This window comes from Bacillus sp. NEAU-CP5, from assembly GCF_026420705.1.
Classification (GTDB): Bacteria; Bacillota; Bacilli; order Bacillales; family Bacillaceae; genus Bacillus; species Bacillus velezensis.
Genome location: NZ_JAPMOV010000004.1, coordinates 57,672 through 115,342, shown reverse-complemented (window position 1 = coordinate 115,342; position 57,671 = coordinate 57,672). Strand labels below are relative to the sequence as shown.

Annotated in this window: 57 protein-coding genes, 4 tRNA genes and 2 pseudogenes (2 of these 63 cut by a window edge); 15 read left to right on the top strand and 48 right to left on the bottom strand. The window is 44.9% G+C overall.

Going from position 1 to position 57,671, the window contains the following annotated elements:
• The 6 genes from OTK50_RS13360 to OTK50_RS13335 form a co-directional block, all read right to left on the bottom strand.
• A protein-coding gene (locus OTK50_RS13360) for an aspartate phosphatase (RefSeq protein WP_038464530.1) crosses the window boundary here: on the bottom strand, positions 1–1,032 show its 5' portion. Its footprint begins 84 nt before the window's first position; only the first 1,032 of its 1,116 coding nucleotides appear in the window; its start codon is at positions 1,030–1,032; its stop codon lies beyond the left edge, outside the window.
• Positions 1,033–1,162: 130 nt separating this feature from the next.
• Positions 1,163–2,053 (bottom strand): arginase, encoded by an 891-nt coding sequence (gene rocF / locus OTK50_RS13355; protein WP_007407883.1) that lies wholly within the window; start codon positions 2,051–2,053, stop codon positions 1,163–1,165.
• Positions 2,054–2,126: 73 nt separating this feature from the next.
• Positions 2,127–3,527 (bottom strand): amino acid permease, encoded by a 1,401-nt coding sequence (locus tag OTK50_RS13350; protein ID WP_239033896.1) that lies wholly within the window; start codon positions 3,525–3,527, stop codon positions 2,127–2,129.
• Positions 3,528–3,750: 223 nt separating this feature from the next.
• Positions 3,751–4,956, bottom strand: coding sequence for an ornithine--oxo-acid transaminase (locus OTK50_RS13345; RefSeq protein WP_004393130.1), 1,206 nt, complete (start codon positions 4,954–4,956; stop codon positions 3,751–3,753).
• A 229-nt stretch (positions 4,957–5,185) separates the two neighbouring features.
• Positions 5,186–5,821: an SdpI family protein gene (locus OTK50_RS13340; protein WP_038460524.1), complete on the bottom strand. Its 636-nt coding sequence runs from the start codon at positions 5,819–5,821 to the stop codon at positions 5,186–5,188.
• Positions 5,818–6,105, bottom strand: coding sequence for an autorepressor SdpR family transcription factor (locus OTK50_RS13335; protein WP_015240946.1), 288 nt, complete (start codon positions 6,103–6,105; stop codon positions 5,818–5,820). Before OTK50_RS13335 ends, OTK50_RS13340 begins: the two co-directional genes overlap by 4 nt.
• Positions 6,106–6,279: 174 nt before the next feature.
• Here OTK50_RS13335 and OTK50_RS13330 point away from each other — a divergent pair, with 174 nt between their 5' ends.
• On the top strand, positions 6,280–7,695 hold the full coding sequence (locus tag OTK50_RS13330; RefSeq protein WP_050556574.1) for a sigma-54 interaction domain-containing protein: 1,416 nt from the start codon (positions 6,280–6,282) through the stop codon (positions 7,693–7,695).
• 41 nt (positions 7,696–7,736) lie between these two features.
• Here OTK50_RS13330 and OTK50_RS13325 read toward each other — a convergent pair whose 3' ends face one another.
• From OTK50_RS13325 to dnaB, 20 genes are all read right to left on the bottom strand, one after another.
• The gene (locus tag OTK50_RS13325) at positions 7,737–8,456 is read right to left on the bottom strand and encodes a cupin-like domain-containing protein (protein WP_004393125.1); all 720 of its coding nucleotides are present in this window, start codon (positions 8,454–8,456) and stop codon (positions 7,737–7,739) included.
• Positions 8,457–8,469: 13 nt separating this feature from the next.
• The gene (locus OTK50_RS13320) at positions 8,470–10,095 is read right to left on the bottom strand and encodes an ABC-F family ATP-binding cassette domain-containing protein (protein ID WP_070082649.1); all 1,626 of its coding nucleotides are present in this window, start codon (positions 10,093–10,095) and stop codon (positions 8,470–8,472) included.
• Positions 10,096–10,122: 27 nt separating this feature from the next.
• Positions 10,123–11,313 carry an MFS transporter gene (locus OTK50_RS13315; protein WP_014306161.1) on the bottom strand — a complete coding sequence of 397 codons (1,191 nt, stop codon included), beginning with the start codon at positions 11,311–11,313 and terminating at the stop codon, positions 10,123–10,125.
• Positions 11,314–11,331: 18 nt separating this feature from the next.
• Positions 11,332–12,654 (bottom strand): ABC transporter substrate-binding protein, encoded by a 1,323-nt coding sequence (locus OTK50_RS13310; RefSeq protein ID WP_266121903.1) that lies wholly within the window; start codon positions 12,652–12,654, stop codon positions 11,332–11,334.
• On the bottom strand, positions 12,651–13,658 hold the full coding sequence (locus OTK50_RS13305) for a ThiF family adenylyltransferase (protein ID WP_146275939.1): 1,008 nt from the start codon (positions 13,656–13,658) through the stop codon (positions 12,651–12,653). The genes OTK50_RS13310 and OTK50_RS13305 overlap by 4 nt, the downstream gene beginning before the upstream one ends.
• A 231-nt stretch (positions 13,659–13,889) precedes the next feature.
• The gene (locus tag OTK50_RS13300; protein WP_266121902.1) at positions 13,890–15,308 is read right to left on the bottom strand and encodes a sensor histidine kinase; all 1,419 of its coding nucleotides are present in this window, start codon (positions 15,306–15,308) and stop codon (positions 13,890–13,892) included.
• Complete coding sequence (locus tag OTK50_RS13295; RefSeq protein ID WP_266121901.1) at positions 15,305–15,517, bottom strand: winged helix-turn-helix domain-containing protein; 213 nt, start codon at positions 15,515–15,517, stop codon at positions 15,305–15,307. Before OTK50_RS13295 ends, OTK50_RS13300 begins: the two co-directional genes overlap by 4 nt.
• Before the next feature lie 508 nt (positions 15,518–16,025).
• Complete coding sequence (locus tag OTK50_RS13290; RefSeq protein WP_071392522.1) at positions 16,026–17,222, bottom strand: S1C family serine protease; 1,197 nt, start codon at positions 17,220–17,222, stop codon at positions 16,026–16,028.
• Between the two features lie 86 nt (positions 17,223–17,308).
• The gene (locus OTK50_RS13285; RefSeq protein WP_004393110.1) at positions 17,309–18,103 is read right to left on the bottom strand and encodes an MBL fold metallo-hydrolase; all 795 of its coding nucleotides are present in this window, start codon (positions 18,101–18,103) and stop codon (positions 17,309–17,311) included.
• Positions 18,104–18,117: 14 nt separating this feature from the next.
• Positions 18,118–18,957 (bottom strand): two-component system regulatory protein YycI, encoded by an 840-nt coding sequence (locus tag OTK50_RS13280; RefSeq protein ID WP_004393108.1) that lies wholly within the window; start codon positions 18,955–18,957, stop codon positions 18,118–18,120.
• Positions 18,944–20,302: a two-component system activity regulator YycH gene (gene yycH, locus OTK50_RS13275; RefSeq protein WP_266121900.1), complete on the bottom strand. Its 1,359-nt coding sequence runs from the start codon at positions 20,300–20,302 to the stop codon at positions 18,944–18,946. The genes OTK50_RS13280 and yycH overlap by 14 nt, the downstream gene beginning before the upstream one ends.
• Positions 20,292–22,127, bottom strand: coding sequence for a cell wall metabolism sensor histidine kinase WalK (walK, locus tag OTK50_RS13270; protein ID WP_004393106.1), 1,836 nt, complete (start codon positions 22,125–22,127; stop codon positions 20,292–20,294). The genes yycH and walK overlap by 11 nt, the downstream gene beginning before the upstream one ends.
• A gap of 6 nt (positions 22,128–22,133) precedes the next feature.
• Complete coding sequence (gene walR, locus OTK50_RS13265) at positions 22,134–22,841, bottom strand: cell wall metabolism DNA-binding response regulator WalR (protein WP_004393104.1); 708 nt, start codon at positions 22,839–22,841, stop codon at positions 22,134–22,136.
• A 337-nt stretch (positions 22,842–23,178) separates the two neighbouring features.
• Positions 23,179–23,251, bottom strand: a tRNA-Phe gene (locus OTK50_RS13260).
• Positions 23,252–23,287: 36 nt separating this feature from the next.
• A tRNA-Asp gene (locus OTK50_RS13255) sits at positions 23,288–23,364 on the bottom strand.
• Positions 23,365–23,448: 84 nt separating this feature from the next.
• Positions 23,449–23,520: transfer RNA gene (locus OTK50_RS13250), tRNA-Glu, on the bottom strand.
• A gap of 8 nt (positions 23,521–23,528) precedes the next feature.
• A tRNA-Lys gene (locus OTK50_RS13245) sits at positions 23,529–23,604 on the bottom strand.
• A 202-nt stretch (positions 23,605–23,806) separates the two neighbouring features.
• Positions 23,807–25,099: an adenylosuccinate synthase gene (gene purA, locus OTK50_RS13240; protein WP_004393102.1), complete on the bottom strand. Its 1,293-nt coding sequence runs from the start codon at positions 25,097–25,099 to the stop codon at positions 23,807–23,809.
• A gap of 238 nt (positions 25,100–25,337) precedes the next feature.
• Positions 25,338–25,751, bottom strand: a complete 414-nt coding sequence (locus OTK50_RS13235; protein WP_041482233.1) for a VOC family protein — start codon at positions 25,749–25,751, stop codon at positions 25,338–25,340.
• A 116-nt stretch (positions 25,752–25,867) separates the two neighbouring features.
• On the bottom strand, positions 25,868–27,232 hold the full coding sequence (gene dnaB, locus OTK50_RS13230) for a replicative DNA helicase (protein ID WP_004393100.1): 1,365 nt from the start codon (positions 27,230–27,232) through the stop codon (positions 25,868–25,870).
• A 170-nt stretch (positions 27,233–27,402) separates the two neighbouring features.
• Between dnaB and OTK50_RS13225 the strand changes: the two genes are divergently transcribed.
• A complete protein-coding gene (locus tag OTK50_RS13225; RefSeq protein WP_025285570.1) occupies positions 27,403–27,600 on the top strand; it encodes a DUF2188 domain-containing protein in 198 nt (65 codons plus the stop codon).
• 30 nt (positions 27,601–27,630) lie between these two features.
• Here the strand turns inward: OTK50_RS13225 and OTK50_RS13220 are convergent, their stop codons facing one another.
• Positions 27,631–27,840, bottom strand: a complete 210-nt coding sequence (locus tag OTK50_RS13220) for a hypothetical protein (RefSeq protein ID WP_015418617.1) — start codon at positions 27,838–27,840, stop codon at positions 27,631–27,633.
• Between the two features lie 118 nt (positions 27,841–27,958).
• Between OTK50_RS13220 and OTK50_RS13215 the strand changes: the two genes are divergently transcribed.
• Positions 27,959–28,102: a YycC family protein gene (locus OTK50_RS13215; protein WP_007407902.1), complete on the top strand. Its 144-nt coding sequence runs from the start codon at positions 27,959–27,961 to the stop codon at positions 28,100–28,102.
• Between the two features lie 88 nt (positions 28,103–28,190).
• Positions 28,191–28,439: pseudogene (locus OTK50_RS13210) on the top strand (hypothetical protein); the annotation flags it as partial.
• Between the two features lie 79 nt (positions 28,440–28,518).
• Here the strand turns inward: OTK50_RS13210 and OTK50_RS13205 are convergent.
• The 10 genes from OTK50_RS13205 to OTK50_RS13160 form a co-directional block, all read right to left on the bottom strand.
• Complete coding sequence (locus tag OTK50_RS13205; protein WP_266121899.1) at positions 28,519–29,811, bottom strand: glycosyltransferase family 4 protein; 1,293 nt, start codon at positions 29,809–29,811, stop codon at positions 28,519–28,521.
• Between the two features lie 22 nt (positions 29,812–29,833).
• The gene (locus OTK50_RS13200) at positions 29,834–30,889 is read right to left on the bottom strand and encodes a phosphotransferase (protein WP_124935066.1); all 1,056 of its coding nucleotides are present in this window, start codon (positions 30,887–30,889) and stop codon (positions 29,834–29,836) included.
• Positions 30,882–32,069 carry a carbamoyl-phosphate synthase gene (locus OTK50_RS13195; protein WP_007614989.1) on the bottom strand — a complete coding sequence of 396 codons (1,188 nt, stop codon included), beginning with the start codon at positions 32,067–32,069 and terminating at the stop codon, positions 30,882–30,884. The genes OTK50_RS13200 and OTK50_RS13195 overlap by 8 nt, the downstream gene beginning before the upstream one ends.
• Positions 32,059–33,393: a glycosyltransferase family 4 protein gene (locus tag OTK50_RS13190; RefSeq protein WP_025285574.1), complete on the bottom strand. Its 1,335-nt coding sequence runs from the start codon at positions 33,391–33,393 to the stop codon at positions 32,059–32,061. Before OTK50_RS13190 ends, OTK50_RS13195 begins: the two co-directional genes overlap by 11 nt.
• Entirely contained in the window at positions 33,390–34,046 is a 657-nt protein-coding gene (locus OTK50_RS13185) for a PIG-L deacetylase family protein (protein WP_023357224.1), read from the bottom strand. The genes OTK50_RS13190 and OTK50_RS13185 overlap by 4 nt, the downstream gene beginning before the upstream one ends.
• Before the next feature lie 87 nt (positions 34,047–34,133).
• Positions 34,134–34,832, bottom strand: coding sequence for a kinase (locus tag OTK50_RS13180; protein WP_079891037.1), 699 nt, complete (start codon positions 34,830–34,832; stop codon positions 34,134–34,136).
• Positions 34,833–34,838: 6 nt separating this feature from the next.
• On the bottom strand, positions 34,839–35,288 hold the full coding sequence (gene rplI, locus OTK50_RS13175) for a 50S ribosomal protein L9 (protein WP_124935067.1): 450 nt from the start codon (positions 35,286–35,288) through the stop codon (positions 34,839–34,841).
• Complete coding sequence (locus OTK50_RS13170; RefSeq protein ID WP_012118906.1) at positions 35,285–37,264, bottom strand: DHH family phosphoesterase; 1,980 nt, start codon at positions 37,262–37,264, stop codon at positions 35,285–35,287. The genes rplI and OTK50_RS13170 overlap by 4 nt, the downstream gene beginning before the upstream one ends.
• Positions 37,265–37,294: 30 nt before the next feature.
• Positions 37,295–38,230, bottom strand: a complete 936-nt coding sequence (locus tag OTK50_RS13165) for a YybS family protein (protein ID WP_007615002.1) — start codon at positions 38,228–38,230, stop codon at positions 37,295–37,297.
• Between the two features lie 243 nt (positions 38,231–38,473).
• On the bottom strand, positions 38,474–38,626 hold the full coding sequence (locus OTK50_RS13160; RefSeq protein ID WP_004393059.1) for a hypothetical protein: 153 nt from the start codon (positions 38,624–38,626) through the stop codon (positions 38,474–38,476).
• A gap of 133 nt (positions 38,627–38,759) precedes the next feature.
• On the opposite strand from OTK50_RS13160, the gene OTK50_RS13155 reads away from it, so the two are divergent.
• Positions 38,760–39,245, top strand: coding sequence for a spore coat protein (locus tag OTK50_RS13155; RefSeq protein ID WP_007407913.1), 486 nt, complete (start codon positions 38,760–38,762; stop codon positions 39,243–39,245).
• 36 nt (positions 39,246–39,281) lie between these two features.
• Here OTK50_RS13155 and OTK50_RS13150 read toward each other — a convergent pair whose 3' ends face one another.
• Positions 39,282–39,653, bottom strand: a complete 372-nt coding sequence (locus tag OTK50_RS13150) for a winged helix-turn-helix transcriptional regulator (protein WP_007615010.1) — start codon at positions 39,651–39,653, stop codon at positions 39,282–39,284.
• Between the two features lie 206 nt (positions 39,654–39,859).
• Here OTK50_RS13150 and OTK50_RS13145 point away from each other — a divergent pair, with 206 nt between their 5' ends.
• The 5 genes from OTK50_RS13145 to OTK50_RS13125 all read left to right on the top strand — a co-directional run bounded on the left by OTK50_RS13145 (position 39,860) and on the right by OTK50_RS13125 (position 46,017).
• Positions 39,860–40,789, top strand: a complete 930-nt coding sequence (locus tag OTK50_RS13145; RefSeq protein ID WP_224223942.1) for a manganese-dependent inorganic pyrophosphatase — start codon at positions 39,860–39,862, stop codon at positions 40,787–40,789.
• Between the two features lie 181 nt (positions 40,790–40,970).
• Entirely contained in the window at positions 40,971–41,888 is a 918-nt protein-coding gene (locus OTK50_RS13140; protein WP_278251236.1) for a DMT family transporter, read from the top strand.
• Positions 41,889–42,235: 347 nt separating this feature from the next.
• Positions 42,236–43,657, top strand: a complete 1,422-nt coding sequence (locus OTK50_RS13135) for a glycoside hydrolase family 68 protein (RefSeq protein WP_032875393.1) — start codon at positions 42,236–42,238, stop codon at positions 43,655–43,657.
• Between the two features lie 61 nt (positions 43,658–43,718).
• Positions 43,719–45,275, top strand: coding sequence for a glycoside hydrolase family 32 protein (locus OTK50_RS13130; protein WP_266121898.1), 1,557 nt, complete (start codon positions 43,719–43,721; stop codon positions 45,273–45,275).
• Between the two features lie 79 nt (positions 45,276–45,354).
• Positions 45,355–46,017 carry a GntR family transcriptional regulator gene (locus OTK50_RS13125; protein WP_038460565.1) on the top strand — a complete coding sequence of 221 codons (663 nt, stop codon included), beginning with the start codon at positions 45,355–45,357 and terminating at the stop codon, positions 46,015–46,017.
• Between the two features lie 77 nt (positions 46,018–46,094).
• On the opposite strand, the gene OTK50_RS13120 is transcribed toward OTK50_RS13125, so the two are convergent.
• The 7 genes from OTK50_RS13120 to OTK50_RS13090 form a co-directional block, all read right to left on the bottom strand.
• Positions 46,095–46,604 (bottom strand): DinB family protein, encoded by a 510-nt coding sequence (locus OTK50_RS13120; protein WP_012118912.1) that lies wholly within the window; start codon positions 46,602–46,604, stop codon positions 46,095–46,097.
• A 50-nt stretch (positions 46,605–46,654) separates the two neighbouring features.
• Positions 46,655–47,872: an MFS transporter gene (locus tag OTK50_RS13115; RefSeq protein WP_060562280.1), complete on the bottom strand. Its 1,218-nt coding sequence runs from the start codon at positions 47,870–47,872 to the stop codon at positions 46,655–46,657.
• A 331-nt stretch (positions 47,873–48,203) separates the two neighbouring features.
• Positions 48,204–48,572, bottom strand: a complete 369-nt coding sequence (locus OTK50_RS13110; RefSeq protein ID WP_038464539.1) for a DUF1304 domain-containing protein — start codon at positions 48,570–48,572, stop codon at positions 48,204–48,206.
• A 30-nt stretch (positions 48,573–48,602) separates the two neighbouring features.
• On the bottom strand, positions 48,603–49,241 hold the full coding sequence (locus OTK50_RS13105) for a nitroreductase family protein (protein ID WP_004393039.1): 639 nt from the start codon (positions 49,239–49,241) through the stop codon (positions 48,603–48,605).
• 13 nt (positions 49,242–49,254) lie between these two features.
• Positions 49,255–49,689 (bottom strand): MarR family winged helix-turn-helix transcriptional regulator, encoded by a 435-nt coding sequence (locus OTK50_RS13100; RefSeq protein ID WP_007409877.1) that lies wholly within the window; start codon positions 49,687–49,689, stop codon positions 49,255–49,257.
• 138 nt (positions 49,690–49,827) lie between these two features.
• Positions 49,828–50,706 (bottom strand): YitT family protein, encoded by an 879-nt coding sequence (locus OTK50_RS13095; protein WP_088461939.1) that lies wholly within the window; start codon positions 50,704–50,706, stop codon positions 49,828–49,830.
• Positions 50,707–50,888: 182 nt separating this feature from the next.
• Positions 50,889–51,341, bottom strand: coding sequence for a MarR family winged helix-turn-helix transcriptional regulator (locus tag OTK50_RS13090; RefSeq protein WP_007615031.1), 453 nt, complete (start codon positions 51,339–51,341; stop codon positions 50,889–50,891).
• A 120-nt stretch (positions 51,342–51,461) separates the two neighbouring features.
• On the opposite strand from OTK50_RS13090, the gene OTK50_RS13085 reads away from it, so the two are divergent.
• Both OTK50_RS13085 and OTK50_RS13080 read left to right on the top strand, forming a co-directional pair.
• Complete coding sequence (locus tag OTK50_RS13085) at positions 51,462–51,893, top strand: GNAT family N-acetyltransferase (RefSeq protein ID WP_088461940.1); 432 nt, start codon at positions 51,462–51,464, stop codon at positions 51,891–51,893.
• 383 nt (positions 51,894–52,276) lie between these two features.
• A complete protein-coding gene (locus tag OTK50_RS13080; RefSeq protein WP_012118923.1) occupies positions 52,277–53,143 on the top strand; it encodes a DUF1259 domain-containing protein in 867 nt (288 codons plus the stop codon).
• A 181-nt stretch (positions 53,144–53,324) separates the two neighbouring features.
• Here OTK50_RS13080 and OTK50_RS13075 read toward each other — a convergent pair whose 3' ends face one another.
• Positions 53,325–53,726, bottom strand: coding sequence for a carboxymuconolactone decarboxylase family protein (locus OTK50_RS13075; protein WP_007615035.1), 402 nt, complete (start codon positions 53,724–53,726; stop codon positions 53,325–53,327).
• Positions 53,727–53,830: 104 nt separating this feature from the next.
• Positions 53,831–54,739, bottom strand: a complete 909-nt coding sequence (locus tag OTK50_RS13070) for a LysR family transcriptional regulator (RefSeq protein WP_088461941.1) — start codon at positions 54,737–54,739, stop codon at positions 53,831–53,833.
• 118 nt (positions 54,740–54,857) lie between these two features.
• Here OTK50_RS13070 and OTK50_RS13065 point away from each other — a divergent pair, with 118 nt between their 5' ends.
• The 3 genes and pseudogenes from OTK50_RS13065 to OTK50_RS13055 all read left to right on the top strand — a co-directional run.
• Positions 54,858–55,643: a 3-hydroxybutyrate dehydrogenase gene (locus OTK50_RS13065; protein WP_239033887.1), complete on the top strand. Its 786-nt coding sequence runs from the start codon at positions 54,858–54,860 to the stop codon at positions 55,641–55,643.
• 808 nt (positions 55,644–56,451) lie between these two features.
• The gene (locus OTK50_RS13060; RefSeq protein WP_224223945.1) at positions 56,452–56,997 is read left to right on the top strand and encodes a hypothetical protein; all 546 of its coding nucleotides are present in this window, start codon (positions 56,452–56,454) and stop codon (positions 56,995–56,997) included.
• Between the two features lie 243 nt (positions 56,998–57,240).
• Positions 57,241–57,420: pseudogene (locus tag OTK50_RS13055) on the top strand (DUF255 domain-containing protein); the annotation flags it as partial.
• A 28-nt stretch (positions 57,421–57,448) separates the two neighbouring features.
• On the opposite strand, the gene OTK50_RS13050 reads toward OTK50_RS13055, so the two are convergent.
• Positions 57,449–57,671, bottom strand: partial view of a PLP-dependent aminotransferase family protein gene (locus OTK50_RS13050; RefSeq protein WP_224223946.1) — the final stretch only. 1,220 nt of this gene lie beyond the right edge of the window; only the last 223 of its 1,443 coding nucleotides appear in the window; the start codon falls outside the window, past its right edge — the gene reads right to left on this strand; it ends in the stop codon at positions 57,449–57,451.

The following is a 57,671-nucleotide window of genomic DNA, read 5'->3' as shown; positions in this document are numbered from 1 at the left end:
CAGTTTGTAATTCTCCTGTTTTTTAAAATGCGCCGCGGCTTGATATGACAAATCGGAAACGTCACTCCACAGCTCTTTCCTTCTTAACTCGGCGAAAGCTGATTCAAGCGCTTCTTCATTGTGGTCAATAAAGACATGCTGTAAGATGCGCAGCTTTTGGGTGTATACGGGCTCGTTTTTTTCTTCAGCGGCATTCAGCGCTTTATGCAGCCAAAACCGGCCCTCATCCATCTGTTCCTGTTTCAATAACACTCTGGCCAGCATGTACAGACTCCGCACCGAATATGCTGATTGCAAATGCTCCTTTTGATCGAGAGCCGTTTCAAACTCGATCCGCGCCTCCTCAAGCTTTTCCTGTCTTTCATAGCAAATGCCTGCGTTAAAGTGGGCGAGCGCCTCAATATGCGGATCGCCCGCTTTGGCGGCTTGATGAACCGCCGTCTGCAGGAGCTCTTCGGCTTTCTGATAGTGAAACAAGTCCATTCTGTTACAGCCGATCACCATTAAACACTGTGCTTCTCTGACCGCGTACATTTCATTGGCTTTGTAGATCTCCAACGCTTTTTCCGCGTGGTTCATCGCAAAGTAGTTTTGGCGGATTTCATAATAGGCAATCGCCACTTGATAATTAAACTCGGCTCTTTCAATCTCATTCGGTATGTGCCGGAGCCTGCTTTCAGCAATCCGGTAAAAATTAATGGCGTTCATAAACCGTTTACGGTAAAACTCGTGCATTCCGGAAAAGAAATAATAATAGTATTGAATCATCTGGTCTGTTTTTTCTTTATCGGCGTTCAGCTGGATCGTTTTTAAAATGCCGTCTGTTTTCTCATACTCTTCCATCAAAAGCTTATAGCGGGAATCAATTAAATTAAAATAAAGGAGCACCGTTTGATTTTGTGTCATATTTTGCAGATCCGTAAGCAGTTGTTCTCTTAACGCCTCAGCCGATTCAGTGTTGTGCTTTTTGATTTCCTCATACCAGTCACTGATTTTTTTCGCAACTGTTTCGTGGGCCATCACTTCAGCCATCTGTCAGGACACCTCCCTTTCCCATTTTGTGTAATAAATATATCATATTTACAGGTCTAAAAAGAGGGTGACAGCCCGCTAGTTTCCTCGTGGCAACAAAAAAACCCCCGCAAGTGCGGAGGCGTATATTTTATAATAGTTTTTTTCCCAACAAAGATTCCACCAGCTCGACCGCTGTTTTGCCGGTTTTGTTTTTGTGATCGAGGATCGGGTTGACTTCGACAAATTCAGCTGAAGTGATGATGTCCGCATCATACAGCATTTCCATTGCCAAGTGGCTTTCACGGTAGCTGATGCCGCCGACGACAGGCGTGCCTACGCCGGGTGCGTCGCTCGGATCAAGGCCGTCGAGGTCAAGGCTGAGGTGAACGCCGTCACAGTCTGACAGGTAGTCAATGGTTTCTTCAATCACCTTGGTCATGCCGAGGCGGTCAATCTCATGCATCGTATAGACCTTCATGCCTGTTTCCTTAATGTATTCACGCTCGCCTTCATCAAGCGATCTCGCGCCGATGATGACGACGTTCTCCGGCTTGATTTTCGGGGCATACCCGCCCAGATTTACCAGCGTGTCGTGCCCGACGCCAAGGCTGACGGCCAGCGGCATTCCGTGAATATTGCCTGACGGCGATGTTTCCAGGGTGTTTAAGTCGCCATGCGCGTCGTACCAGATGACGCCGAGCTGTTTATAGTGCTTTGCCGTTCCTGTCAGCGTTCCGATCGCGATGCTGTGATCGCCGCCCAAGACGAGAGGGAACCGCTCATTCTCAATGACGCTGTCCACCTTTTGGGCGAGCTGCTCGTTCCCCGAGAGCACAGAGTTCAGATTTTTCAGCTCTTCATCATTTTTGAGTTTTTCACGATTGACGGGGATGTCGCCTAAGTCTTCCACCGCATACCCCATGTCAGATAACCGTTCAATGAGATGCGCGTAGCGGATGGCGCTCGGGCCCATGTCCACTCCGCGTCGTGCTTGTCCTAAATCCATCGGCATTCCAATAACTGAGATATTCTTGTTCATCCGTTTTTCCACCTCAACATGTTGTATGTTGTCCTGTGCGGGTTTCTCAAAGATGACTTGGACACGAAAAGATTTAAAGCTCTATCTGTTTTTCTGACTGCTTACGCTTTTTTACATACAGATGATAAACGATAACGCACACCGCCATGAACGGGATGCCGCAATAAAGGGCGAGCCGCTGTTCTGAATCAAATGCGAGGCTGATCAGAACAACCGTATTTAACGTCAGCCCGATAATAGGCAGCACCGGGTACAGCGGTGTTTTAAACTTCAGGTCTTCCACTTTGCCGCCTTCGCGGATGTATTTCCGTCTGAACATCAGCTGCGACAGGGAAATCGTAATCCAGCCGACCTGCGCGCTTAGTCCGGCTAATGATAAGAGAAACATATAAACGACTTCCGGCGCAGCCACCTTAGACAGCAGGGACAGGCAGGCGACGGCCAGCGTCACGATCAGAGCGTTCATCGGCACGCCGCGTTTATTTATTTTGCCGAGCGATTTAAAAGCTTGTCCTTCGTTCGCCATGGCATATAGGATACGCGTCGATGCAAACAGGCCTGAGTTGGCCACTGAGAGCAGCGCAATTAAGATAACAAAGTTCATAATATCGGCCGCATATGGAATACCGATTTGTTCAAACACCACGACAAACGGGCTTTCGACCACTCCCGCCTGCTTCCACGGAATCATCCCGGCAATGACGATGATGGAGAGAACGAAAAAGACAAGCGTTCTCCATACCGTCTGCCGGATAGAGCGCGGAATCGTTTTCTCGGGATTTTCACTTTCTCCCGCGGCAACCCCGATCAGCTCCGTTCCCTGGAACGCGAAGTTTACGGTAATCATCGTAATAAGCATAGCCTTAATACCGTTCGGAAACAATCCATCCTCATAAAAATGAGAGAAGAAAGGAGCCTGCTCGCCGTGTTTCATGTCAATCAGGCCGAACATGGCGGCGCCGCCCAAAATAATAAACAGCAGAATGACTAAAATTTTAATACCGGAAAACCAAAATTCCGACTCAGCGAACGCTTTTGTGGTAATGGCGTTCAAAAGAAACATCAGTCCGACAAACACGAGGCACCACACCCATACGGGAACATGCGGAAACCAGCGGAGCATCAATTGTCCCGCAGATAAAAACTCAATGGCGCATGTTACCGCCCAGCCGAGCCAGTACAGCCAGCCGAATGCGAAACCGAAAGCGGGGCTGATGAATTTGGTTGCGTAAGTCTGAAACGACCCTGATACAGGAAGGGCAACCGCAAGCTCGCCTAAGCAGAGCATTGTCAAAAACATAATAAAACCGCCGACCAGATAAGACAGAACCGCGCCCAGCGGTCCCGCCTGGTTAATTGTAAATCCGGTACTCAGGAAAAACCCGGTGCCGATCACTCCGCCCAAAGAAATCATAAACAAATGGCGTGATTTCATTGTGCGCTGAAGCTGATTCGCTTTTTGATTTGTATTCACTATTCTGCACCCCTTCAGCAACTTGTATTGGAACCAAGCCGGTGCTTTGAAACCGATTTGCTGTCCAAAGAGCCTCTATTTGTATATGAATGTTATATGAAATTCATTTTCGTACATAAAGATACATTATACTAAAATACTGTCGCCGCGCAAATAGAGTGTGCTGAATTTTTTATTTGTAAATTCCATACAAGCCGAGGGAAAGCATTGCCGCATCAAGCTTTTACGCGTTTTGAAGCACGTTTGTGATCTTTTGGATCGCCCAGTCCAAGTCTTCCTTGGAAATCATTAACGGCGGTGCAAAACGGATCACGGTATCATGTGTTTCTTTGCATAAAAGCCCTTCGCCTTTCAGCTTTTCACAGTACGGGCGGGCCGCTTCTGTCAGTTCAACGCCGATAAACAGGCCGCGACCGCGCACGTCTTTTATGATCGGGTTATCAATTTTCTCAAGCTCTTCTTTAAAATAACGGCCAAGCTGAAGGGAACGCTCTGCCAGCCCTTCTTCCTCAAGGACTTCAAGAGATGCGAGCGATACCGCGCAAGCGAGCGGGTTTCCGCCGAATGTCGAGCCGTGGGAACCCGGGTTAAACACGCCGAGAATGTCACGGTTCGCCGCGATGCACGAAATCGGGAAGACGCCCCCGCCGAGCGCTTTGCCTAAGATGAACATATCCGGTACGATATTTTCCCAGTCAACCGCGAATGTTTTCCCTGTGCGGCCGAGTCCCGTCTGAATTTCATCAGCGATCAGAAGTACATTTTCTTCCTTACAAATGGCGGCCGCTTCTTGTAAAAATCCTTCCGGCGGAATGACGATGCCCGCTTCTCCCTGAATCGGTTCGAATAAGAAAGCGGCTGTGTTCGGCGTGATCGCCCGGCGCAGCGCTTCTGCGTCTCCGTATGGAATTAATTTTATACCCGGAAGCATAGGTCCGAAACCGCGTTTATACTCATCTTCTGAAGAAAGGGATACCGCAAGCATCGTTCTGCCGTGGAAGTTGCCGATACACGCAATGATTTCCGCCTGATTATCCGCTACTCCTTTGACCTCATATGCCCAGCGTCTCGCCGCTTTGACAGCGGATTCAACGGCTTCCGCCCCCGTATTCATCGGCAGAATCATATCTTTTCCGGTCAGCTTGGCTGTTTTCTCATAAAACGGACCGAGCTGATCATTATGGAACGCGCGTGACGTCAGAGTGATTTTATCCGCCTGATCCTTCAGCGCCTGAATGATCTTCGGATGTCTGTGCCCCTGGTTCACCGCAGAATAAGCACTCAGCATATCCATATATTGATTACCTTCAGGGTCTTTTACCCAAACACCCTGCGCTTCGGAAATAACAATCGGCAGAGGATGATAGTTGTTCGCGCCGTAATGTGAAGTTTGGCTGATAATTTCTTGAGATTTTGTGAAAGCTGACATAATCTGATTCCCCCTTGTTTTGTAATCATTCAACATTAGATCTTGCTTTCCCTTTTTATAAAGCAAGTTCCGTGCCAATCCGAAAAAACGGGATGTTTCGCCAGCATTCTTTCTTTTCCCGCAAAATTTTCCGGCAGTTTGCGTGCAAACTTCAGCCAAGCGCAAAATTTTTTTGCGTTTCCCGCTGACAAAATAGGAGCAATCCAATTAGATTGCTCCTACTCAACAATTATTTATTCAATTGTCTCTGATATACAATGTAAGAATATAGTAAAGATAATATGATACAGCCGATTGCAGCCACGAAAATGACTGACACTCTATACACCGGCGGCAAAAAAGCTGCAAGCATCATGAGCATACCCGCTAAGACAAAAAGTTTTGAACTAACCCTGTGTGTATCCTTCCAAACTCTTTCACTGCTCAGCGTCCAAGGTGTTCTTATCCCTAAAAAGAAATTGGGCTTAACGATCTGAATGAAGTTTCCAAACACCATGAAAATGACTCCCACTATAAAGTTTCCTAAATAAGATATAGGGAGATCATATCCCAGGCCGGTCAAGATGGTCATCAGATTAATGACAAACAGAACCGCAAACATTGTATTAAATATAGCCATATATGGCCGGATAAATGTTTTGTAGTTATTTTTAGGATCAATCTTAGGGATGATAACCATTAAAATATATAGAATAATCATGATGCCAATAAGCATCATCATCGCATTAGCTTTCGTTTGGTAATCATTTGCACTTCCGTTTAATCCCCAGTGTGTCGCCAAATTGTCCGGTAAAGATGAATATGTGCAAACCCATGTGAAAACAGTTAAAACTATGATTCCTGCCGAAAAGAGATATTTTTTCATGATTCCCCGCCTTTCTTATTATCATGTTCTGAATCAGTCAGAGAAAAGAACCAGCCTATAAGATCCTGTAATACAGTGGTATTTAATGAATACATAATAAATTGGCCTTTCCTCTCATCGTGAACCAAATCAGTATTTTTCAATATGGTAAGGTGATGAGAAATACTGGGTTTTGACATATCGAAGTGTTCCGCAATTTCTCCAGCGGTCATGTCTTGTTTCTTTAATAAATCCAAAATTCTTCTCCTTGTAGGATCGGCCAGTGCTTTAAAAGCTTTATTCAAAAACTTTCCCCCTCTCATACATACATGATTTAGATATTTAAGTATATATCTAAATATCAACCATTTCCCTAAAAAAGTCAATGGTTTTATTACCTTAATTTCCATTTATTTTTAAACATCGTCCAAGCGCAAAATTTTTTTGCGTTTCCCGTTCGATTTATTTTAAAATAATGAATGTTAAGACGATTGAGAGGGGGAATTGACCTGCACACAACCAGCGAATTTTACACACTCGTGTTACAAAGCATTCTGGAAGAGATTGATGTCGGGCTGCATGTGGTGGACGAAAAGGGCAGCACCGTCATTTACAATAAGAAAATGATGCAGATTGAAGATATGGATGAACGGGACGTCCTGCATAAAAACCTGACTGATGTATTTATGTTTTCCAATCAGCAGGACAGCACGCTCGTTCAGGCCCTTCAAGAAGGCAAAACGATTAAAAACGTGAAGCAAAGCTATTTCAATAACAAAGGCCAGGAAATCACGACGATCAACCACACCTTCCCGATTGTGCAAAACGGCGAGATCAAGGGAGCCGTGGAAATCGCCAAGGACGTCACCAAGCTCGAACGGCTGATCAGGGAGAACATGCACAGGAAAGAACAGAACAGCTACACGTTTGACAGTATTCTCGGCAACAGCCCGGTCATTCGGGAAGTCATCGAAAACGCAAAACGGGCAACCCGCACATCATCATCGGTGCTTTTGGCCGGCGAGACGGGAACGGGCAAGGAACTGTTCGCCCAAAGCATTCATAACGGCAGCCAGCGCTCAGGCGCCCCGTTCATCTCACAAAACTGCGCCGCCCTGCCGGATAGCCTGGTCGAAAGTATTTTATTCGGCACGAAAAAAGGCGCCTTTACCGGAGCCATCGACCAGCCCGGGTTATTTGAGCAGGCGCAGGGAGGCACCCTGCTCCTTGATGAGATCAACTCGCTCAATCTCAGCCTGCAGGCAAAACTGCTCCGCGCCCTTCAGGAAAAGAAAATCAGGCGCATCGGATCAGCGCAGGACAAACCGATTGACGTCCGCATCATCGCCACGATGAATGAAGACCCGATCACCGCCATTTCAGAAGAGCGGCTGCGCAAAGATTTATACTACCGTTTAAGCGTTGTCACGTTGATCATTCCCCCGCTCCGGGAGCGCAAGGAGGATATTCTGCCTCTGGCCGAAGTCTTTATCCAGAAAAACAATCACCTGTTCCAAATGCATGTCGATTCGATCAGTGACGATGTGCAGCGATTCTTCTTGGAATATGACTGGCCGGGCAACATTCGCGAACTTGAACATATGATTGAAGGCGCCATGAACTTTATGACGGATGAAACGACGATTACGGCGGCCCACCTGCCTTATCAATACCGCATGAAAATCAAACCGGCTGACACGGAAACCAAAGCCGCCGCAAGCACCCAGCCCGGCACCGATTTAAAAGACAAAATGGAAAACTTCGAAAAATACATGATCGAAAAAACCCTGAGAAAACACGGCAATAACATATCCAAAACGGCAAACGAGCTCGGAATCAGCAGACAGAGCCTGCAATACCGCCTGAAAAAATTCGGTCTGGACCGGATGAAATGAATCCATACAAAAAAAGGCTGAGATGCTCCTCAGCCTTTCGTTTATATCTGATTGGCAAGCCGCTCTCCGGTAAACCAAAAGTTCTCACTCACTGCCAATGTATGTTCCGTATTCTCGACTTGATGCCACCAATGGCGCGGCGCGTAAATGATTTCTCCCGCCTTTTGTCTGAAGCGGATCGGAGACGCCTTTTGCGCCAGCGGTTTTTGCTCTATATCTTTTTCATCAAAGACATTGATATTTCCTTCGTACAAATAAGGAGAGTCGTCCGGATGATAGAAAATCCATTCCTTCTCCCCGAAAATGACGCCGTTCCACGCGTGCGTGCTGTTAAAATCCTGATGCAGCGGCGTGCCTGTCTGCTTAGAACCGAGAAAGAACCATTTCCAGTCCCGTCCCGTTTCTTCATCCGCTCTCAATGTGTCTTTTGTAAAATACTCGGGTGCGGAATAGACAAGGTCTAAGTCATTTTGGTTCAGCTGCGTAAAATTCCAGTCACAGTACCATTTGTCATCATTCTGATCAATGTACTCGATATAGTTGGAAAGCTTTACTTGTTTAAACGTTTTGACCCCTTCGATATCTGATTTCCGGATGGTGACCATTCTGTCTCCATAGTGTTCGTCAATGTATTCAAGCGTCCACGGCCTGCATTCCCAGTGATCCATTGCCCCCGTCAAAATAAAAGGTTTCTTATCAGCATACTCGCTTACAAAAAGATCGTACGATAACTCATTGATTGTCAGTCTGTCAATGGTCATATCCATTCCCCTTTTATTCGGCAATCTGCCGTTTTTTTTGTTTGGCGTAACTGTATGGACCTGAAAAGATGGTGACGTTTTGATTCTCAAGCCAGAAAATCTTGTTGAACTTCTCCAGCAGGTTTCTGTCGTGAGAAACGCAGATGATGGTGCCTTGAAACTGCATCAGGCTGTTTTCGAGAATTTCCTGAGATTCAATATCCAAGTGGTTGGTCGGCTCATCCAGGATCAGGACATTCAGCTTTTTTTCCATTAAGATGGACAGCTTCAGCCTGATTCTCTCACCGCCCGACAGGACGGAAAGTTTTTTAAAGACCGACGACCCGTAAAATCCGTACTTGGCCAGCATATTCCGGGCCATGCCCTCTTCAGTCAGCAGATTTTCTTTAAAGAATTGCAGAATCGTCTGACTCGAATCTCCGACTTGGCTCTTTTGATCAATGTAGCCTATCTTAAGATTTTCCCCCACTTTAATGGTGCCGTCCGACAGTTCTCTTTCCCCGATGATACAGCGGATCAGCGTTGTTTTGCCGACGCCGTTTCTGCCGACGACGCCGATTCTGTCTTTATGCTTTATTCGCAGATTCACATTTTGATATAAAAGGGAAGATCCGTTGGCCACCTTTCCGTTTTCAATGAACACAATATCTTTTGAACCGGCGCCCGCTTCCTGAAATGCGTTTTTTAATTTTTGCTCCGTCCGGACCGGCTTATTGATCAGCTCGATCCTTTTCAGCGCCTTTTCCATATTATTCGCGCGTCTGTGCAGGCTGACAGACGGCGGATTCGAGCGGTTGGCCCAATCTCTCAGCTGGGCGATGGATTCCTTCATCTTCTGTATTTTTCTCTGCTGTTCTTCATATTTCTCAAACTGGGCGATGATGAATTCTTCCCGCTTTTTCAGGTATTCGCTGAAACCGTAAGGCCAAATCTTCACCTCAGTATCATCAATCTCGAGCACCTTCATCGCCGTTTGGTCGGCAAACGTTTTATCGTGGGTCGTAAACAGAATGGTTTTGTTCGATTTTTTAATAAACCCTTCAAGCCACTCAATCGCATGAACATCCAAATGGTTGGTCGGCTCGTCCAGCAGTATAATGTCGTCGTTGCGGATTAAAATTTCGGCAAGGCCGGCTTTTGTTTTTTCGCCGCCGCTCAGCTTTGAAAACGGCTGATCCTTTAATTCGCTGAGGCTGAGCCCGTTGCATACCTCGTCAATCATCGCATGCATCTGGTAGCCGTTGTTCCGCTCAAATGTTTCCGTGTATTGACTGTACTTTTCCAATAAAGCAGTCAGCTCGTCATCACTCATCGGTTCCGAAAGCTTCAGCTCAATGGCCTTCATTTCCTTCTGGATCGCCGCGAGAGCTTCAAACGATTTTTCCAGATATTGATACAATGTCAGATCCTCATGGGGATCAGCGATCTGCTTCAGCAAACCGACCTTCGCCCCTTTGTTGATCGCAATCGTTCCTTCATCCGCCTCAAGCTCCCCGGAAAGCACCCTGAACAGCGTGCTTTTGCCGGAACCGTTCGGCCCGGCCACAAGCACTTTTTCGCCTTCATTGATGAAAAAAGAAACTTGTTTGAAAATGGTATCTCCCGCTAAATTTACCGTAAGATTATGAATATTCAGCAATTCACATCATCCCTTTGTCATTCTGGTTCAAAGCTCGACTTTATTCTGGATGGCGACGCTCGCTTTCAGTTTGTAAAAGCTGAGCATCATAAACAGCGACAATAAGATGGATAATACCCCGATTGCGGTCAGCAGCAAAGCTGAATCAAAATAGTCCGTTAAGAATCCGATAAACGGAAAGGCAATGAACATGAAGAGCGAGGTCATCAAACTGATAATGGACAGCAGCGTGGCTCTCGTTCTGGACGGAATCTCATTATTCACCACCTGACTGGATACGGGTTCTATCACATCATAGAGCGCGTTGATGACGACAAAAGCTGCAATCGTCACGTACAGGCTGCCCGAAGGTATAAACAGATAGGCCGCCCCGATGATGCAGAATGTCAGCAGAAGCACGCGCCTCGGCGTGAATTTTTCCGCCGGCTTTGAAGAAAAGATGGAGCACAGCGCCTGCAAGATGGACAGTCCCGCAAAAATAATGGATATATTGCGCACGGACAGCCCTTCCTGACTTAACAAATCTTGTCCGTACATATAAAAAACCGATGTAATCGCAAAGAAAACAGACAGTGACAGCACCAGATATTTAAAGGCTTTGTTCAGCCTGAAGAAATCTTTGACTTCTTTTAAGATGTCCCCGACCGTCTGCGTTTCGTGTTCACTGTTTTCAAATTTGATTTCCGTCAGCTGTGTAATGACCGCCATCGCAATCAGCTGAGTCACAATCCCGGCGATAAACACATACGACCATGATATTTCCTGCAAGTAGCCGCCGATGCCCATGGCGATCGCAAGACCGAGTATGACAAGTCCGTTATAATTTCCGATGGATTTGCCGTACCACTTTTCTTTCCCTTGTTCTTTCAGTGAATCAAACAAAAAGGCGTGATCCGTTCCTGATATAAACGTCAGCCCGATACCGTATATAATATGGGCGATGAAGAGGGCGATGAAGTTATGGAAGCTCAGGAACATCACCAAATAGACAATGACCATAAAATGGCCGAGCAAGAGCGATTTTTTTCTCCCGATTCTGTCCGAGATGACGCCGCTCGGCACTTCCGCCAGAAACATCGCCAAATTCAGGACCGATTGCAGGATGCCCACTAGAAACAATGAATAATTCATGCTTGTTAAATATAAAATCCAAATTCCCCGTTCGAAAAAGAAGTTTCCGAAAAAACCGGAGAAGTAAAGCAAATTTCGATTCCGCAAATGAATACCCCTTTCCAGCTATCTGCATTTAACATCATGAACAGAAAGGAGCCCGTCAGTCTTCACACTAAAACCCTCTATACATGGATCTTGCAGATACAGACTTTTCCCAAAACAAATTGGGCAATAATGAGTTGTATTCTCGAATAACCCAAAAAGTTCCTTCTTTTTTTCAGATCCTATGGCATCAATGATCGTTTTTTTCTTCCCCGGATCGCTGATGTCGCGGATGAAATATTTGATATAGCTCAGCTCATGCATGTAAGCCGGCAGGAACAAATGGAGCTCAATATCAAACCCGCTTTTATCCATATGGTAATAATCATTGAAATGACTGACGCGGGAGACGGATACGTCCGCTCCGGCCCGCCGAAACAATTCAGCCAGCCTTTCAATGATCTCTCCGTTGGGATAATAATCGGCATAAACGATTCGGATCGGCTCTTCTTTTGTCAAAAGGGTCGGATCTTTCTTCGGTGTCCGCCCGCTTTCCCAGATACCGATCAGTGAATCAGTCGGTGTGATAATATGCCCCAAATCCCCGGCCAGCTTTTGTTTATCAAAATAATGCTGAATGAAAGTTCTCAGCATGCCGTCCTTTACCTTGAAGGTAAATAACATCGGCAAATGATTTTCTTTAAAATCAGCATACTGCCGATACCTCATGTTGGAATGATGAAACTGGGTGTGGCAGGTCACGTCCGTTTGATTCGCTTCGTACAGCCCGATGCTTTTTTCCAGATCATCATTCAAAATAAATTGGATGATCTGAACGGTGCGGTGATCCGCGGGCGTCATTTTATATTGCGGATTCCGCTCAAATTCCAGCCCTTTCTCAAACGTACGCTTGAATCGGTACGGGCCGTTTTCCGGCACATCACCCCCGGCGGTTCCCGGAATCAGAAAGCTGCTCTGCAAAACGGCTTCTATTTCATCAGACGGCTCGTCCAAGGTGACTTCAAATCGTTTTTCACCCGTTACGTTCACCCCGAGCTGATCGGAAGAGACGAGGCCTTTTACATACGGAACGGCCTGTTTTATGTTCAGGAAACTGCCGAGATGGGGACTTTGGTTTTCTTTCGTCAGATGATAGATGATCGTTTGAACCACACCCTCGGCGTCACCTAAATAGTCCGGGTGAATGTCCACCTGACAGGTGCGGCGATCTTTGCGGATGATTCGGCAGTTATAGCCGTCCTGCAGGCTTTCATACATAATGCTGCAAATCATCTTGCTTGTGTAATCCTGCGTATCTAATGGGTTCAAGCGTATCGGGCTTGTGTCGATTTCTATTTTCAGAGGGTCGCCCGGTTTTCTCGCCGTACGATGCATCGTCTTCATAAAGCGCTTTCCTTTTGAGAAAGCTTCGTTTCTGTAATATGAAGGCCGTCAAAGTCCAAGCCGATGCGGGTATTCAGGGATTTCGGGCTTCCGCCTGCAAGGTATGTGATAATGTCATGAGACATAAACGAGGATATAATACCGTTTGTCGCCCCTAAAGAACCTTTGATCGGTTCATCGGGGTAACAGTTCAGAAGTCCGGCCGGCATGCTTTTTTCATAGGTGACGCCGGATTGATAGGATTCAGGCGTGAGCAGAGGCCCCCATTGGCCGCTGAAGCTGCCGACACCCCCGGTCATAAACGCGATATTCCGCTGCTTACAATACTGATAAACCCATTCAGAAATGTTATGGGGTTTGTCAGCGGCATTTATGACGATATCAATTTCGTACGGATCTAACACACGCAGGTCCTGCGGCTGTGTCATTTCCTGATGGTAAAGTGCTGCGTCCGCATGGGGATTGATACCCGCAATATAATCTCTGCATTCTGAGATCTTTAATTTGCCTACAGAAGATTTATTATAGACGAATTGTCTGTTCAGGTTATGTACTGATACGGCATCGAAATCAATGAGAATAAAATGCTGGATGCCCGCCGCCAAAAGGTTTTGAAGAATGATCGTTCCGACGCCCCCCAGACCCACGATCGCTGCCCTGCTGCCGTCTAACCTGTTTTGGATCAGATTGGGGTTTTGGTTGTATTTCTCAAAATGGTACAGCTGCTTTTCAGTGATGCAGCCTTCACGGCCGTTTTGCCATGGCTCTATTAAAGCATCCAATTTCATTAACGCATCGAAAAACCGGTTTCCCGCTTCCTCTCCCAGAAGATCAGAAAGCTCTTGTTTTTCACAGCCGGTGATCAGCCGTTCAACCGCCTCTTTGATCTCACTCGTATGCCCAAGCTTAATCGCCTTTCGATATTGAATGATAATATGCGCCGTGTAGGTCAGCACCTGCACGCTGTCTTTAAACTTCCAGCGCTTACAGTCCGTTGACATCATGACATACCCCCTGAAAGATAATAACTCCCCAATGAGGGGAGTCACGGCTTTACTAGCAACGCTGCACCAAGCTTGCTGTTTCTGTATCAAGATCAAGTTCTTCAATCTTCATCAGTACACACCCCCTTTACCAATAACTAGATATTATCATCAATATTGGAAAAGGACAAGTTATTTTTTGAAAATTTAGAATTTATATATAAATTGTGATATTTCTTCCGGCATCCCGGTTTATCCCGGCAGCCGGATGATGAACACGGAGCCTTTTCCCTGCTCACTTTTCACTTCAATTGTTCCGTTATGGCTGTCGATAATGGTTTTTGTAATGGCAAGACCCAGCCCCGTGCCGCCGGATTGACGGGATCGGGAGGTTTCCGCCCTGTAAAACCGGTCAAACAAATGAGGCACATGCTCCGGAGTGATTCCCGTTCCGTTATCCGCAATCATCAGCATGATTCCTCCGTCTTTCTGCAGGGAGACGGTGATGACACCCATGTCTTCATCCGTATGCTGCACCGCATTGTAAAAGAGATTGAGAATGGCCTGCTTCATTTTGTCTTTGTCAAAAACAGCTTCTATCTTTTGATCGACAAAGAACTCGAGTTTCCGGTTTCTCGCGAGCAGCTTCAGCTCAGCCTCCATTTCCAAAATGACGTCTCCCAATGCCCCTTTTTTCATTTCAAAGCTCGGCTCCCGGTCAATCTTCGCGAGAAACAAAAGATCCTTTATCAGTTTATTCGCCCTGACGGATTCCGCGTACATGCTTTGAAGCGCTTTTTCTTTCTGCTCCGGCTTTTCCGCCGCCCCGCGCATTAAAATTTCGATAAAGCCGTGAATGGAGGTAAGCGGCGTTCTCAGCTCATGTGATGCGTCTGATACAAACTGCCGGATACGCTCCTTCGCTTCTTTTTCCGCCTGAAACGCGGTTTCAATCCGTTCCAGCATCTGATTGATGGAGATGCCCAATGACTCAATTTCGGCCTGCTTCCTATCAATCGGCAGCCGTTTATCGAGACTGCCGGCATGAATGTCACCCATCATATGCACAATGCGGGACAGCGGCTTGAGTGTGAGCCGGATCACCGGCAAAAAAACAAACAGTCCGATGACCAAAGCCGCAAAGGAAAGCATCGCGAAAATGCTGATCTGGCGGAAAAGCGAATCATTCAGAGGCTGGGTCAGCGTGCTCATCTGCACAACTCCCGCCTGCCTTCCGTCAACGGAAATCGCCTGAAACACGACGATGATTTCCTCACCCGCCTTATTGTGAGCCACCTGATAGTGAAGCGCCATTGTATCTGTCAGCGCATCCCGATACACGTTTTTCGGAAAAGAAGGAGCGGCCCCCGCGTGCGGGTCTTCTGATAAAACTGACATCTTGTATGATTGATTGATAAAAGCAACCGTCACCCCGGGGTAAATCACCTTCGGATGAGCCGGTGTTTCGGAACGGGCAAGGGTTTTGATTGACCTCCATACGCTTTGATCCATTGAATTGATATCACTCTGAATGCTGATCGCCTGATTTTCATACATCGTCCGTTTCATCAACATGTACTGTGTGCCGCCGATGAAACATAACAGCAAGGTCAACATCGCCAATGATCTGAACAGGAGCTGGAACCGCAGGGTTCTGTAAAGCCGTTTCATGCCAGATCCACCCTGTACCCGGCGCCCCGAACCGTGCGAATCACCTTGTGCTCTTTGTCCTTCAGCTTTTCGCGCAAAGAACGGATGTATGCCTCGAGGATATTGTCTTCCCCGAGGACCGTTCCGTGATGAAGCCCCATCGTTAAAGAATCAATGAGTGCAGACTCGCCGTCTGCACTCAGCAGCTTGATGCCTTTCAACTTATTCATGATGCAGTCTCTCCTTAGATGTATCAGCCTGTGTTTATTTTTTTCGCTTCCCCTTCTATTATTCGCTTTTATCTGAAACAAAACGAAAGCTAAGCTGAATTGGTGAAAGTAAACGCTCAAAACGGAACTATCTGCAAATCATAATCAATAAGCTGCCGCTTCAATTCAGCACCAGTCTGTTTCAATTACAAAGTTCTAAGGTCATGTCTGCCCTTTTCTAAACATACCCATTTTCAACTGAACGTGTTGAGATCCGCGTTCAGTTCTTTTTTATGGCTTCTGAAAAAAGGCATAAAAAAAGCGCCCCCGAAAAAGGACGTTTGATATGACGTGTTTCATTTTCTTAAATTCTGCATTCTAAAATAATTCTTCCTTCACATTCACCCTCGATTTCATTCAATACGATGATCACATCAGCCGTTTTCATGTGTTTCACCTCCCCGCTTCACAATAGTATAATATTAGCAAATAAATCAATAAAAAACAGCCCGGACATCCGGGCTGTTTTTTATTTCTGTAATCGATCCGCTTCTGTCAGTTTGACTTCCGCTGTTTTTTTCTTTCCCGAACGGTAGAACGTGATGTTCACACGGTCGCCGATCTTTTTGCGATACAGGCGCTCGCGGAGATCCACAACGTCATTGACCTTATGTCCGTCGAATCCAGTGATCACGTCGAGCTTTTTCAAACCCGCTTTTCCGGCCGGTGAAAACGCGTCGACACCCATAATGACCGCCCCGGTTTTAACGCCTTTCGGGAGTTTCAGCGTCTGGCTCCAATGGTAGCTCGCAATATCCGTTAAGGATTTCATCTCAATACCGAGGAAAGGCCGTCGGACTTCTCCGTATTTTTCTAAATCCTGAATAACGGGAATGACAAGCTTTGACGGAATGGACAGGCCGATTCCTTCAACGGCGGATTCAGCGATCTTCATTGAGTTGATGCCGACCACCTTGCCCGATATATTCATCAAAGCGCCGCCGCTGTTGCCGGGATTAATCGCGGCGTCGGTCTGCAGCACTTCGGCATTCCAATCCGGATGTCCGTCGCCGTTTGAGTCAACGGGCACCGCTCTTTCCGTGCCTGAAATGATCCCCTGTGTCACTGATCCCGCAAATTCAAGTCCGAGCGGATTTCCGATCGCAATGACCGGTTCTCCGACTTTGACTTGATCAGAATTGCCGAACTGGGCGGCCGATTTGATTTTATCAGACTTCACCTTCAGTACCGCGAGATCCATCAGACGGTCGCTCCCGATCAGCTCAGCAGGCACGCGCGAGCCATCCTTCAGGCTGATCTCAATCTCAGTCGCACCTTCAATGACATGGTGATTGGTTACGATATAAGATGTGTTTCCGTTCTTTTTGTAAATGACGCCCGAACCGCTTCCCGCTTCGCCGCCCTCTCCCCAAATATCGGTCTTTTGGATATTGAGAACGCCGACTACCGAATCCGATACACGGCTGACCATATTCGTGACAGCGTCATTGACATTTACGTTGACTGTTTTCACCTGTTCGCTGCCGAGACGCTGGCTGGTGCTTTTGCTGCTGTCTCCATGGTCTCCGCCTGTCCAGTACGGCAGCAGGAAAGCCATGAGCGCGGCCCCGACGATGACGCCGATCAGACTTGATAGAAAGTATCCTCTCTTGCTGCGGCGGGGCTGTTCGGAGGCGTACTGTTCATCATCGCGATTATAATCCACCCTATCTCAAATCCTTTCAAGAGTACTCGATTTGCTTATAGTGTGGGTCAGATCGCGGATTAATAATCATGATTCATTTGGAAAAATTACACGGCGCACAGCGGCGTCGGAATTTTCGGATCGGTATCAAATAACTGAAACGTTTCCCCGGCGACAAATCCTTTCGCAGCCAATGTCTGCTGCACGGACATTCTCGCCAGTTCCTTCATATTGTTGTCTTGGCTCAGATGCGCCAAATAGATGCGCGATGTGCCGTCGCCGATGACATCAGTCATGGCGAGCGCCGCATCTTCATTCGAGACGTGGCCGACATCGCTTAAAATCCGCCGCTTAATGCTCCAAGGGTATCTGCCCATTTGCAGCATGCCGACGTCATGGTTGCTTTCAAACACAAACACATTGGCCGAACGGATGATGCCTTTCATTCTGTCGCTCACATATCCGGTGTCCGTCATCAGCGCGAGCTTTCTGCCTTGGTAGTGGAAAACGTAAAACATCGGCTCGGCCGCGTCATGAGAGACGCCGAATGACTCAACATCAAGCCCGCCGAAAGATTTCACGCTTTCCATCGGGAACAAAAACTTTTGTCCGGTATCCAGCTTGCCGATCTGATTCTCCATCGCTTTCCACGTCTTTTCATTGGCGTAGACGGGTAGACCGTACTTTCTCGCAATGACGCCGAGCCCTTTAATATGGTCGCTGTGCTCGTGAGTGACAAAGATGCCGTCGACGTCGTCTATCTTACGGCCGATTCTCTCCATCAGCCCGTCCATCGCTTTACCACTCAGGCCGGCATCCACCAGAAAAGAGTGCTCCTCTGTCTCCAGATAAAACGCGTTTCCGGTACTCCCGCTCGCAAGCACGCTAAATTGCAAGCCCATTGTGTCTCACTCCATTATTTATTTTGATTGTTATCAATGACTGTGCTTTCCAATGCATTCACAGTGTACGTTTGCTGTGTCTTTTTCTTCGTCCCTTTTGACTTATCTTCAATTGTAATTCTCCATACCGGCGCCAGCACCTGCGTACTTGTCAGCGGGTATTGGGCAATATAGCCGAACTTGACGCTTTTAACGGCGCAATTCGCTTTTAAGTAATTTTGAGAATACAATAATTCGACCGCATCAAGCTCAGGAATCAGGCTCTCGGTCTGGATTCGCTTGAATGACTCCAGCATGGTCTGCTCGTAAGATACGACCTGGTTTTTATCGTTCAGATGCAGAATCACCTGTCCGATCGCATCCGTGGACGAGTCAAAATCCTGATAAATAAACTGTCCGTCATACGTCTGGTAAAAAATGATCTGTTTTTGATCCTTGTCGACTTTCCACAGTTTATATTTTTCACCGCCGGTTACTTTAGAGCTGACGAGCGATTCCGCATCCTCCTGCGGTTTTTGCTTCGATAAACCGACCGGATCGGTAAATTTCATTTTCAGCGTTGTGACCTTGTGATCATCCGCCGGCATTTCCATTAACGGCTTTTGATCCTTCAAAGCATCAATATCTTCAGCGGTAAATACTTTTTGGCCCGCCGTCAGCCGGTAGCCCGTCGCGGAATCAGAAGACAGGTTGCCAAATGTGATATGATCCATCTCCATGTCTTTTTCCACGTTTGAATTTTTAATCACTTCGTATTCACTGCTCGAGCGTTTTTCAAAAAACTGATAGCCGAGAAAAATATCGAGGATGAGGAAGGCAATGATGAAGATCGTTTTTGTCTTATTCCACTCCATTATCGTCCTCCTCCTTCCCCAGCAGATCTTTCGTAATCGGGACGATCTTCCCGTTGATTTTCATACTCCAGACGGGTTCCAGTTCAACGAGATCATTCGTTGACGAAGAGACCATTTGATAGGACAGGAAGATCTGGTCGATTTTGTTCACGTCGTATTTATCCTGCTGCTCCAGCAGAGACACAACCTCATTGCCGTTCATCATTTTTACGTCTTTTGTTTTAATCGGATTCGGCCCGAGAACATAGTTCGGCCGCTTGTAGCTGAGAACCTCGTCATTGGCCCATTGCAGGGTCAAAACAGGTCCGGATCCGAAAGGCTTAGACGTGCTGTTGATCACAGGCATTTGGTCTTTAAACATGTAGAAACTCAGCTGCTGGTTATCACTCACATTGAAAAATTGATAATGATCCGTCCAGCTTCCCGTATCCTCTAAATATTTATAGCTTTTCTTAATCAGCTCACCCGTTTGGTAAGAAGCGCTTTGTGCCAGGTTCCGATGCTGGAATTGAATCTGCCGCTGTGTCGAATTGATTTCCAGACGGCTGATTCCGTCAGTCAGCACATTCCGATTGTAATTCGGGTCTTCTCTGACCGTGCTCGGATCATTAAAAAGCGTCTGCTTAAACAGGTTCGTCTTAATGGTTTCAGTGATAAATTCTTTTTCCTTCATATTAAACCGCGCATTCGGCATGAGAAATTCTTTGCTTTTTCCGACCGAATAGAGGTGGTATAACGGCATACTCGACTTTTTGCTGTACAGCTCATTCATCAGATTGCGGTAATTCGCCGATTCCACAGTCACTTCCAAAATCAGCTGCTTGCTGTACGAGACCATGTAAATCTTCTTATTCGTCTTATTCTCATTAAACGGAATGACAATATGGTCAAATGAGCTGTATTCCATTGACGGATTCGACCATTTAAACATCGATTGGAAGAAATCAATCGGAATGGTGTCATTGAATTGCAGATCGAGCTTTGCCGAATTGCCGTTTCTGCCGTAAAGCCAATTTTTAAAACCGAGCTTGTCGTATTGATCGGAAATATCCTTCATCCCTTTTACTTCCCATTGCGGCAAATCCGCCCACAGGTCATTAAAGAGCGTCTCATCATCCACTTTATAATGAGAGCCGTTTGTATGAATAAACATATCCCGGGGTTTTACCGTTTGCGCTACTTTTTGACTCGTTTTATCAATTTTATGCTTTTCCCGGACAGTCGATTTGGTTGAGGCCGTGCCTTCTGAAAAATTGGGCTGGAATGTCCAAATTCCCCATGTTAAAACAAGACTAATGACGACCAGCACTGACAGTATGACTGTTTTTATATTTTCACGCCTCATCCCAATCATCCTCTTGCTCTTCTTTATATGGAAGAGTAAATGTAATCTTCGTTCCTTTGCCTTCTACACTGTCGGCCCAAATGTCTCCGCCGTGCGCCTGAACCATCTCTTTTGCAATCGCAAGGCCGAGCCCGGTGCCGCCGAGTTTTCTCGTGCGCGCTTTATCCACTCTGTAGAAACGGTCAAAGACTTTTTCCACATCTTTTTTCGGAATGCCGATACCTTCATCTTTTACGCTGATATAAAGCAGCTCTTCTTTCTCATTCACATCGACTGAGAAAGTGACATGTCCGCCTTCCGGTGAGTATTTCAGTGCGTTAGAAATGATATTATCGAGAACCTGCGTCACTTTATCCTGATCAATCTCCACGTACAGATTTCTGTCCGGCAGCTCGCGGATAAATTCGACATGCTGTTCTTTTGTCATTTCAAAACGATCGATAATCAGTGACATAAAGCGGATCATATGAATCCACTCCCGATTAAACTGATAATCTTTGCTGTCGAATTTAGAAAGCTGAAGCAGGTCGTTCACCAATCTGATCATGCGCTCAGTCTCATTTTGGGTCACCATTAAGAAACGCGGAGCGATATCTTTGTTTTCCCACGCGCCTTCTGCAAGCGCCTCTAAATAGCTTCGCATGGTCGTCAGCGGTGTCCGCAGCTCATGAGACACGTTGGCAACGAACTCTCTGCGTTCCCGATCGAGTTTTTCCTGTTCGGTGACATCATAAAGAACCGCGATTAAACCGTCGATTTTTCCGTGCTCTCTCTGAATAACGGAAAAATTCACCCGCAGTACAGTCGTTTCATCGTCACGTTCGATCTCCAGCAGCATGGAATCCTGCTGTTCTACTAAATCCTCAAATGTAAAGTTCTCTTTTATGCCTAATAAAGACGTAATCGGCATCTCTAAAGCCGTTTCACGTGAAACATTCAGCAGCTCAAGCGCAGGGCTGTTTAAAAGAATAATAGCTCCATTGCGATTCGTAGCGATGACACCGTCCGTCATATACGCGATAACGGAAGAAAGCTTTCTTCTCTCCCCTTCCGTCATGGCTTGGGCATCTTCAAGCTCTCTCGTCAGATGGTTGAACGTCGTTGCGAGCTGACCGATTTCATCATGCCCGTATTTCCGCACCTTTCTGGAGAAATTCCCTTTTGCCAGTTCCATCGCCTGCTTACGCATATCCGACAGCGGATGGGTAATGGTGCGGGCGAGAAATATACCGAGAAGAGCCGTCAGAACAAGGGCTAAGCCTGTTCCAGAAGCAAGAATCGAGTTGACGGTTTTCATCTGGTTAAAGGTATCTTCCATACTGGCCACGACATATATCGCGCCGACAACTTCCTGATTCTCTGTGACGACAGGTTTTGCCGAAATCAGCACTCTGTTTTTGCTTTTAGGATCATAATATTTTTTTGAATAGGCCTGCTTTGTTGAGAAAATCCGTTTAAAAATCGGGTCAGTCGTCTGTTTCCCCGCTATTTCCTCACCATAAGGCCTCGAGGAACCGACGACCTCATAGCTTTTATCAACAAATGTAATCTCCCGTATTTCATTATTCTTCGTAAAATCATTCAAAATCCGTTTGACGTCATCTTTAATGACGGTGCTGTCATTATCTCCTTTATATTCCTGCTCAATATAATAGGAAAGATTGTCAATCCGCTGATTTAACGATAATTCATAGGACTTGAGAAGAGAATTCTCCACCTGTTTCACAAAGTACACGCCGATAATCTGCATGGCGATGATAATGAGAAGCACATAGATCAGCGTGATCTTAAACTGAATCGACCGAAAAAAACCAACCTTATTCATCGCCGGTTAGTCCTGTTCAGGGTTTCTCAAGTAATAACCGACACCCCGTCTTGTGACGATCCAGTTCGGATGGCTCGGATTATCCTCGATTTTCTCACGAAGGCGGCGCACTGTTACATCCACCGTTCTCACATCACCGAAATAGTCATAGCCCCACACAGTCTGCAGCAGATGCTCACGGGTCATAACCTGTCCGATATGTTTGGCTAAGTAATGAAGCAATTCAAACTCACGATGAGTCAGCTCGATCGTTTCTTCTCTTTTTGATACGACATAAGCGTCAGGGAAGATGACGAGAGAACCGATATGAATGTCATTAGAAGCTGATTCTTCCTCAGCCGGCGCAACCGTAAGCTGGCGGCGCAGGTTCGCTTTGACGCGGGCCAGAAGCTCACGCGTGCTGAAAGGCTTCGTGACATAGTCATCCGCTCCGATTTCAAGCCCGATGACCTTGTCAATCTCCGAGTCTTTTGCCGTCAGCATAATAATCGGCATATCATATTTTTTCCGGACTTCCCGGCACACTTCAACTCCGTCTTTATTCGGAAGCATAATATCTAAAAGAATTAAATCAGGCTGAAGCTCCTCCACCATTTCCACGGCTTCGTTTCCGTCGTACGCACAATGCACGTCATAGCCTTCTTTTCTTAAATTAAACTCTAATATATCTGCAATCGGTTTTTCATCATCGACTACAAGGATTTTCTTATCCATCATCTTGATTTTCCTCCTGCCAGAATGACTTCATTTCATCTATTGATGTTTCATGATGATCACAATTCGGATCGTGAAAAACGTTCCCCGTCTATTATAACGGTTTCAGGTCAAAAGATAAAAAAATTAAAGAGAACAGCGCAAAAACGTATTGAACTGCCATCCTTTTGTCATGTTTTTTATTTTCTTTTAAAAAATAATATTTTTTTGAAACCTCACGAAAAAAAACGCCGTCTAGTGTTTGACGTCTTCTTCTGGGCCGGCTGAAAAGCCGGCTCTCCCTTTTTTTATAACAAAAGAAAAAACGCACCTACTATTGCAGATGCGTTTGGGTAAGTGGCTCGGGACGGAATCGAACCGCCGACACACGGATTTTCAGTCCGTTGCTCTACCAACTGAGCTACCGAGCCAGATGTTTCTTTTCTATACTATAAAGTAAAGTAAAATGGCGGTCCGGACGGGACTCGAACCCGCGACCTCCTGCGTGACAGGCAGGCATTCTAACCAACTGAACTACCGGACCTTACAGTAATTTGTCCGGAGAGCCGTATCGTGGCGGCCCTCCGAGGACAAATAAGGAGTTAGCAATAACGCTAAAGTAAATCAATGACCCGTACGGGATTCGAACCCGTGTTACCGCCGTGAAAGGGCGGTGTCTTAACCGCTTGACCAACGGGCCATAAAAAGTGGTGAGCCATGAAGGACTCGAACCTTCGACCCTCTGATTAAAAGTCAGATGCTCTACCAACTGAGCTAATGGCTCCTGATGTGTCGGATTATGTATCATAGAGCATTCAGACAAAAGCTTTCTTGCAGTACTCTATTGAAGCTGTTCCGTAACAACGAGATTTATAATATCATAGAACATTCGAAAGTGGCAACTACTTTTTTGAAAAAAATCTATTATTTTTTTCCTACATAAAAAAACAAGCCTCCGTGACCGGAGGCTTGTTTGCTGCAAATTCTTAGTTAGCGCGGTATACACTGCGGATGACGTTCGTTTGTGAACGGTCGGGACCGACAGAGAAAATAGAAAGCGGAATACCTGTCAGCTGAGACACGCGTTCCAGATAATGGCGCGCATTTTCAGGAAGATCGCTTAATGTTTTTGCGCCTGTGATATCTTCCGTCCAGCCAGGCATTTCTTCATATACCGGTTCACACTCTGCAAGAGCTTTCAGACTTGCCGGGAATTCTTCAATCACTTCACCTTTGTAGCGGTAAGCGACACAGATTTTCAATGTTTCAATGCCAGTCAGCACATCGATTGAGTTCAGAGAAAGATCTGTGATTCCGCTGACGCGGCGGGCGTGGCGGACAACAACGCTGTCAAACCAGCCGACACGGCGCGGACGGCCTGTCGTTGTGCCGTATTCGCGTCCGACTTCACGGATTTGATCTCCGATTTCATCTTTCAGCTCAGTCGGGAAAGGACCGTCACCGACACGGGTTGTGTACGCTTTAGATACACCGACGACGTGCTGGATTTTTGTCGGGCCTACGCCTGAACCGATCGTCACCCCTCCGGCGACCGGGTTGGATGAAGTGACAAACGGGTATGTCCCTTGGTCAATATCAAGCATAACCCCTTGAGCGCCTTCAAATAAAACGCGGCGGCCTTCATCCAGCGCGTCATTTAAGACGACGGATGTATCGCATACATACTTTTTAATCTGCTGGCCGTATTCATAATACTCATCCAGAATATCTTCAATTTTGAAGCCTTCTGTTTCATACATTTTTTCAAGCAGACGGTTTTTCTCTTCAAGGTTCCGTTCAAGCTTTTCAGCAAACACGTCACGATCTAGCAGGTCTGCGATCCGGATGCCGATCCGCGCCGCTTTGTCCATATAAGCAGGTCCGATGCCTTTTTTCGTTGTGCCGATCTTATTGGCCCCTTTGCGTTCTTCCTCTACTTCATCCAGTTTCAGATGGTATGGAAGAATGACGTGGGCTCTGTTGCTGATTCTCAAGTTATCCGTGCTCACATTGCGTTCATGAAGATACGCAAGCTCCGTTACGAGCGCTTTCGGATCAACAACCATTCCGTTCCCGATGACACACGCTTTTTCTTTATAAAAAATTCCTGATGGGATTAAATGAAGCTTGTACGTGACGCCATCAAACTTGATGGTATGTCCTGCATTGTTTCCGCCTTGATAACGTGCGATCACTTCTGCATTTTCTGATAGGAAATCTGTAATTTTACCTTTTCCTTCATCGCCCCACTGCGTACCTACTACGACTACTGAAGACATATATCCGTGCACCTCCGTTAACCTTTCAAAACGATATCTCATTCAAACAAATTAAGTGTATCAGTGCCGAAACAGAAAGTCAATCGTAAATCCGAACATTTAAATCTTATCAATCTATGTTTGTTCGCCTTAAACATGATTAAAAGCGTTTTCTCTTTCATTTGCTATCTATTACTCCCGAAACTTTCATGCTTTAACAAGAAAAAGAACCCGTAATCAGGGTTCTTCAGACAGTCACTTATATGCCGCTTGTATTCATCAGGACGACCCGCCAGCCGTCAGGATCTTCGATGGTCACGCCTTTTTCTTCCCAGTACGGGTTTTCGGGTGCTTTCTCCTCATACCCCATCTGCTTTAATGTCGTGCTGATGCGGATGACCTCCTGTTGATCCTGGATGTAAAAGACAAGCAGGCTGTCGCCGTGCGGAACGGGCGCCGGCTGAGACGCGCCGGTTTCTTCGGTGAATTCTAAGTGATATTGCGTATGGGGCAGGCCGAACATGACGCCGCTGTAGCCCTCATGTCCGGAAAAACTGCCGACCCTCTTCAGCCCGAGGCCCTCTTCATAAAACCTGATGATTTCTTTGAGCTGTCCGGTCGGCCGGGCAATCCGGATTTGCGCCGCTTGAAATTGCGGAAATTCAATTGCCATCATCATCCCTCCCTTAATGCCATTATATAAAAGCGCTTTCTTTTTTTCGTCTGCCGAACGGACGGCATTCTCTCATTCTTTCGGATGAAAAAAGCCTCAAGACATTGCTTGAGGCTTTACGCACCTGCCGGAACACCGCCGTCATCAAAGCGCCTTTCCAGGTTTACGAACTTATTGTATTCTTTCACAAAAGCCAGTGAGACGGTGCCCACCGGGCCGTTACGCTGTTTGGCAATAATGATTTCGATGATGTTTTTGTTTTCGGATTCTTTATCATAGTAATCATCACGATACAGGAAGGCGACGATGTCGGCATCCTGCTCAATACTTCCCGACTCACGGATATCTGACATCATCGGACGTTTATCCTGCCGCTGCTCAACACCCCGGGAGAGCTGAGACAGGGCGATGACCGGGACTTCAAGCTCCCGCGCCAGCGCTTTTAGCGCCCGTGAAATTTCCGATACCTCTTGCTGGCGGTTGTCGCTTGAACGGCCGCTTCCCTGAATGAGCTGCAAGTAGTCAATTAAAATCATGCCCAATCCGTTTTCCTGCTTCAGCCTGCGGCATTTTGAACGGATTTCGCTGACGCGGATGCCGGGGGTGTCATCTATAAAGATACCGCTGTTTGACAGACTTCCCATCGCCATCGTCAGCTTGCCCCAATCTTCTTCCGTCAGATTTCCCGTTCTGAGATTTTGGGCATTAATATTCCCTTCAGCGCAGAGCATACGCATGACAAGCTGCTCGGCACCCATCTCAAGACTGAATATCGCGACGCTCTCATCCGTTTTGGTGGCCACGTTTTGCGCAATATTTAAGGCGAACGCCGTTTTCCCCACAGACGGACGGGCCGCGACAATGATCAAATCATTCCGCTGAAAACCCGCCGTCATCCGGTCAAGCTCAATAAAACCAGTCGGAATCCCGGTAATATCGCCTTTCCGGTTGTGAAGCTGCTCAATGTTGTCGTATGTTTGCACAAGCACGTCTTTGATATTTTGGAAGGCGCCCGAATTTTTTCGCTGCGCGACCTCCATAATCGTTTTTTCCGCATCGCTTAATAAATCTTCAACTTCATCCTCGCGCGTATACCCGTCTTGAGCGATCGAGGTCGCCGTTCTGATTAAACGGCGGAGAATCGATTTTTCCTCAACGATTTTCGCGTAATATTCTATATTAGCCGCTGTCGGAACGGAATTCGCGATGTCCGTCAGGTAAGAGACGCCTCCCACCTCTTCTAACAAATCGGTATTCGCAAGCTCTGACGTTACCGTGACCAAATCAACCGGTTCACCGCGGTCTCCGAGCACGAGCATGGCATTGTAAATTTTTTGATGTGACATTCTGTAGAAATCATCCGGAATCAACACTTCAGAAGCCAGTGTTAACGCAGACGGCTGTAAAAAAACAGCACCTAACACGGCCTGCTCAGCTTCTATGTTTTGCGGCGGCAGCCGATCATTCAGAAGGTCTGTCATGCTAAGCACCGTCCTCTCCTTAAAAAATATCCAAACTCCATTTTACCATTTCTCAAGAAAAAGAATAGAAAAACATCACTTTCCCTGTATTTGTCAAACAGCGGCTGCGTGTTTCACCATTCCGAATGCTGGGAAACAAATAAATAAATCGAAACCAGGAGGTAAGAAGGATGAAAACATATGCAGTAACACCCAGTATTGATGCGGACGGATGGTTTGTGAAGGTGGAAAATGTGGCGCCGACGGCTCTTTATACATCAAAGGACGCGGCGATCGAGAAAGCGGAGCAGACGGCTAAAGAGAACAGCCCGTCTAAGCTTGTCATTTATGATCAGCATAAAAATATTGAAGAAGAACGGTCCTTTTAAGAAAAGCCTTCGCCCGAGCGAGGGCTTTTCTTATTCGATGAAACGGATGTGCAGCACCGTCTGCGCCATGAGATCGGCCGTTTTTTGATACAGCTCCCATTCTTCACAGGCGGCGAATACTTTCATCATGTCCTGCAATGTCTGTTTCAGTATGATAAATTCGTCAATTGTCCGCAGTTCTGCGGCTTTTTTCTGATAATCAGCCAGCTTCAGCTGTAATAACATCAATGGCGATTGCATAAAAAACCTCCCCCATTCTGTTATAAAGCCCCGCTTTTCAAACCTCCATTCCTTTGTCATATCCTCTTACGATAGATTTCTGATTTTAGTACAATAAAGAAACGGAAGGAGTGATCACATGAAACCGCTGCAAATTTCCGCCGAAACGGCGCAAAAGCTCGCAGAATCACTGAATATGCCGCTTGAGAGAATCATGCACATGCCTCAGCACATTCTGCTTGCCAAATTAGCTGAAGTCCAAAAAGAGAACGATCACAAATAAAGGCTGCTCTCTCATATATATGTGCGGGAGGCGGAAGCGATGGCTTTCCGCCTCTTTTTTCGTTAAGAAAATTTTGGTAAAACATTCTTTGAACGGAACCGATCCGATTTTAACCGTCTCACAGCTGAAAAAACTTGTTGACGAAGGAAAAGTGAAATATTTCTTATTATCCGGAAACAATTCAGGCAATACGAAGCTTGTCTCATGGAGGAAAAAGCACGGCACAAAAATCTCAGCTGACCAATACAGCACCGGAAAAACAAGCTCAGCCCGGCAAGGAATGACGGGCGGCCCGGGCGGACAAAGTCAGCAGACTCTGTATGAGATGAAAAAATAGTTCGGAAAGAGGCTGGATAGTTAAACGCCGGCCTCTTTATTTTGCTCTTGAAGCACCTGCCATGCGGCGCCGGTATCATTCAGAAAAATGATTGATAAATACTTTCTATTTTTGAAACCATCAGTTCCTGACGCAGATGCCGGCCGGCATAGGAGCGCGCTTCTTTTCCAAGCCGTTCCCTGAGAGACTGATCCGTAATCAGCATTACGAGAGCATCAGCAAGTTCGCGGCTGTTGCCGGGCTGGCAAATAAGCCCTGTGGCCTCATGCCGGATCATCTCAGGGATTCCTCCGCAGTCAGTTGCGACAATGGCTTGGCCTGAGAACATCGCTTCGATGATCGCTATAGGGAAATTATCATTCAATGTCGGCAGGACAAATATAGATGATTCAGCCAAAAGCGCCGGCACATCACGTCGTTTTCCGAGGAAAAACACATTTGAGAGGCCCAGTTTCCGTCTCTTCTCTTCCAGAAACCCTCTCATGTTTCCGTCTCCGATGATCCATATATCAACTCCGGATAAATGGTGCCGGATGCGGGCGAGAGCGTCCAGCAGCACATCATGTCCTTTTCGCTCGGTCAGACGGGAAACGCACGCAATCACGAGCTTTTCAGCACGTTTTGGCTCAGGGGCATCCTGAATGTCAATGCCGGTATGAACAGTCGTCAGCTGAGCCTCCTTCGCTCCGTACTCCAGTAAGGGCTCGTGAAAGGAGTCGCTGATTGTAATGATTTTATCCGAAGCCCGAATACCCTGCCTTTCTATTTCACTGAAATATGCCTCTTCTATTGAACCCTTTTGGATTTTATGAAACTTCATCCGGCTTTTCGTAAAATGTCCGTGCGGCGTGAAAAAAAGAGGACGCTGGTACGTTTGATTAAGGTATCCCAGCAAAAATACCGCAAATAAATCCTGCGCGTGAAACAGGTCATATTGTTCTAAGTCTTTCTCCTTCAAAAATCTTTGAAAGACATGTAAATAACTGAGATTCTTCACTAACTTTTCGTTTGCGGCGCCGTATCTGCCAACAAGTAACGCTCTGATCTCGTCAGCGGCCCGCGGGATATCTTCCTGAAAAAAAGTTGGCGGCATTTGGAGCGGCGAGATGACATCCGCCTGATGACCGATGCGCTCAAAACCCGTCTTAATTGACGTGATATAACTCGCCAACCCTCCGACATTCGGGTAACGGAGAAAGGTTGCGTACAGAATACGCAATGGCTTTTTTCGTTTGGGGGAGCTTTTTCCTTCCGCACAGAACGAATACAGCATCTCTGGCTCACTTTGATGTTCGATCCCGTAAAATTGATCCATGACGCGCAATAAGGCTGGAGGCACCAGACCGTTCGGCTTGCCGATCTCTTCTTTCACATCCGCTCCCCCTCTCTCAAACTTATAATCCTAATTCCCGTCCCCATTTTGACACTTTGTCAACATGATACGGCAGCAGTTCTCCTCCCCGATTGTCGAAGATTCTCCGCAATTGGGTATGAAGCCCTTTCTCAAGTGTTCTCTGCAAATAAGCCATTTTATAAAGCGTCATAGGAGGGGTCTGAAAATGAATGCCCCGCTTTTTCATTTCTTTCGTATACACTTTTACGCAATACGTCCGAATATCTTCTGCGTGCCGGCTCCAATCTTTTCTGAAACCAAGCAGAATTTCAACCAGCACTGTCATGTCAAACCAAACCGGCGCGTATTTTGCGGATTCCCAATCGATGAATTGAATATTCCACGGTTCATGTCCGGACGCATCGTGGGTGCAGATATTCTGCATATGAAGATCACCGTGTGTGATGGCTGAGCCGTTTTGTATCAATTCAGGGAAAAAATCCGGCTCCTCCTGCTCAAGCAAGTTTGTGATTTGCCAATAATGAGGCTTCACGATATCTTTTGTGCGCTCATCTTTAAGAGCCCTATCCAATAATTCCGCTGTCTTTTTGATCTGCTTTTTACGCCCTTTTCTCATGGTTTCCGATCCATATACCGGCAGCCACGACCGCCATTTACCGTCAGAAATATTCTTGTTTTCAAAGGTGCGGCTGTGCAGTTCTGCGACAGACGGAATAATATACTTGAAATGCTTCGGGTGAAATGTAAGCTGTCCCCTGATCTGGCTGACAAACTCCATAAATATCCACGTTTCATGGTCACTTTCTTCTATAAGATAGATATCCGGCAGCAAATCCCCTAAAACAGAACGGGCTTTGCCGTATATATTAATCTCGACCTTATTTTTTTCACGGGAAGATTTATATACTTTCAATATCAGCGGAACAGTGCCGGATTTTTTCTTTACAGACAGTTTATAAATGGCGCTTCTGTCCGTCGATTTCAGGCATGTGATGTCATCCGGATTCACCGCAGCCCTTTCACCGAACGAATACGACAGTTTTTCGTCAATTCTCAGTTTTTGAAATGCGCCATACAAAATCTCCTTTTCATACATGCCGATCTTCCTTCCGCTTCCGTTTCCAGCTGTTTTTGAGATGAGACCAAGTGTTTCTGATAAATGGCATCGGGTCATTCCAAGCAAAAAGAGCGTACTCTTTTTTTCCTTTACACCCTTTCCAAAAATCCCGGAACGTCATTTCTCCTCTTTTTCGTTTCTTCAAAAACGTTAAGAAATAACGCACCTCATAAATCCAGTTGATTCCGTCTTTTTGTTCGAGCTGGGGCTTCACATGTTGTCCGGTCAAATACAGATAGTACATGTAAACGAAATGAACGCCTGCCGGTTCTGTCAGGCTATGGCTGAGCCAAAAGCGCGGATTAATTTCGATAAACTTGTAAACATTGTCCCGGGGATCCTTTTTAAATTCCGCCATGCCTACTCCCTTCAGCTGAATCGCTTCAAAAAACGGCAGGGTCTTCTCGATTAAATCAGGAAGCCGTTTGCTGACGACGTGGGCCCCCGCGCCAAAATCTGCAGGGAATTGATGGTTCTTTTGCAGAGAGAATAGGCCCATTAATTTCATTTGGTCATCATAAAAAGTGGCGACTTTATAAAAACACTGGTTGTCTCCGGGGATGATCTCCTGCACGAGCAGTTCTCCATTTTCTCTGTAGGAGCTGAACTCCTTGCGCAATTGTGCGGCATCCTTCATTACAATTGCTTTTTTGTTTACTTTTTTTCTGTATTCATGGCCGGCCACCGGTTTTAAAATACACGGGAAGTCAATATTGGCGATGGCCTCTTCCAGCTCATCCTGATTGTTCGGAAAAAAGGTTTTCGGGCAGGGGATGTTATGCTTGACCGCTAATTCATATGCTTTGCTTTTATCTAAAACCGTTTCTAACAGAGAGTGGCTCGGGAGCAAAAATAAAAAAAAACCGGCTAATGTCTCGCGGAATTTAGATATAAATCCCGCATAATCATCAGATCCTGCGTACAGAACCGGCTTTGCTTGGAATCGCTTCCCGAAATCAGTCAGAAATGTCAGCAGTTCTTCCTCTTGTGTTAAAGGGCTGGGACATATCCCGCAATCTGCCAATCTTGATTTTCCGATACGATAAGGTCCCTCCGTGTCAAACGCGTAAACATCGATTCCTCTTCGGGCCAGGCTGCGAATGATCCCAATCCCGTTTGCACTGAAATCAAGTACAACGGCTGCATGTTCATGTTTCATGATCTCCCTCCGAGCTGTTGGTATTTTGATAAATCGATTCGATATTTTTTATCATCGTCTCACTGCTTAAATATTTCTCCGCGTAGGCCTTTGCGTTTGAAGCAGCTATCTTCCGCGCAGATTTGTTAGTGATAAAAAACGCTAAAGCCCGGGCAAGAACCTTTACATTTCCCGGCTCGACAATAAGCCCCGTTTTGTTATGGCGGATCAGATCCGGAATACCCCCGCAATCGGTCGCGATGATAGCCGAGCCGCTGAACATCGCTTCAATAATCGAAATAGGCAGACTATCATTAATGGTCGGCAGTACGAATATGTCCGTCATATTCAAAATAGCGGGAACATCATCTCTTTTTCCTAAAAAGGAAACCATAGATAGATTCAGTTTTCGAGCCTGTTCCTCTAAGGCGCTCCTCATCTCTCCGTCGCCCGCGATCAGCACTTCAACATGCTCAAGTACATCAGATGGAATTCTCGAAAGGGCGTCCAGTAAATATTTGTGACCTTTTCTCGGGCCTAATCTTGCAATACACGAGATGATGATCTTATTTTTCGGTACCGGGGTTTTTCTTTTCCCGCCTGTTTTTGCATCGTAATCGATTCCTGTGATCACCGTTGTCATGTCTTCCTGTTCGGCTCCGAGCTTCATGAGCGGGCTGCGGAACGTATCGCTGATAATAATCAGGCGATCTGCGTATTCAATGGCTTTCATCTCTAATGTTTTATAATAAATCTCTTCTACCGAGCCTTTTTTAAAGATGTGAAATTTAAGTCTGTTGAAAGTAAACATGCCATGCGGTGTGAAAAACAAAGGTTTTTTATAGATTTGATTGAACCTGCCTAACATATTGGCTGTAAATAAATCTTGAGCGTGGAACACATCATATCTTTCCAAATGAATCTTTTGAAGCATTTGCTCGTATATAAACATCAGCCGATTATTTTTCAAAATATGATCGTTATAATCCCCATATCTGTCTTTAAAGAAATCTTTTAATTTCGGAACAACAGCCGCCCGCAGTTCTTTTACCTGTGCGGACGGAAACAGATTAGGGGATATGACATCCACCTTATGACCTCTCTTTTTCAGGCCTTCACTAAGCGTTTTAATATAGTTTGATAAACCGCCCGTGTGCGGGTAGTCCCAAAACGTGGCAATCAAAATGGATAACTTCTTTTTTTTCCTGTATACCGGCGGAATTTGATCTGCATGTTTCATCTGTGTCTTTATGGCTTTCTGTTTTTGCAGGCGCGTTTTGACCCCGTAGTAGCGGTCAAGCGTCTGGATCATATACGGATAGGGGACGGAAAATGTCTTGTTCATTTCCAGATCCTCCGCACGATTTCAAAAGCTTCAGCGTATTCCACACCCGCCGTCATCCCTCTGACTTTTCCTAAATGTTTTACGCCTTCATATGAACGGGGATGAGGGTAATCCCTCATTTCTACGTCATAGTGGTGAAGCGCCGCGAGTTTGGCATCCATTGTGTCTGTGATATTGACGAAGTAATTGGGCTTGAAGAGTTTATCAGCCGTATTTCTCTCCCACTCGCTTGAAGATAGCGTTTCAAACGTAAGCAGTTCGATAGGCTTTTGATTCGGAAGCGGCCTGGCGGCTGTTAAAACTGCTTGGAATGTTCTCTGGTGGTCCATATTGATATCGCCGTAATGATGTGTAAAGATTTTATCAGGCTGATAGACGCGAATGAGCTGCTCTAATTCTTTGACAAGCTTATGAAGAGGGATACATTCCAGCTCTAAATTCGTGTGCTCCAAAAAGATGACTTTCTCAATTCCAAGCTCTTGATTCGCGCGTTCGCCTAATTGTTTAATATGATGAGCTTCTTCTTTTCTTCCTAATGCCGTAATAACGGAAATCACTTTATATCCTTCATTGATCAGCCGTTTTATGGTGCCCGCTGATCCCAATAGTTCATCATCGGGATGAGCGCCGATAACCATAATGTATTCTGCCATTTTTTCCACACTCCACCAAACAAATGTTACAAATATCATATGACGACCCTAAAAAAAGGAAACTTACATGTGCGGATTTTCAGAAACTTACATGTGCGGCTGCCATTCCAGGTAACGTGACGGATTTAATTTTTTTATAGTGTTCAAAAACTCATCCGCCAAGCCGTATTTGTCCAGTCCTTTTAATAGTTTTACGGGAAACCGGGTAATGGCGGAAAAAGCTCTTTTATGGTCGATGACTTTAAGATTGCCGTATTCATTGATCAGAATGTGCCTGATTTCGGCATCCCATCTGGTAAAACCGATTTTCTTTAATTCATCCAGCATATTTAAAATATCAGCAGTCAGTTTGACGGACAGGGATTTTTCTTGTTTGATATGGCGGGCAAGAGAGGTGCCTTGGACATATTCCATCACAATATAACGATCTCCGTATTCATACAGTCTTGGAATCACCGGGGAACCTTGTCCGGTCTTTAAAGCTGCCAATTCCTTCTTGCATGTCTCTTTTTCAAAGAAGTACTTTACGCATTTGTTGTGTGTTAAACGATAGACTTCCCCGTCTTTTCCGTCACCGATCAGCGGATAGTGCTCCAGCGCCTTTTTATTCTCCGGATTATTAAAATATGTTTCAGAAAAAAATCGTTTCATACCGACACATCCTTCGTTATGATGTAATATAATATGCAATCTGGTAACGATCGGAAATGAAACAATCTCATCATTTTCTTGCGCTGCGCCGTCTGCTGACATGAAAAAAACCCGCCGGATCGGCGGGTTTTTCATTGTATTTTACGCTTCTTCTTTTACGTGAACCTTCAGCACAGCCTGAACTTCAGGGTGCAGCTTTACAGGAACGTTTGTATATCCCAGTGTGCGGATACCGTCTTGGAGCTCCAGTTTCCGTTTATCCACTTTAATCTTATGCGTTTTTTGCAGCACTTCTGCAATCTGTTTGCTTGTGACAGATCCGAATAGACGGCCGCCTTCACCGGATTTGGCACTCAGCTCAACAGTCAGCTGTTCAAGCGTTTCTTTCAAATCTTTCGCTCTTTCAAGCTCGGCAATCGCTTCTTTTTTCTCTTTTTCTTTCTGTCCTTTCAATGCGCTGATGTTCGTCGCATTTGCTTCGACAGCGAGGCCTTTTTTAATGAGAAAGTTATGTGCATAACCGTCTGCTACGTTTTTCATTTCGCCTTTTTTTCCTTTACCTTTTACATCTTGTAAGAAAATAACCTTCATCTCTGAACGCCTCCCTCAAAATATTCATCAATGGCTTCCTTCAGCCGGACGAGCGCTTCTGAGACAGAAATGCCCGATAACTGGGTTGCCGCATTGGTTAAATGCCCTCCGCCATCCAGCGCCTCCATAATAATCTGCACATTGACTTCGCCCAGCGATCTCGCACTGATGCACACCGTATGCTCATCCCGTCTGGCTACCGCAAATGAAGCTTCCACTTCACTCATCGATAAGAGGGAATCAGCCGCCTGCGCAATCAGCACCTGGTCAAAGTACTCCTCTTCGTTCTCAGGAAGAGAAGCAATCGCGATATGTTCTTTATAAAGAGACGTATGCTGGATCAGTTTCGCCCGCTTGATATAAGAACCGACGGATTCTTTGAGAACTTTCTGCACCAGAACCGTATCTGCGCCTTTCGCTCTCAAATAAGAAGCGGCGTCGAACGTCCGCGAGCCCGTGCGAAGGGAAAAACTCTTCGTATCCACTATTATACCAGCTAACAGGGCCGTCGCTTCAATCATATTGATTTTGAGCCGCTTCGGCTGGTATTCAAGCAGCTCCGTCACGAGTTCTGCGGTGGATGAAGCGTATGGCTCCATATAAACGAGCAGCGGGTCTTTAATAAATTCCTCGCCTCTGCGGTGGTGGTCAATCACAACGATGTGCTCGATTTTGTTCACGAGACGCTCTTCCATCACAAGGGACGGTTTATGTGTATCAACGACGACAAGCAGCGTGTCGTCATTTGAAATTTCCATCGCCTCTTCCGGCGTGATGAACCGCGACCACAGCTCTTCATATTTTTTAATTTCTTCAATCAGACGCTGAACGCTTGATCCGATCTGGTTCGGATCAATGACGATGTAGCCGTCTTTGCCGTTGGCCTGCGCCACCTTCAATATTCCGATTGCGGCTCCGACTGCGTCCATATCAGGAAATTTGTGCCCCATGATAATGACATTGCTGCTTTCTGAGACAATTTCCTTGAGCGCGTGAGAAATCACCCGGGCGCGCACCCTTGTGCGCTTCTCCATCGGATTCGTTTTGCCGCCGTAAAATTTCACCTTGCCGTTCGGCATTTTGATCGCCACTTGGTCGCCTCCGCGGCCGAGAGCCAAATCGAGGCTGGACTGCGCCAGATCTCCAAGCTCCTTCAAGGAAGAAACCGATGCGCCGATCCCGATGCTGAGGGTCAAAGATACAGTGTGAACGGATGTTTTTTCTCGGATTTCATCCAAAATCGAAAATTTCGCGTTTTCAAGCTCCGTTAAAATGTGTTCATTTAACACCGCGATAAACCGCTCCGAGGACGTCCGTTTCAGGAAAATGCCGTACTCCTGCGCCCACGCATTTAATAATGAGGTGACCTGGCTGTTCATCGTGCTTCTCGTTTGGTCATCCAGCCCCTGTGTGACGTCATCATAGTTATCTAAGAAGATATATGCCAGCACGGTTCTCTCATTTTCGTACTGCTTTTCAATCTGAATCTGTTCTGTCACATCAAAGAAATAAAGCAGGCGCTCATCTCTTTTAATCACTACTTTAAACTTCCGCTCATTCAAGGTGATCGTTTCCGAATCGACCTCCTGCTTGATCAGCGGCACGACGGCCTCGCATGTGTCATACAGCGAGCGTCCGACGAGCGTGCTTTCATTAAAACAGGAAGACAAAAACGGATTCGCCCACTCAATGTAATATTGATCATTAAACAGCATAATCCCGATAGGCATTTCCATTAATGCCTCTTCGCCCACTTTTTTCAATCTATACGATAACGTGGAGATATAATCGTCAATTTCTTTTCTGATCAGAGAATCCGCACGCTTAATGAAAAACAAGATCACGGCGAGCAGCACAACGCCGATGGCTCCTATCAGCCAGTTAAAGTAAATGCTGATGAGAATTATGATGATTGACAATGCAATCAATGCATAGATGGGATACCGAAACAACGGTTTTTCATAAAAACTAGGCATTTCTATCAACTCCCCACCTGTAAGTCACACTCAATTTCGCGTCACCTTATTTCTTATGTTAAAGCCTATGTCAATGATGCCTAAGAGGAGATACACGGACAAGATAAGCGGAAAAAGCACCCCCAGCACAATTGCTAATACAGGAACGGCTTTCGGCATCTCCATTTCGCGGCAATAGAAAAAAATAAACGCTAATCCTTGAATACAAATCAGCAAGCTGAGAATAAATCCCCCATTCAATGAAACCGAATACAGCATATGCCCTTTTTCTAAAGGCAGAAACCCTAATATCGTCACAATAAAATACAGAATGACAACGCTTTGCGGGAGTTTGAGCTCTCTAAAAGGCTTCATCTTCGGAAGATCAGGGGAAAATCGCCGTAAAAGCGGCCTTGCCATAGCATAACTGAGGAAAGAAAAAACGATGCCGGTCAATACGAGCACTGTCGGAAAAAGATATTGAACCGTGCTCAGCTGACTTTCCATCAGCTTGATCTGCTTCCCGAACTGGTCTCCATAACCGAGCTGCTTTGACATGGTATCAGCCACAGACAGCGACTCCCGAAGCTGGGACATGGTGGTATCAACCACATTCATATTAAGAAACACGATGCTGACCACAAAAAAAACGACGCCGCACAGCACATACGCCATAGCGCCGGCAGCAACCGCATAGCCGGGCTGTTTCTTTTTAAAATAATATCCCATGGCGATTCCCGTACAGGCCGCCGTAAAAGCGCCTGTAAGCCCGGTAAACGAACTTACAATAAAGCTGACAGGAAGGCTGGCAAGCCCCATCCATACCCCGGGCTTCAGACCATGCCGAATGGTGTAAAGAATGATCGGCAGCGGCAAAGCAAAGAGAAGAATTGCCCCCAGTAAAGGGAGGTACACGACCAAAAGGGAAATGATTGCAAAAATACTGATCAAAATGGCGCCTTCTATTAGAGCCCTTGTATTTTTCACTTACTCACCTCAAACCTTGGATCATTCGAACATACGAATAGAAAAGAGCAGCTTAGACGACTGCTCTTTTGACGCCGCAATGTCTCTTTCAAGACCTGAATTTTCCATAAACTCTCCAAAATACACGTATATATTTTAACATAAGTCGAAATCGCAAGTAAAATGAGCGCGGACAGCCGCAATGTTCCATGTGAAACATGAAAACAGACAAACGGACATCCCAGTGAAAGAATGCCCGTTGTATCAGTGATCCTGATCATCCATGAAACCAGAAGTATCTCTGTTTTTCTTTTTGGTTTTTCGTACATATAACAAGACGATAACGATAAGTAAGAGAGTGGTCGCCTGCAAAACCCCGCTGCTGAAAAGGAAGAAGTTCTTTATCATGTCCCACATATAGTTTCACCTCTATTTCGTATTTCCTTTACATTGAGTTTCCCTTTCTGGAAACTTCAAAACATCAGGAACAACATCGGGACCGGGGCATATGCTGAAAGTGAAAATGAAGGATAAAGGAGATTCTTACACCATGACTGAGCGGAGAACATTAGCATGGCATGAAACGTTAGAACTGCATGAGTTAGTGGCTTTCCAGGCAAACGGACTTGTGAAATTAAAAAGAACAGAGCGGGACGTAAGCGATGCCAGATTAAAACAGCTTTACAGATTTTCCATCCATTCGCTGGAACAAAATCTGCGTGAACTGCTTCCTTTCTTCCCTGAAGCTCCCGCTTTTCGTGAGGATGAAACAGAAGAGCGCGCTGATTCCTCCTTTTACAGCGGCGGCCTGCTCATTCTGGCCAAAACATCTGTCCGCAATTATGCCGGAGCCATTACAGAGACGGCCACACCTCAATTAAGACACGTCTTCGTCAAGCACTTAAACGCGGCCATCAAGTGGCACCAAATGGTCTTTGAGTATATGGAAGAACGCGGTCAATATCCGGCTTACAACCTGAGCGAATTGCTGAAGAATGATGTGCGCAACGCCAGAAAAGCCATCGCGATGAAATAAAAAAAAGCAGCAAGGAATTTAATCCTTTGCTGCTTCTTATTTTTGAGCGGACTGATCTTGAGGAGACGTTTTTTCCCGGTATGCCTCGAGAAACTCCCGGTTGGCATCTCCCCATTTCTTCATTTGCAAAACGATCGGTTCCAGCGACCTGCCGAATTCGGTAAGAGAATACTCCACCTTTGGAGGCACCTGCTGATATACCTCCCGATGCACGATGCCGTCCGCCTCAAGCTCGCGAAGCTGAAGCGTCAGCATACGCTGCGTAATGCTGGGGCAAATGCGCCGAAACTCATTAAACCGCTTTTTTCCGCCGATCATATGATAAAACAAAATACCCTTCCACTTTCCGCCGATAACGGAAAGCGTCAGTTCAACCGGACAACCTTCTTTATTCGGATATATGTTCATTTTTCATCCTCCATAGTACCTTTTTTGATACTATATGCTGATTAGCATCTGACTTACCCAGTATTTTACTCGCAATCCTCTCCACCTCTCAACAAAAATGCTTCTTTTTCACATCAATTTTTAAGGTTTTGAAGATTACACCCTCCTCAAGACGTGTTAAACTATAAAAAGATTGTTTACACTACAAAAAAGGACAAGGAGTTATTATGGAAAAAATTCTTATTTTCGGACATCAAAACCCAGACACAGATACCATTTGCTCTGCCATTGCCTACGCTGATCTAAAAAATAAACTCGGCTTCAATGCTGAGCCCGTCCGCCTCGGACAAGTCAACGGCGAAACACAATACGCGCTTGATTATTTCAAGCAGGAAAGCCCGCGTTTGGTGGAAACAGCCGCAAACGAAGTAAACGGCGTCATCCTTGTTGACCATAATGAACGCCAGCAAAGCATCAAGGATATCGAAGACGTTCAGGTTCTTGAAGTTATCGACCACCACCGTATCGCCAACTTCGAAACAGCGGAACCTCTTTACTACCGTGCTGAGCCGGTCGGCTGTACGGCTACGATCTTAAACAAAATGTACAAAGAAAATAACGTGAAAATCGAGAAAGAAATTGCGGGCCTCATGCTGTCAGCAATCATTTCCGACTCTCTGTTATTTAAATCTCCGACTTGCACGGAGCAAGATATCGCAGCGGCAAAAGAGCTTGCTGAAATTGCCGGCGTAGATGCGGAAGAGTACGGCTTAAACATGCTGAAAGCGGGCGCCGACTTAAGCAAAAAAACTGTGGACGAACTGATTTCTCTTGATGCGAAAGAGTTCACGCTCGGCAGCAAAAAAGTCGAAATCGCCCAAGTCAACACAGTTGATATTGAAGATGTTAAAAAGCGGCAGCCGGAATTAGAAGCGGCTCTTTCAAAAGTAATTGCCGAGAAGAACCTTGACCTGTTCCTTCTCGTGATTACGGATATTCTGGAAAACGATTCCCTTGCGCTTGCCATCGGTGATCAAGCGTCAAAAGTGGAAAAAGCATTCAACGTGACTTTAGAAAACAACACGGCTCTTTTAAAAGGCGTCGTATCCAGAAAGAAACAAGTCGTTCCTGTTTTAACAGACGCGATTGCAGAATAAAAAAACACCCCGGAAACCCGCCGGGGTGTTTTTTTATTGCCCATTCATCAGACGGCCATTTCGTAAGCGCTTTCTCCAAAAATCATTTTGACGGAAACTAATATGTAATATATAATATATCACATGGAAGACGTTCATTTTCTAATTATTGTAAGTTAATGTCGCAACATCAGAATCGGGGGTGTCTATCCTGGAAAAACACGCTGCTCTTTCTTATTCACGAACAACAGGCATTTGGCTTGTGCTGACAGGAGCTATCTTATGGGGGGTCTCGGGAACGGTTGCCCAGTATCTGTTCCAGCACCGCCATTTTAATACAGAATGGCTGACTTCGGTGCGCCTTCTGGTGTCAGGGGCGCTTCTGCTCGGCATCGCGTACCGCAAAGAAAAAGGACGGATATGGGCTGTTTGGAAAGACAGACGGGACAGAATTCCCCTTCTTTTATTCGGGATTTTCGGAATGTTAGGCGTTCAATACACCTACTTCGCGGCAATTGAGTACGGCAACGCGGCCGCTGCTACCGTTCTTCAGTATTTAGGACCAGCGATCATTACATGCTTTTTAGCGATTCGCGCAAAGAGAATTCCTTCAGCAAAAGAGCTTCTGGCCGTCTTATTGGCGGTTGCCGGCACATTCATTTTGGTCACGCACGGGAATGTCGGAAGCCTGTCCATATCCGGTCTGGCCGTCTTTTGGGGCATCAGTTCGGCGTTTGCACTGGCGTTTTACACCCTTCAGCCGCATCGTCTGCTGAAGAAATGGGGATCGGCCATTATTGTCGGATGGGGCATGCTGATCGGCGGGGCCGCCCTCAGCTTGATCCGCCCGCCCTGGAAATTTGAAGGCGAGTGGTCCTTGCCGGCATACGCCGCGATTGTGTTTATCATCATTTTCGGAACGCTCATCGCTTTTTATTGCTACTTGGAAAGCCTGAAATATCTGAGTGCCTCTGAAACCAGCCTGCTCGCCTGTGCAGAGCCGCTGTCGGCAGCTTTTTTAGCTGTTATCTGGCTGCATGTTCCCTTCGGAATATCAGAATGGCTGGGTACTTTGCTGATTTTAGCCACCATCGCTTTATTATCTATCAAGAAAAAATAACCTCTCTTTTTTAGAGAGGTTTTTTCCTAGGCCCAGAGCATCCCTTAGTCTCAATTACCCATATATTAAAAGGCCTTTTTTCATTTTACTATCATCCAAAAGAGGAAAATAGACCAGTTGTCAATAGAATCAGAGTCTAATAGAATGATGTCGACAAGTAAATCATGCAGGATTGTTACTGATAAAGCAGGCAAGACCTAAAATGTGTTAAGGGCAAAGTGTATTCTTTGGCGTCACCCCTTACATATTTTAGGTCTTTTTTTCTGTAACAAACCTGCCATCCATGAATGCAGGAGGATCGAATCGGCAGATCGCAAAAAAAGGTACATACAAAAGGAGAAATGAACATGAACATCAAAAAATTTGCAAAACGAGCCACAGTTCTAACTTTTACGACTGCACTTCTGGCAGGAGGAGCGACTCAAGCCTTCGCGAAAGAAAATACCCAAAAACCTTACAAAGAAACGTACGGCGTCTCTCACATCACACGCCATGATATGCTGCAGATCCCTAAACAGCAGCAAAGTGAAAAATACCAAGTGCCTCAATTCGACCAATCAACAATTAAAAATATCGAGTCCGCAAAAGGACTGGATGTGTGGGACAGCTGGCCGCTCCAAAACGCTGACGGAACAGTAGCTGAATACAACGGCTATCACGTCGTGTTTGCTCTTGCCGGAAGCCCGAAAGACGCTGATGACACATCCATCTACATGTTTTATCAAAAAGTCGGCGACAACTCGATCGACAGCTGGAAAAACGCGGGCCGTGTCTTTAAAGACAGCGATAAGTTCGACGCCAACGATGAAATCCTGAAAGAACAGACACAAGAATGGTCCGGTTCTGCAACCTTTACATCTGACGGAAAAATCCGTTTATTCTACACTGACTTTTCCGGTACACATTACGGCAAACAAAGCCTGACAACGGCGCAGGTAAATGTGTCAAAATCTGATGACACGCTCAAGATCAACGGAGTGGAAGATCATAAGACGATTTTTGACGGTGATGGAAAAACATACCAAAACGTTCAGCAGTTTATCGATGAAGGGAACTATACATCCGGCGACAACCATACGCTGAGAGACCCTCACTACGTTGAAGACAAAGGCCATAAATACCTTGTATTCGAAGCCAACACGGGAACAGATAACGGATACCAAGGTGAAGAATCTTTATTTAACAAAGCATACTACGGCGGCAGCACAAACTTCTTCCGTAAAGAAAGTCAGAAGCTTCAGCAAAGTGCTAAAAAACGCGATGCTGAATTAGCGAACGGCGCCCTCGGTATCGTAGAATTAAACAATGACTACACATTGAAAAAAGTCATGAAGCCGCTGATCACTTCAAACACGGTAACTGATGAAATCGAGCGCGCGAATGTTTTCAAAATGAACGGCAAATGGTACCTGTTCACTGATTCACGCGGTTCAAAAATGACGATCGACGGTATTAACTCAAATGATATTTACATGCTTGGTTATGTATCAAACTCTTTAACAGGTCCTTACAAGCCGCTGAACAAAACTGGTCTTGTACTGCAAATGGGTCTTGATCCTAACGATGTGACGTTCACTTACTCTCACTTCGCAGTGCCGCAAGCCAAAGGCAACAATGTCGTGATCACAAGCTACATGACAAACAGAGGCTTCTTTGAGGATAAAAAGGCAACATTTGCGCCAAGCTTCTTATTGAACATCAAAAACAAGAAAACATCCGTTGTTAAAAACAGCATCCTTGAACAAGGACAGCTTACGGTTAACAACTAATAACAACAAAAAGAAAATGCCGATACTTCATTGGCATTTTCTTTTATTTCTAAACAAGATGGTGAATTCAATCATGGCACGAAAATGGCCCATTGTAATATTGATCTTTTTGGGTGCGTTCCTGTTTGTCGGCTTACTGCCGCACAAAAGCCACAATTCCTCTGACACAAACACGGAGCATAAGAAAGATTACCGGGCGGCGTATCATTTTACGACCCCGGACAAATGGAAAAACGACCCTCAAAAGCCCATTTTTTTCGAGGGGAAATATCATTACTACTATCTTTATAATCGGGATTACCCGAACGGCAACGGCACAGAATGGCGGCACGCCGTATCAGAGGACTTGGTGCACTGGACGGACGAAGGCACGGCTATTCCGAAATACACCAACGAAAACGGCGATATCTGGTCCGGTTCTGTCGTCATTGATAAACACAACACCGCGGGCTTCGGCAAAAACGCGCTGGTCGCCGTCACAACGCAGCCGACAGCCAAAACAAAAGCCCAGGAACAATATTTATGGTACAGCACGGATAAAGGAAAAACGTTTACTTCCTATAGTGATCAGCCCGTGATGAAAAATCCGGGAACTAAGGATTTCCGGGACCCGAAAGTGATCTGGGATGAACAGGATGACAAATGGGTGATGGCCATGGCCGAAGGCGAAAAAATCGGTTTTTATGAATCACCCGATTTAAAAAATTGGACATACACGGGCGGTTTTATCACTCAGCAGATCGGCCTCGTCGAATGCCCCGACCTTTATATGATGCGTGCAGATGACGGAACAGCCAAGTGGGTTCTGGGCGTAAGCGCAAACGGCAAACCCGCAGGCAAACCGAATACGTACGCGTATTGGACCGGAAACTTTGACGGGAAGGAATTTACCGCCGATCAAGAAGAACCGCAATGGCTCGATTACGGCTTTGACTGGTACGGCGGCGTCACATTTGAAGACGGCAATAGCGAAGATCCGCTGACAAAACGCTATGCGCTGGCATGGATGAACAATTGGGATTATCCGAATGAAACACCGACACTAAAAAACGGCTTTAACGGCACGGATTCTATCGTCCGTGAAATCCGCCTTCAGCAGCAGGACGGCGGCACATACAGCCTTGTGTCAGAGCCGGTTGAAGCATTGAACCAATTAACCTCTTCAACTGACACCATAGAACACAAACAGGTGAACGGTTCAGAGACACTGCCGATCAAAGGTGATACATATCAGCTTGATATGGATATCGCTTGGTCAGATATCAAAAATGCAGGCGTCAGACTCAGAGAATCCGCAGACCAAAGCCGGCATATTGATGTCGGTATTTCAGCAGAAGACGGCTATGCCTATGTGAACAGATCGTTTACAGACCAGCCTGATAAAACCGGCGCATACGCCGAAAGCAAAGCCCCATTTGACGGAAACAAAGGGCGCGTCCATCTGAAAATTCTCGTGGACAAAACAAGTATTGAAGTATTTGCAGACGACGGAAAAACCGTTTTGACAAATGAAGTGTTCCCAAAACACGAAGATCAGGGAATCACGCTCTTTTCTGAAGGCGGCTCCGCTGACTTTCAGCATATTGAGTTGAAGCATCTCGGTTCGATTCATTCTTAGACGTCCCTCTTCATTTCTAACCAGCGCCCGGACTGTGGTAAAATGCAAATATGTATACTACGATTCATGAGGTGTTCCATTGGATAATCAAAACAAAGAACCTGTGCTGAAAAGAACCATCATGCGGGACGAAGTGTATCGCACACTCAGAGACTGGATCATAACGGGCAAGCTCAAACCGGAAACAAAGTTAAAGGACAAGGATTTGTCGGAAACATTGGGAATCAGCCGCACCCCGATACGGGAAGCCTTATTGCGGCTGGAAGATGACGGCTTGGTGATAACAAAAGCGAACAGATGGACGCTTGTCGCTCCGATTGAGTTAAAAGAAGCGGAAAACTTGTATTCCATCGTCTGGACGCTTGAAAAACTCGCATTGCAGCAAGCCCTCCCGCGTATGGACGATGCCGTGATTCAGGAATTGAAACAGCTGAATGAAAATCTTCTTCAAACAATGAAAGACGGCGATAAACCGGCCATCCTGGAAGCGGACAATGCATTTCATCATCGCATCATTCTGCTTGCGGACAACGCCGAACTTCACAAATTGCTTGTAAGCCTGAAAGTCAAAATTCAGAGAATGGAAATCCGCTATTTCAGTGAAAACGGCGCTTTAAACAGATCATATAATGAACACTCTGATATCATTCACGCATTAGAACAGCAAGATGCCGCCGCTGCTTTTACAGCGCTTGAAGCGAATTGGAAAAACAGTTTAGAACGGCTGCAGAACATGGCATAGCAAACGAAAAAGCCAAATCACTCATATGATTTGGCTTTTTTACTGATATCACAAGACAGCCGCGTTGGCTGTCTTGTTTACTTTTTGTTTATATATAAATACATACCGTAATCCGTCGGCACAGAAGCATACCCCATCTGTCTGAGCATGGCTGTTATATTCCCGCGATGATACGTTCCGTGGTTCACAACATGGAGGATCATATCGGCCGCTGCGGTTTTCATGATGTCACCTGACGGATGCTCTATTTCAAGGGGGAGACTGATATTTTCTTCCTTTTGCAAAAATAATTGATATCGATCTGATAATTCCAAAAACATATCTTCCAGCTCTTCTATCTCTTTAGACAAGATGTCCTCTTTTTGCTGTTCAGCTGATTTCAGCGTATCCTCCAGACGCTCTCCGGAGAACACATCAAACCACCCCTTATCCGACAGATACACATGAGTCAATACACCGGCTATCGACGGAAAGACACTTTGAATCTCCTTACGGTACACATCCTCCGGAAGCTCTTTAAGCCGGGTGAATATTTGCTGATTTGCCCAAAGATGATAATCATACAATTGCAGTGCCAGATGTCCCACATTACCCTCTCCTCTCTCGATATAGAACGTACGTTCCTCATTATACTACACTACATGCGGCTTTGTACCATCTTCTTCATTCGCAGCTGAGAAAATCCGATAAAAGCCGAAATTAATAAGAGGAGGCCTGCGCCAATATAAATAAACCGCACGCCGAATACATCCGAGATGACCCCCGTTCCGATAATGGAAAACATAAAAATAAACTGAACCAAAGCTGATCTCGCCGCTAATATATTGACCCGTGTCTTTTCGGTCGTGATGTTTTGAAGCAATGTTTCCTGCGTGAGATCTCGTAATACACAAGCCGGCCCCATACACAGCACCAGAAAAAGGGCCGTAACGGCGCTTGTGATCAACCCATAAATAAACGTGAACATTCCATATGCCAAGGCTCCCGTCAGCATAAGCGGAATGAGATGATGCTGAAACTGACCGGATAACTTATAGATGATCAGTCCGCCGATCATCGTCCCTGCATAATAGACTCCGTTGACATACCCCCACCAAGCCTCTCCTTTATGAAGAACGTCATGCACATAAGTTAAGGACACAGAACCGATCCATATCATGCCTGCCCACGATTCGATCACATCCATCACAATGAGAACCCTCAGCTGCTTTTGCCGAAATAAATACACCCAGCCGCTTGCCGCATCTGCAAAAAGGGAACGTTCCCTGACTGCTGCCGGTGCACACATGCGTACTTGAAGAAACAGAATGATGCCCAAAACCGAAGAAACCAATAACATGACAGTGACGATCATTGTATCGCTCTCTCCCAAGAACGCTATGATGACGCCGCCGAGAGACCACCCCGCAAACTGAACGGTCTGATCCGCCGCAGATAATAAACCGTTCGCTTTCGCCCTTCGATCAGGAGGAATGATTTCCCCAATCAGCGCGCTTTTTATCGGAGCAAACCATCCGTTGCAAAAAGAAATGCCTCCGATCAGACAAAACATCAGAAAAAAGAATGCGGATGAACCGGTTTGGATGACAAAAAACAAACAGACTAACAGTGTGATCTGAATCAATTGAGAACCGATTAACAAAGACCGAAGCGTGAACCGGCCGGTGACCAGCGGCAAAACGGCACTGCCCAATACGCGACATACAATGCTGACGAACGTCATAAGAGAGGCCATCGCCGTCGAACCGGTTTTTGTAAACAAAAACAAGATGACAGCCATCGTATAAAGTGAGAACCCCAAGTTGATAGCGGTCTGGCTGTATAAAATAGCATAATACGCCCTCTTCATATTCATCCTCTGCAACCTCACTCCCTGATTATGTAAATCATACCATATTTGCCGATCAGCTTTTTTTAAAAAACAGATTGACATGGAGTCGGAGCGGCAGCTGATTTGACGCTTGGGTCAACTGAAAATTGACATGAAGATATATGTGTTGAAACGAGCTGATTACATCCGGAATCATACTCATTCCAAGCGACTGCAATATTGCGCCACTGTCTGAAAATAATGAATCTGATGCCAATCCATACGTCATCCGATCTATAGTGATACATATCAGGAATGATTTTCAACACAGAATAAAAAAAGAGGGCTCCCATTCCGGAAGCCCTCACTCCGTCTGCTACGCCAGTAAAAGAAAAATAAGCGCTAAAACAGCTGGAAGTCCTTGTTTTACGATAATTGATTTGTTTGAAGTAAAGCCTCCGAAAATGGCCGCGATGACCACGCAGATGACGAAAAACATTTGAATCATATGGCCAATCGGATCAGCTCCGAGGATCAGCCCCCAAATGAGGCCGGCAGCCAGAAATCCATTATACAGACCTTGATTTGCAAACATGACCGCTACATTCCGATCACCTTCTAAATGCTTCGGCAATTTGAAGGACCGCTTGGCTGCCTTCGAATTGATAAAAAACATTTCAAGTATCATGATAAATATATGTTCTAAAGCTACAATTCCGACGAAAACAGCCGCAATCATGTCCACTGTCTCTCTCCTCTCAGCTTCACTTCAACCTTATTTCCATTGTGCGATTGTTTCGATAGGAAGACGGTAGGAAGCATATCCTTCGTCTGCCGCTTTTCCGATTGATAACAGCATGACCGGTACATAACGCTCTTTATCCATTCCGAAAACTTCGGCAATCTTTTCTTTATCGTAGCCGCCGATCGGGTTTGTGTCATAGCCGTGCGCGCGTGCCGTAAGCATCAGCTGCATGGAAACGAGTCCTCCGTCAATCAGAATCGTTTCACGGTTCACTTGCTCCGGAAGTTTTTCAAAATGCGCCGTCAACGCAGCGATTTGTCTGTCTTTTACTTCCTGCGGCATGTAGCCCAGTTCGACCGCTTTTGAATAAATTTCTTCTAAATAGTCATCACTGTTCATATCTGCGAAAACCGCGATCACCGCAGATGATGTGCTGACTTGTGTTTGGTTAAAGCTGGCAAGCGGCGCGAGTTTTTCTTTTCCTTCAGGGCTGTCAATGACGAGAAAACGCCACGGCTGCGCGTTGACTGAAGACGGCGCTGTCGTTGCTTCTTCCAGGATTTGAGTCATTTCTTCTTTGCTGATTTTAACAGCCGGATCGTAATTCCGAATGGAACGGCGGCCTTTCATAATGTCCATAAAGTCGTTTGTTTTCAGTTCTGTTTTCATGTGTAAAACACTCCTATGCTTTCATATTTTCTATATTATTCTGCATCTGTGACAATACGTTTTTTAACATACTGCGTTCTTCCTCGCTGACACCGGCAAGCATTTCCTTTATGAAACGCTCCTTCTCCTTTTTGGAAGCCTCAATTCTCTCCCGCCCCTGTTCAGTAAGCCGGACAAGTATAATTCGGTTGTCCTCGGGCTTCCGCCTTCTTGTGACCATTTCTTTGGCTTCAAGCTGTTTCAAGTGTCTTGTCACGGCTGCGCCATCAATATTCACCTTTTTCTGAAGATCGCTTTGGCTGATCTCATCGACGTAAAAAAGCACGGCGAGAAGCTCAAGGCGGGATTGGCTGATTCCGGTGCACGCTTCAAACTTCGTGCCGATCACTTTATGCAGTGATTGGAGCTGATATAAAATCTCGCCTTCCTCTGAACAACATGCTGTCAAAACCCATCCCCACTTTCTTTTGCGCAATTAATTGACTAGTCAACGTTTGACATATCAATAATATACAGCTGCCATTCTATTTTTGCAAGTTTTTTCTCCTTTTTTAAAAAAAGCTGCCGATTAACGGCAGCTCGCTTCTTAATGATTATGGACTTTTCTGAAATTACTGCCTTTTACTTCTGCGACATCATATACCGTCACAAAGGCTTGTTTATCAATGTCATTAATAATTTCTTTCAGTTTGGTTTCTTCCAAACGGTTGATGACACATGTGATTTCTTGGAATTTTTCATGAGAAAAACCGCCGTATGCTTCTTTATAAGTAGCGCTCCGGCCCAATTCTTCACGAATGGTCTCTACCATTAATGCAGGCTCATTGGTGATAATCTGAAATGTTTTAGAACCGCTTAAGCCTTCCTCAACCACATGAATCACCTTAGATGCAATGTAGTAAGCAATGACGGAAAGCAATCCGCCTTGCAGCCCGAATACAAAAGAAACAAAAATAAACACAAACATGTTTAAAAATAAAATGAGGTCGCTCGTGCCAAACGGCAATTTCCGTGACAGAAGCACAGCCAGCATATCAATTCCGTCTAATGCGCCGCCGTTGCGCAATGCCAAGCCCATTCCAAAGCCGATAATAATCCCTCCGACAACGGTGATTAACAGGGTGTCTCCCTCGATGATAGCAGGAGTGTGATGGAAAAAACTCGTGCCTGCGGCAAGTGAGATAATGCCGATAATGGATAGAAACGCAAAACCTTTCCCGATTTGCTTATATCCCAACCAGACAAACGGTATATTGATCACCGCAATTAAGATCCCTAGAGGCAAATGAAACAGCTGTGAACAGACAATGCTGAGTCCGGTTACACCGCCGTCAGATACACTATTCGGAATCAATACGGTTTCCAGTCCATACGCGGCAATAATTCCGCCGATGATGACCATGATGGCCCGTACGATTGATTTCGCTCTGATTTTCTTACGTCTTTGTTTTTCGATTGTACTCATATCATTCCCCGCTTCAATTATTTTTTCTTATTTAAATATACCATAATTGATACTTTTCGTTAAAAATAAGCCTATCGGCTAGTTGAAGCAGGAACCGAGGAAGGAGATTTCACAGATAACGTATCCATTTATGACTTTAATCATTCACAACGTAATCATTCACTAAAAGGAACTAATGACCATTAATAATCTCTTTTATTCCCCTTCTTCACATATTCCCAATCATGTTCTATATTTTTTCTCACCCGCTGAAGAAGGCTGAAAATGGTTTCTTTTTCCTCAGATGTAAAGCCAGACAGGGCTACCTCCGCAGAATGCTCTCCTTCTCTTTGCAATAATGGATAAACCTTTCTCCCTTTTTCAGTCGGAAACAGCTTTTTTATTTTTTTATTTTGATCATCAGGACGCTTTTCAATAAACCCTTGTATTTCCAGTTTTTTGATTGCCCTCGCCGCTGTTGTTCGGTCGACTTTAATCATTTCCGCCACTTTTTCCTGTATCACTCCCGGGTTTTCACATATACGCACAAGGTAGAGATACTGCCCTTTTGTTAAGTCTAATTCCTTAAATTCAATATTGCTGATGGAATCCAGTGCCCGTGCAATCATGCCGATTTCCCGCAAAATATCAGTCATATCTTTTCAAACCCTTCGTATTTTTGTTGCATTTGCAATATAATTGTTTTATCGTTACTTCTATAAGACCACAAGCAAGCCGTGCAGTCCAGACTAATATGTGAAAAGGATTGATTGATCATGAGGGTAAAAAGAATAACAACGGAAATTGATTTGCAAGCAGCGCTTGAGATTAGAAAAGCAGTATTCATTGAGGAACAGCAAGTACCTGAATCCGATGAATTTGATCAGTTCGATACGCTTGGGGAACAGTGCGGGCATGTCTTGGTTTATCATGAAAGTCAGCCTGCCGGCACAGGACGCGTCCGCATTGTAAACCATACAGGCAAGCTCGAACGAATCTGCATCCTGAAGCCTTACCGCAAATACGGGTTGGGCAAAGTAATCATAAGCGAATTAGAAAACATGGTAAAAGAAAAAGGCATCACCCAATGTAAACTGCATGGACAAACACATGCGGAAGGCTTTTATCACAAACTGGGCTATCAGACAGATTCACCGGAATTTATGGAAGACGGCATCCCGCATGTCTTGATGACAAAAGAGCTGTGAGCTGTCACTAATGAGCTGCCAAACGGCTGTATGAATTATTTACCGAAAGCCTTGTATAAAGGCTTTTTTTCATATTCTGAAACTCACAACTAAAAGGTATGTGTGCGCAGCCGGTGCTCTCACAAATGGCCGCCACAAAAAAATCGAAGCTGGAATAAAACCACCAATTTATAATGTTTTCATTTCTTAAATAGTCCGATCAAAAGCTTTTAATCTATTAAAAATTAACAGTTAAAGAGATTATAAAAAGAGAAGAAAAACCCAAATTATACAAGAAAGGCTGATTCTCTCTAATATGGACTGCTGACGCGTTACATTTTTTCTATCTTCACATATCTTTAATACTAAGTACGTTATAAATAGATTCCAGGAGGAGATATGAAGTGGAAGAAACGAGTATGGAGCCATCACGACTCTGCAAAGAATTTGCTAGAATTCTCAATTCAACGCCCAGTGTCGTAAATGGCGTATGTACGGCGACAAGATTTCGAAGCAACATTCATCCGGTGGTACTCGGAAGAAGAGCCGAGGCATTTCCTTTTATTCCTCAGGCCTTTTCATTTGAAAGCATGGATCGGGAAGGCAGAGCTTTATGTTTAGGTGAGACTGTTTTACTGCAAGAAGAAGTGAACCCGTTAATGAGTGAGCTGCGCAAATTCGGTATCATCGTAACGGCCGTTCATAACCATTGGCTGTTTGATAAACCGCGTCTGATGTTTATGCATTTTGAATCAATTGATAAACCTCTCAATTTTGCAAGAAAAGTGAGAGAGGCCCTGAGAGTTCTGACTACTAAAACTGTGCGTGCGGTACCAAAAACTGACGGGGAAATGATTGAACGGCATGGTCTTTGTGACGAATTCAACGATATTCTAGGCGGAACCATGCATACGTTTGAAAATGGAATTTGTACAGTAATGAGATCACGAACAAATATAAAACCGGTTGTACTGGGACGGCCCGGAAGATCATTTTTGCTCATTCCGCAAATGTTTTCATTTGAATCAATGACAAAAGACGGCCGTGCTCTTTGCAGCGGAGAAACTGTAATTCTGCAAAAAGAAATCAATCCATTTATCAGCGTCCTTCGGAAACATGATCTGATTGTAACGTCACTTCACAATCACTGGCTGTTTGACAAACCGAGACTGATGTATATTCATTTCGAAGCGATTGATAAACCTGTCAACTTCGCCTTAAAAGTGAGAGATGCTTTAAAAGTGCTTACTGATAAAGAGGTCAAAGCTTAGCATGTTTCTAAGTATCAAAAAGCGATTAATATAATCGCTTTTACATATGATCAACCGAAAAACAAAAAAGAGGTCAGACATTTTAATGTTAAAAAACAGCCTTATAGGCTGTCGTTTTGCGTATATTCTATTGATGAGTTTATACTACTTCACCCCGCATTCCATACAAGCTCTTTATTTCTCAATGGCTTTCTACATGTCGTTGTGCAAACACCTTCTTAGCCACTGAAAGAGCATTAAGTACACGCGGGAAGCCTGTATAAGGAACCAATTGGGTGATACTCTCTACAATCTCAGTCGGTGTTAATCCGGATGTAAGCCCTGTATTGATATGAAGTTCAAGCTGCGGCTCGGTTCCTTGCGTTACAAGGGATGAGATGGTAACAAGCGCACGTTGTTGATTGGTTAATCCCGGCCGTGAATATATATCTCCGTAAGCAAATTCTATAATGTACTTACTTACATCTGGGGCGATATCTTTCAAGTCTTCAGAAATCTTTAAATGCGTAGAGATTTTATCATCGCTTGTTAAAGTGTACTCCATTAATTTGTCTAAACCTTGCTGGTAACGGCTTTGATCCATTTGAATTTCCTCCTGAAAGGTACTTATTTTCTGACATAAGATAATATATCGCAGCCCTCTCTAACCGTAAAATACATAAAAACTATAAAAACCATTCATTTTTTTCATGAGTGATCTTGATTTACGTAATTACTCTTACAAAAAAATGAAATATACCGGATAAATTCGCGTACTGCGTGTGAAACGTATTTACCTTTTTTTAAAATAATCGCCACTTTCCAAGGAATGGATGGATTGACAATGGAGATTGCCTTAACTAAACTTTGATCAGTCTTTTTCACTATAGACTGAGGGAAAATGGAGATACCTAGTTCTTCTCCAATCATTTCGCTGATAAAATCCCATTGAGAACTTTCATAAACAATATTTGGACGAAAACCGGCTCTAATACACTCTTGAATAATCCGATCGTGAAGAGAAAAGTCTTCACTAAACAGGATGAAAGGTTCATTTTTCAAATCTTGCATTTCCACAATCTCTTTATGAACAAGCGGGTGAGCGGAATGAACGAAGAGCATCAGTTCTTCATTAAGCAATGGAATGATATCAAACTGCTCTTTGTCCACTGGTTCAATAACCACGCCAAGATCCAGTACTCCATCTTCAACCTCCTGTTTCACCTTGTTTCCCCCATGTTCTATCAGCTTGATGTTCACATCAGGATACAATTGCTTAAATCCTTTAATGATTTTAGGAAAAAACAAGACACCGATAAGCGGCGGTATTCCAATTTTCACTTTTCCTTTTTTTAAATGTAAAAGATCGTATAAGTTCGTCGACAAGTCATCTATTGACTTCATAATCATTTGGCCTTGCTCAAATACAATTTCGCCTGCATCTGTCAAAGCGATCTGTCTAGCTGATCGATCAATGAGCTCAACCTTTAATTCCTCTTCCAAACTTTTAACCATCTTACTTAAGGCAGGCTGTGACAAATGCAGATTTTCTGATGCCTTAGTAAAACTGTTGGACTTAGCAACTTCAAGAAAGTATGTGATTTGGCGTATATCCATTGTATGATCTCCATTCCATAAGTTTAACGAATACATTATATTCTTTTTATTCATTTTACTTATACAATTGCCGGGTGTAAACTTTTAGGAGACCAAAATGTTTCCTGGAGGGGTTACTATGAGTAAATTATTAGAAAGTAAAGTTGCTCTTGTTACAGGCGCGGCTAGCGGAATTGGTTTAGAAATTGCACGTGAATTCGCTAAAGAAGGCGCAAAAATGGTGATTTCCGATTTGAACGAAAAAGCCGTGCATCATGCAGCTGAGGAACTCAAGGGACAAGGATATGAAGTCCTGCCTGCGGTTTGTGATGTAACAAACGAAGAACAAGTTGAAAAAAGTTTCTCTAAGACACTTGAAACCTTTGGGCGACTGGATATTCTGGTAAACAATGCGGGGATTCAGCATGTGTCGGATATAGAAAACTTCCCGACTGATAAATTTGAATTTATGCTGAAATTAATGCTTACTGCTCCTTTTAGTGCGACGAAAAGAGCGTTCCCTTTGATGAAAAAACAAAAATTTGGCCGCATCATCAATATGGCTTCCATAAATGGTTTAATTGGTTTTGCAGGGAAAGCAGCTTATTGCAGCGCTAAACACGGTTTGATCGGTTTAACTAAAGTATCAGCATTAGAAGGAGCGGAATACGGAATTACTGTGAACGCCTTGTGTCCGGGATATATCGACACTCCATTGGTGCAAAACCAGTTACAAGATATTGCAGAGACTAGAGGCATTTCTATAGAAAAGGTGTTTGAAGAAGTCATTTACCCCTTGGTTCCTCAAAAACGTTTGTTAACCGTGCAAGAAATCGCTGATTACGCAGTATTCCTCGCCAGTGACAAAGCTAAAGGTGTTACAGGGCAGGCCGTCGTAATGGATGGCGGTTATACAGCCCAATAATCTGAATTTCATCTGCAAGAGTCATAGCGCTTTGGATTAAATGATTTACTCTTCATAAACCAAGCCAATGTTCTTCTAGGAAAGACATAGCCATACAGATTGAAGTTTGAATAAAACAAGGAGTGCAGAGATTAACCTTCTTTTGACATTCGGTATCTTAACTTAAGAAAAGCCGCTTTGTTGGCGGCTTTTTTATCCTGAATCCTTTAATGTGAGAATGTTAAAAAGCAGCGGAATAGTTGTTGTCTTGCAGAATGCGAAGAAGTTGTGGGGGGTTCTTTTACAAAGTATGTCGGTGAAGCTGCAGATAAGTGTGTAAGATTCCCCTCTCCCCATAATGCGCCCGCACTTTTCATCTTAGCAGCATGAGCATCCGGCAGAGTAGATTTAATGCTATTCTGCTTCAATTTTTCTTCAATTGTTGGTATTCTGGCAACGAAATCTTCATAACGCTGAAATTGGCCAAACGGTATACTTAATTTTCCGGATACATATATAATCAACTTGAAAGACCGTTAGAAATAGTCGAAGAAAAAGCTGCAGCTGTAAAAATACAATCTAAATGGACATTGATGGAGTATGCGTCGACAATATAACAATTAAATTAATTCAATTCGGTTCCTCTTTCCCTAAAGAAAAACTTGTGCCTAAAAATCAGGCCCATCATCCATCTTCAGTCTCCAAACATTATCAAGCCTTGATGAGGCAAGCAAACACGGGGTATCATAGTAAAACACACCAAAAAAGATCTCATTATCCAAAGTCAGATTGAGTATTTTTAGTTGTATAAGATAAAGGAGGAAATAGATTGACTTTACATCATTTTATTGGGGCTGACAAAGAACTTCCTATTGGTGAGTATGGCAGGAATCCTACACTTAAGCCCATTTCTGCACTAAAAATAAAAGGAATTGATGTCAACAAATGCTCTCAAGTTAAAAAAAATCGAAAGAACAGCGAAAATTCACTTGTAAAGGTTTATGACACAGAGGAAGATGCATACGGAATTGATATTGTTCATTTAGATCCTGAATATGAAGCAGTCAGAAACAAATTCACACATCCTTATATATATGAATTACAAGGGTACTTACACGCCAACAATACACCTGGCCAACGTAAATCTATTAAATCACTTTTTCTTTTCATTGAAAAACACTTGTCAAAAGGTGAATCAATTGAAATATATTCCTGCTTAGATGGATATGAAGATGAAGATAAAGATGAAAGTATGGATGTCGTTATCAATTTAAATAATTCACAATTTGGAAAACATATAAAGTTTAAAGATATAAATCACCTTAGTCATATATTCTATTTGGAAGATAAACAATATGTATTAGTCAAGAAATAAACAAGAAAAATCCCAATTGAATAATTTTAATTTCATTTTTCAAAATGCACTTTTAATCCTGGTATGCTCAATATTCTTTGTATTTCTTTATCATCTTTAGTATCGATATAACTTTCTTCTTCATGAGAGCATGTTACCAACCACTCCTTTCCATCTTTAAAAAAAGACAAGAAAGAATAACTAAACAGCATTATGGTACAGTAAATCTATATCAACAAAATGCGAATGAAAGCAGGTGACCCCATGCCAAACAATAGTAAACCCAACAGTTTAATCACGGAGAAGTCCCCCTATCTACTCCAACACGCCCACACCCCCATAAACTGACACCCTCAGGGAGAAGAAGCCTTTGAAAAAGCAAAACGCGAAAACAAGCCGGTTCTTTTCAGCATCGGCTATTCGACTTGTCACTGGTGCCATGTCTCTTTCTATTAAAGTAATCATTATATATTTATCTGCTTGCCAATTCTTTAATCATCAAACCCAATTCATAAATTCCCTTTTGAAGGTCTTCAAGAGATGCATAAGCATATGATAAGCGAATATAATTCCCTTTTTCTTGAGCATAGATACTGCCGAGATTGAGAAGTATCCCTTTTGTCAAAGCTTTTGTATAAAGTAATTTCATAGATAGTGAAGGCAATATTTTTACCCAGACAAAGAATCCTCCCTTC

Coding starts and splice junctions, on each gene's coding strand:
- OTK50_RS13180 (WP_079891037.1), bottom strand. CDS start 34,832: ATGAAAAACCCGCCGATCCGGCGGGTTTTTTTCATGTCAGCAGACGGC.
- OTK50_RS13090 (WP_007615031.1), bottom strand. CDS start 51,341: ATGACTGATATTTTGCGGGAAATCGGCATGATTGCACGGGCACTGGAT.
- OTK50_RS13200 (WP_124935066.1), bottom strand. CDS start 30,889: ATGTATGAAAAGGAGATTTTGTATGGCGCATTTCAAAAACTGAGAATT.
- OTK50_RS13330 (WP_050556574.1), top strand. CDS start 6,280: ATGTTAAGACGATTGAGAGGGGGAATTGACCTGCACACAACCAGCGAA.
- OTK50_RS13105 (WP_004393039.1), bottom strand. CDS start 49,241: ATGAAAACAGAACTGAAAACAAACGACTTTATGGACATTATGAAAGGC.
- yycH (WP_266121900.1), bottom strand. CDS start 20,302: ATGAGGCGTGAAAATATAAAAACAGTCATACTGTCAGTGCTGGTCGTC.
- OTK50_RS13220 (WP_015418617.1), bottom strand. CDS start 27,840: ATGCAATCGCCATTGATGTTATTACAGCTGAAGCTGGCTGATTATCAG.
- OTK50_RS13160 (WP_004393059.1), bottom strand. CDS start 38,626: ATGTGGGACATGATAAAGAACTTCTTCCTTTTCAGCAGCGGGGTTTTG.
- OTK50_RS13225 (WP_025285570.1), top strand. CDS start 27,403: ATGAAAACATATGCAGTAACACCCAGTATTGATGCGGACGGATGGTTT.
- OTK50_RS13300 (WP_266121902.1), bottom strand. CDS start 15,308: ATGAAACGGCTTTACAGAACCCTGCGGTTCCAGCTCCTGTTCAGATCA.
- OTK50_RS13135 (WP_032875393.1), top strand. CDS start 42,236: ATGAACATCAAAAAATTTGCAAAACGAGCCACAGTTCTAACTTTTACG.
- rocF (WP_007407883.1), bottom strand. CDS start 2,053: ATGAACAAGAATATCTCAGTTATTGGAATGCCGATGGATTTAGGACAA.
- purA (WP_004393102.1), bottom strand. CDS start 25,099: ATGTCTTCAGTAGTCGTAGTAGGTACGCAGTGGGGCGATGAAGGAAAA.
- OTK50_RS13155 (WP_007407913.1), top strand. CDS start 38,760: ATGACTGAGCGGAGAACATTAGCATGGCATGAAACGTTAGAACTGCAT.
- OTK50_RS13150 (WP_007615010.1), bottom strand. CDS start 39,653: ATGAACATATATCCGAATAAAGAAGGTTGTCCGGTTGAACTGACGCTT.
- OTK50_RS13085 (WP_088461940.1), top strand. CDS start 51,462: ATGAGGGTAAAAAGAATAACAACGGAAATTGATTTGCAAGCAGCGCTT.
- OTK50_RS13115 (WP_060562280.1), bottom strand. CDS start 47,872: ATGAATATGAAGAGGGCGTATTATGCTATTTTATACAGCCAGACCGCT.
- OTK50_RS13170 (WP_012118906.1), bottom strand. CDS start 37,264: ATGCCTAGTTTTTATGAAAAACCGTTGTTTCGGTATCCCATCTATGCA.
- OTK50_RS13305 (WP_146275939.1), bottom strand. CDS start 13,658: ATGATGTCAACGGACTGTAAGCGCTGGAAGTTTAAAGACAGCGTGCAG.
- OTK50_RS13280 (WP_004393108.1), bottom strand. CDS start 18,957: ATGGAGTGGAATAAGACAAAAACGATCTTCATCATTGCCTTCCTCATC.
- OTK50_RS13285 (WP_004393110.1), bottom strand. CDS start 18,103: ATGGGCTTGCAATTTAGCGTGCTTGCGAGCGGGAGTACCGGAAACGCG.
- OTK50_RS13185 (WP_023357224.1), bottom strand. CDS start 34,046: ATGGCAGAATACATTATGGTTATCGGCGCTCATCCCGATGATGAACTA.
- OTK50_RS13145 (WP_224223942.1), top strand. CDS start 39,860: ATGGAAAAAATTCTTATTTTCGGACATCAAAACCCAGACACAGATACC.
- OTK50_RS13075 (WP_007615035.1), bottom strand. CDS start 53,726: ATGGATCAAAGCCGTTACCAGCAAGGTTTAGACAAATTAATGGAGTAC.
- OTK50_RS13215 (WP_007407902.1), top strand. CDS start 27,959: ATGAAACCGCTGCAAATTTCCGCCGAAACGGCGCAAAAGCTCGCAGAA.
- rplI (WP_124935067.1), bottom strand. CDS start 35,288: ATGAAGGTTATTTTCTTACAAGATGTAAAAGGTAAAGGAAAAAAAGGC.
- OTK50_RS13190 (WP_025285574.1), bottom strand. CDS start 33,393: ATGAACAAGACATTTTCCGTCCCCTATCCGTATATGATCCAGACGCTT.
- OTK50_RS13095 (WP_088461939.1), bottom strand. CDS start 50,706: ATGAGTACAATCGAAAAACAAAGACGTAAGAAAATCAGAGCGAAATCA.
- OTK50_RS13235 (WP_041482233.1), bottom strand. CDS start 25,751: ATGGCAATTGAATTTCCGCAATTTCAAGCGGCGCAAATCCGGATTGCC.
- OTK50_RS13065 (WP_239033887.1), top strand. CDS start 54,858: ATGAGTAAATTATTAGAAAGTAAAGTTGCTCTTGTTACAGGCGCGGCT.
- dnaB (WP_004393100.1), bottom strand. CDS start 27,232: ATGACAGACCTTCTGAATGATCGGCTGCCGCCGCAAAACATAGAAGCT.
- OTK50_RS13345 (WP_004393130.1), bottom strand. CDS start 4,956: ATGTCAGCTTTCACAAAATCTCAAGAAATTATCAGCCAAACTTCACAT.
- OTK50_RS13070 (WP_088461941.1), bottom strand. CDS start 54,739: ATGGATATACGCCAAATCACATACTTTCTTGAAGTTGCTAAGTCCAAC.
- OTK50_RS13295 (WP_266121901.1), bottom strand. CDS start 15,517: ATGAATAAGTTGAAAGGCATCAAGCTGCTGAGTGCAGACGGCGAGTCT.
- OTK50_RS13325 (WP_004393125.1), bottom strand. CDS start 8,456: ATGACCATTGACAGACTGACAATCAATGAGTTATCGTACGATCTTTTT.
- OTK50_RS13340 (WP_038460524.1), bottom strand. CDS start 5,821: ATGAAAAAATATCTCTTTTCGGCAGGAATCATAGTTTTAACTGTTTTC.
- OTK50_RS13310 (WP_266121903.1), bottom strand. CDS start 12,654: ATGAAGACGATGCATCGTACGGCGAGAAAACCGGGCGACCCTCTGAAA.
- walK (WP_004393106.1), bottom strand. CDS start 22,127: ATGAATAAGGTTGGTTTTTTTCGGTCGATTCAGTTTAAGATCACGCTG.
- OTK50_RS13195 (WP_007614989.1), bottom strand. CDS start 32,069: ATGAAACATGAACATGCAGCCGTTGTACTTGATTTCAGTGCAAACGGG.
- walR (WP_004393104.1), bottom strand. CDS start 22,841: ATGGATAAGAAAATCCTTGTAGTCGATGATGAAAAACCGATTGCAGAT.